Origin of the sequence: Janthinobacterium agaricidamnosum NBRC 102515 = DSM 9628 (assembly GCF_000723165.1) — a bacterium.
GTDB lineage: Bacteria > Pseudomonadota > Gammaproteobacteria > Burkholderiales > Burkholderiaceae_D > Janthinobacterium > Janthinobacterium agaricidamnosum.
On the sequence record NZ_HG322949.1, the window covers coordinates 4,542,501 to 4,600,171 of the forward strand.

At 60.3% G+C, this 57,671-nt stretch carries 45 protein-coding genes and 1 pseudogene (2 of these 46 cut by a window edge); 27 read left to right on the forward strand and 19 right to left on the reverse strand.

Annotation, left to right across the window (positions count from 1 at the left end):
- Window positions 1-329 carry the 5' portion of a contractile injection system protein, VgrG/Pvc8 family gene (locus GJA_RS19560; protein ID WP_038495602.1) on the reverse strand. 16 nt of this gene lie to the left of the window's left edge, so the window shows 329 of its 345 coding nt (coding positions 1-329); the start codon lies at window positions 327-329; its stop codon lies beyond the left edge, outside the window.
- Window positions 330-367: 38 nt separating this feature from the next.
- Between GJA_RS19560 and GJA_RS27525 the strand changes: the two genes are divergently transcribed.
- The 6 genes from GJA_RS27525 (at window position 368) to GJA_RS19585 (ending at window position 6,448) form a co-directional block, all read left to right on the forward strand.
- On the forward strand, window positions 368-661 hold the full coding sequence (locus tag GJA_RS27525) for a hypothetical protein (protein ID WP_144241599.1): 294 nt from the start codon (window positions 368-370) through the stop codon (window positions 659-661).
- A 51-nt stretch (window positions 662-712) separates the two neighbouring features.
- Window positions 713-1,363 carry an aldehyde dehydrogenase iron-sulfur subunit PaoA gene (gene paoA, locus GJA_RS19565; protein WP_038495605.1) on the forward strand — a complete coding sequence of 217 codons (651 nt, stop codon included), beginning with the start codon at window positions 713-715 and terminating at the stop codon, window positions 1,361-1,363.
- Complete coding sequence (locus GJA_RS19570; protein ID WP_038495608.1) at window positions 1,360-2,313, forward strand: FAD binding domain-containing protein; 954 nt, start codon at window positions 1,360-1,362, stop codon at window positions 2,311-2,313. The genes paoA and GJA_RS19570 overlap by 4 nt, the downstream gene beginning before the upstream one ends.
- A gap of 4 nt (window positions 2,314-2,317) precedes the next feature.
- Window positions 2,318-4,519: an aldehyde oxidoreductase molybdenum-binding subunit PaoC gene (gene paoC, locus GJA_RS19575; RefSeq protein ID WP_038495610.1), complete on the forward strand. Its 2,202-nt coding sequence runs from the start codon at window positions 2,318-2,320 to the stop codon at window positions 4,517-4,519.
- Between the two features lie 305 nt (window positions 4,520-4,824).
- On the forward strand, window positions 4,825-5,196 hold the full coding sequence (locus tag GJA_RS19580; protein WP_038495612.1) for an HPF/RaiA family ribosome-associated protein: 372 nt from the start codon (window positions 4,825-4,827) through the stop codon (window positions 5,194-5,196).
- Window positions 5,197-5,482: 286 nt separating this feature from the next.
- Window positions 5,483-6,448 (forward strand): GGDEF domain-containing protein, encoded by a 966-nt coding sequence (locus tag GJA_RS19585; protein ID WP_038495615.1) that lies wholly within the window; start codon window positions 5,483-5,485, stop codon window positions 6,446-6,448.
- 21 nt (window positions 6,449-6,469) lie between these two features.
- On the opposite strand, the gene GJA_RS19590 is transcribed toward GJA_RS19585, so the two are convergent.
- A complete protein-coding gene (locus tag GJA_RS19590) occupies window positions 6,470-7,075 on the reverse strand; it encodes a DUF5610 domain-containing protein (protein ID WP_038495618.1) in 606 nt (201 codons plus the stop codon).
- Between the two features lie 118 nt (window positions 7,076-7,193).
- Between GJA_RS19590 and sbcB the strand changes: the two genes are divergently transcribed.
- Complete coding sequence (gene sbcB, locus GJA_RS19595; protein WP_038495621.1) at window positions 7,194-8,642, forward strand: exodeoxyribonuclease I; 1,449 nt, start codon at window positions 7,194-7,196, stop codon at window positions 8,640-8,642.
- Window positions 8,643-8,653: 11 nt separating this feature from the next.
- Here sbcB and pyrF read toward each other — a convergent pair whose 3' ends face one another.
- A complete protein-coding gene (pyrF, locus tag GJA_RS19600) occupies window positions 8,654-9,478 on the reverse strand; it encodes an orotidine-5'-phosphate decarboxylase (protein WP_038495624.1) in 825 nt (274 codons plus the stop codon).
- Window positions 9,479-9,695: 217 nt separating this feature from the next.
- On the opposite strand from pyrF, the gene GJA_RS19605 reads away from it, so the two are divergent.
- From GJA_RS19605 to GJA_RS19625, 5 genes are all read left to right on the forward strand, one after another.
- Window positions 9,696-10,280, forward strand: coding sequence for a LemA family protein (locus GJA_RS19605; RefSeq protein WP_038500505.1), 585 nt, complete (start codon window positions 9,696-9,698; stop codon window positions 10,278-10,280).
- Between the two features lie 3 nt (window positions 10,281-10,283).
- The gene (locus tag GJA_RS19610) at window positions 10,284-11,093 is read left to right on the forward strand and encodes a TPM domain-containing protein (protein WP_038495629.1); all 810 of its coding nucleotides are present in this window, start codon (window positions 10,284-10,286) and stop codon (window positions 11,091-11,093) included.
- On the forward strand, window positions 11,093-11,614 hold the full coding sequence (locus tag GJA_RS19615; RefSeq protein ID WP_038495632.1) for a TPM domain-containing protein: 522 nt from the start codon (window positions 11,093-11,095) through the stop codon (window positions 11,612-11,614). Before GJA_RS19610 ends, GJA_RS19615 begins: the two co-directional genes overlap by 1 nt.
- 51 nt (window positions 11,615-11,665) lie before the next feature.
- Window positions 11,666-12,430 (forward strand): SDR family NAD(P)-dependent oxidoreductase, encoded by a 765-nt coding sequence (locus GJA_RS19620; protein ID WP_038495635.1) that lies wholly within the window; start codon window positions 11,666-11,668, stop codon window positions 12,428-12,430.
- Between the two features lie 644 nt (window positions 12,431-13,074).
- Entirely contained in the window at window positions 13,075-13,476 is a 402-nt protein-coding gene (locus tag GJA_RS19625) for a VanZ family protein (RefSeq protein WP_038495638.1), read from the forward strand.
- A 21-nt stretch (window positions 13,477-13,497) separates the two neighbouring features.
- Here GJA_RS19625 and GJA_RS19630 read toward each other — a convergent pair whose 3' ends face one another.
- Complete coding sequence (locus GJA_RS19630; RefSeq protein ID WP_144241600.1) at window positions 13,498-13,794, reverse strand: hypothetical protein; 297 nt, start codon at window positions 13,792-13,794, stop codon at window positions 13,498-13,500.
- Window positions 13,795-14,039: 245 nt separating this feature from the next.
- On the opposite strand from GJA_RS19630, the gene GJA_RS19635 reads away from it, so the two are divergent.
- Window positions 14,040-14,627 carry a hypothetical protein gene (locus GJA_RS19635; protein WP_206778346.1) on the forward strand — a complete coding sequence of 196 codons (588 nt, stop codon included), beginning with the start codon at window positions 14,040-14,042 and terminating at the stop codon, window positions 14,625-14,627.
- A gap of 59 nt (window positions 14,628-14,686) precedes the next feature.
- On the opposite strand, the gene GJA_RS19640 is transcribed toward GJA_RS19635, so the two are convergent.
- The 5 genes from GJA_RS19640 to galT form a co-directional block, all read right to left on the reverse strand.
- The gene (locus GJA_RS19640) at window positions 14,687-18,523 is read right to left on the reverse strand and encodes an NAD(P)-binding protein (RefSeq protein WP_038495644.1); all 3,837 of its coding nucleotides are present in this window, start codon (window positions 18,521-18,523) and stop codon (window positions 14,687-14,689) included.
- 101 nt (window positions 18,524-18,624) lie between these two features.
- Entirely contained in the window at window positions 18,625-20,409 is a 1,785-nt protein-coding gene (locus tag GJA_RS19645; protein WP_038495647.1) for a glycoside hydrolase family 2 protein, read from the reverse strand.
- A 201-nt stretch (window positions 20,410-20,610) separates the two neighbouring features.
- Window positions 20,611-21,690: a galactokinase gene (gene galK / locus GJA_RS19650; RefSeq protein ID WP_038495651.1), complete on the reverse strand. Its 1,080-nt coding sequence runs from the start codon at window positions 21,688-21,690 to the stop codon at window positions 20,611-20,613.
- Window positions 21,687-22,829 (reverse strand): M24 family metallopeptidase, encoded by a 1,143-nt coding sequence (locus tag GJA_RS19655; RefSeq protein ID WP_038495654.1) that lies wholly within the window; start codon window positions 22,827-22,829, stop codon window positions 21,687-21,689. Before GJA_RS19655 ends, galK begins: the two co-directional genes overlap by 4 nt.
- Window positions 22,826-23,938, reverse strand: coding sequence for a galactose-1-phosphate uridylyltransferase (gene galT / locus GJA_RS19660; protein WP_242404582.1), 1,113 nt, complete (start codon window positions 23,936-23,938; stop codon window positions 22,826-22,828). Before galT ends, GJA_RS19655 begins: the two co-directional genes overlap by 4 nt.
- A 146-nt stretch (window positions 23,939-24,084) precedes the next feature.
- Between galT and GJA_RS19665 the strand changes: the two genes are divergently transcribed.
- The 3 genes from GJA_RS19665 (at window position 24,085) to GJA_RS19675 (ending at window position 27,422) form a co-directional block, all read left to right on the forward strand.
- On the forward strand, window positions 24,085-25,080 hold the full coding sequence (locus GJA_RS19665; protein ID WP_038495656.1) for an LLM class flavin-dependent oxidoreductase: 996 nt from the start codon (window positions 24,085-24,087) through the stop codon (window positions 25,078-25,080).
- 152 nt (window positions 25,081-25,232) lie between these two features.
- The gene (locus GJA_RS19670; RefSeq protein ID WP_051781150.1) at window positions 25,233-26,435 is read left to right on the forward strand and encodes an MFS transporter; all 1,203 of its coding nucleotides are present in this window, start codon (window positions 25,233-25,235) and stop codon (window positions 26,433-26,435) included.
- Between the two features lie 42 nt (window positions 26,436-26,477).
- The gene (locus GJA_RS19675) at window positions 26,478-27,422 is read left to right on the forward strand and encodes a GlxA family transcriptional regulator (protein ID WP_038495659.1); all 945 of its coding nucleotides are present in this window, start codon (window positions 26,478-26,480) and stop codon (window positions 27,420-27,422) included.
- A gap of 12 nt (window positions 27,423-27,434) precedes the next feature.
- On the opposite strand, the gene GJA_RS19680 is transcribed toward GJA_RS19675, so the two are convergent.
- The 6 genes from GJA_RS19680 to GJA_RS19705 all read right to left on the reverse strand — a co-directional run bounded on the left by GJA_RS19680 (window position 27,435) and on the right by GJA_RS19705 (window position 34,163).
- Window positions 27,435-28,346 carry a type 1 glutamine amidotransferase domain-containing protein gene (locus GJA_RS19680; protein ID WP_051781152.1) on the reverse strand — a complete coding sequence of 304 codons (912 nt, stop codon included), beginning with the start codon at window positions 28,344-28,346 and terminating at the stop codon, window positions 27,435-27,437.
- Window positions 28,347-28,522: 176 nt separating this feature from the next.
- Entirely contained in the window at window positions 28,523-29,359 is an 837-nt protein-coding gene (locus tag GJA_RS19685) for an HDOD domain-containing protein (protein ID WP_038495661.1), read from the reverse strand.
- A 97-nt stretch (window positions 29,360-29,456) separates the two neighbouring features.
- On the reverse strand, window positions 29,457-30,545 hold the full coding sequence (locus tag GJA_RS19690) for a BMP family ABC transporter substrate-binding protein (protein WP_174525993.1): 1,089 nt from the start codon (window positions 30,543-30,545) through the stop codon (window positions 29,457-29,459).
- Between the two features lie 86 nt (window positions 30,546-30,631).
- Window positions 30,632-31,573, reverse strand: a complete 942-nt coding sequence (locus GJA_RS19695) for an ABC transporter permease (RefSeq protein WP_144241601.1) — start codon at window positions 31,571-31,573, stop codon at window positions 30,632-30,634.
- 3 nt (window positions 31,574-31,576) lie between these two features.
- A complete protein-coding gene (locus tag GJA_RS19700; RefSeq protein WP_038495664.1) occupies window positions 31,577-32,638 on the reverse strand; it encodes an ABC transporter permease in 1,062 nt (353 codons plus the stop codon).
- Window positions 32,631-34,163, reverse strand: coding sequence for an ABC transporter ATP-binding protein (locus tag GJA_RS19705; protein WP_061301646.1), 1,533 nt, complete (start codon window positions 34,161-34,163; stop codon window positions 32,631-32,633). Before GJA_RS19705 ends, GJA_RS19700 begins: the two co-directional genes overlap by 8 nt.
- 293 nt (window positions 34,164-34,456) lie before the next feature.
- On the opposite strand from GJA_RS19705, the gene gluQRS reads away from it, so the two are divergent.
- A complete protein-coding gene (gene gluQRS / locus GJA_RS19710) occupies window positions 34,457-35,371 on the forward strand; it encodes a tRNA glutamyl-Q(34) synthetase GluQRS (protein WP_277914406.1) in 915 nt (304 codons plus the stop codon).
- 102 nt (window positions 35,372-35,473) lie between these two features.
- Here gluQRS and GJA_RS19715 read toward each other — a convergent pair whose 3' ends face one another.
- A complete protein-coding gene (locus tag GJA_RS19715) occupies window positions 35,474-37,747 on the reverse strand; it encodes a TonB-dependent receptor (RefSeq protein ID WP_038495669.1) in 2,274 nt (757 codons plus the stop codon).
- 537 nt (window positions 37,748-38,284) lie between these two features.
- On the opposite strand from GJA_RS19715, the gene GJA_RS19720 reads away from it, so the two are divergent.
- The 3 genes from GJA_RS19720 (at window position 38,285) to GJA_RS19730 (ending at window position 43,683) form a co-directional block, all read left to right on the forward strand.
- Window positions 38,285-40,978 (forward strand): hybrid sensor histidine kinase/response regulator, encoded by a 2,694-nt coding sequence (locus GJA_RS19720; RefSeq protein ID WP_051781156.1) that lies wholly within the window; start codon window positions 38,285-38,287, stop codon window positions 40,976-40,978.
- 280 nt (window positions 40,979-41,258) lie between these two features.
- The gene (locus tag GJA_RS26325; RefSeq protein ID WP_051781158.1) at window positions 41,259-42,266 is read left to right on the forward strand and encodes a choice-of-anchor J domain-containing protein; all 1,008 of its coding nucleotides are present in this window, start codon (window positions 41,259-41,261) and stop codon (window positions 42,264-42,266) included.
- Window positions 42,253-43,683 (forward strand): PA domain-containing protein, encoded by a 1,431-nt coding sequence (locus tag GJA_RS19730; RefSeq protein ID WP_051781159.1) that lies wholly within the window; start codon window positions 42,253-42,255, stop codon window positions 43,681-43,683. The genes GJA_RS26325 and GJA_RS19730 overlap by 14 nt, the downstream gene beginning before the upstream one ends.
- Before the next feature lie 60 nt (window positions 43,684-43,743).
- Here the strand turns inward: GJA_RS19730 and GJA_RS19735 are convergent.
- Window positions 43,744-44,159: pseudogene (locus GJA_RS19735) on the reverse strand (addiction module antidote protein).
- A 363-nt stretch (window positions 44,160-44,522) separates the two neighbouring features.
- Here GJA_RS19735 and GJA_RS26330 point away from each other — a divergent pair.
- Genes GJA_RS26330 through GJA_RS19765 form a run of 6 tightly spaced genes read left to right on the forward strand, consistent with a single transcriptional unit; the run spans window position 44,523 to window position 54,770 of the window.
- Entirely contained in the window at window positions 44,523-47,105 is a 2,583-nt protein-coding gene (locus GJA_RS26330) for a sigma-70 family RNA polymerase sigma factor (protein ID WP_051781161.1), read from the forward strand.
- Entirely contained in the window at window positions 47,102-48,595 is a 1,494-nt protein-coding gene (locus tag GJA_RS19745) for an ATP-binding protein (RefSeq protein ID WP_197539846.1), read from the forward strand. The genes GJA_RS26330 and GJA_RS19745 overlap by 4 nt, the downstream gene beginning before the upstream one ends.
- Window positions 48,592-51,504 carry a Z1 domain-containing protein gene (locus GJA_RS19750; protein WP_038495672.1) on the forward strand — a complete coding sequence of 971 codons (2,913 nt, stop codon included), beginning with the start codon at window positions 48,592-48,594 and terminating at the stop codon, window positions 51,502-51,504. The genes GJA_RS19745 and GJA_RS19750 overlap by 4 nt, the downstream gene beginning before the upstream one ends.
- Window positions 51,505-51,514: 10 nt before the next feature.
- Window positions 51,515-52,498: a PD-(D/E)XK motif protein gene (locus GJA_RS19755; RefSeq protein WP_242404583.1), complete on the forward strand. Its 984-nt coding sequence runs from the start codon at window positions 51,515-51,517 to the stop codon at window positions 52,496-52,498.
- 2 nt (window positions 52,499-52,500) lie between these two features.
- Window positions 52,501-54,276 carry an AIPR family protein gene (locus tag GJA_RS19760; RefSeq protein ID WP_038495678.1) on the forward strand — a complete coding sequence of 592 codons (1,776 nt, stop codon included), beginning with the start codon at window positions 52,501-52,503 and terminating at the stop codon, window positions 54,274-54,276.
- A 38-nt stretch (window positions 54,277-54,314) separates the two neighbouring features.
- Window positions 54,315-54,770 (forward strand): very short patch repair endonuclease, encoded by a 456-nt coding sequence (locus tag GJA_RS19765; RefSeq protein ID WP_038495681.1) that lies wholly within the window; start codon window positions 54,315-54,317, stop codon window positions 54,768-54,770.
- A gap of 14 nt (window positions 54,771-54,784) precedes the next feature.
- Here the strand turns inward: GJA_RS19765 and GJA_RS19770 are convergent, their stop codons facing one another.
- Together GJA_RS19770 and GJA_RS19775 are read right to left on the reverse strand one after the other, a co-directional pair.
- Window positions 54,785-56,344 (reverse strand): DNA cytosine methyltransferase, encoded by a 1,560-nt coding sequence (locus tag GJA_RS19770; RefSeq protein ID WP_038495684.1) that lies wholly within the window; start codon window positions 56,342-56,344, stop codon window positions 54,785-54,787.
- A 189-nt stretch (window positions 56,345-56,533) separates the two neighbouring features.
- Entirely contained in the window at window positions 56,534-57,193 is a 660-nt protein-coding gene (locus GJA_RS19775; RefSeq protein ID WP_051781163.1) for an IS66 family transposase, read from the reverse strand.
- 266 nt (window positions 57,194-57,459) lie between these two features.
- On the opposite strand from GJA_RS19775, the gene GJA_RS19780 reads away from it, so the two are divergent.
- Window positions 57,460-57,671: the 5' end (the start) of an Hcp family type VI secretion system effector gene (locus GJA_RS19780; protein ID WP_038495688.1), read on the forward strand. Its footprint extends 280 nt past the window's final position; only the first 212 of its 492 coding nucleotides appear in the window; its start codon is at window positions 57,460-57,462; the stop codon falls past the right edge of the window.

Genomic DNA, 57,671 nt, shown 5'->3' on the forward strand with positions numbered 1-57,671 from the left:
AAGTTCAGCCGGTAGCGCGTCAGTCCGCCGTAATTGCCCAGCATCGCGGCTTCACGTATCCAGCCGGAAAACTGGGTGCGCGTGCCGTCGGCCAGGCTGATATGCAGCGTGGCCGGTTTGCCGAGCAGCGACGCCAGTGCGATCTGAGGACTGGTCGACAGCGCGATGATGTCGCGTGCACCGATTCCATGTACTTGCTCGTCGGCGGCGAACGCCTCGACCAGCAAGCTGTCAGCGTCGCCATCGCCGATGGTCAATGCATACAGCCGCGTGGCGCTGGTGAATGCCGCCAGTGCGGAAAATATTGTCCCTACCAGGTTGGATAACATGCCGTTTATGCGCTTTCATCGATATCCCGGAATTGCAGTTGGATAATTTTATAAATTTAATAACTATGAAATTGTATCCAGGAATTTTTATTATTAATGTTCAATTGAAAGTAAGACAGCATGCGGAATTTTTTTATTCGCATATGAAGATGGATCAACAAGTGAATACAGGAAAATCAATCCCTGAAGAAATGAGCCTGTCAGACGGACGGCAAACGCCGGGATATTGGCCACAAACGATATGGCTGCTTTCCATCGCCCTGTCCGGCACCTGCCGCGAATTAATAAAAAAGCAAAAGTGTCAGGGATTCCGCCTGAATGCGCTACTATAAAAATCAGCCTATCAGATACCGTCTTTACATTAGCCACCAGGACGCCAATTCATGGATGATCTCAGCGCAATCAAAATCTCGCGGCGCGACCTGCTGATCGCAGGCGCGCTGTCGGCAACCGCCAGCAGCATGCCATCGATCGCCGCAGGACCAGGCAGTGCGCCGGACGCCGCCACCGCGGCGCCGCCCGTGATGTCAACCGTGTCGTTGCTGGTGAACGGCGCGACGCACCAGCTGGACCTGGACACGCGCACCACCCTGCTCGACGCCTTGCGCGAACACCTGCACCTGTATGGCACCAAGAAAGGCTGCGACCATGGCCAGTGCGGCGCCTGCACCGTGATGGTCGACGGCCGCCGCATCAATTCCTGCCTCACGCTGGCCGTGATGCATGAAGGCGCCGCGATCGGCACCATCGAAGGCCTGGGCAGACCCGGCCGGTTGCACCCGATGCAGGCCGCCTTCATCAAGCATGACGCTTATCAATGCGGCTACTGTACCCCCGGACAGATCTGTTCGGCCGTGGCGGCGCTCGACGAAATCAGGCAGGGCATACCGAGTCACGCCAGCGCCGACCTCAACGCTCACCCGCTGCCGGACGCCAGCGAGATCCGCGAACGCATGAGCGGCAATATCTGTCGTTGCGGCGCCTACTCGAACATCGTCGACGCCATCGCCGAAGTGTCGGAGCGGTCCGCATGAAAGCCTTCAGCTACCAGCGCGCGGCATCCCCGGCGCAAGCGGCGGCCACGGCCGGCCAGACTCCCGGCGCAAAATTCATCGCCGGCGGCACCAATCTGCTCGACCTGATGAAGCTGGAAATAGAAGCGCCGGCCCACCTGGTCGACATTAACGGCCTCGGCCTCGACAAGATCGAAGCCACCGGCGATGGCGGCCTGCGCATCGGCGCCCTGGTGCGCAACACCGACCTGGCCGCCAACCTGCACGTGCGGCGTAATTATGCGGTGCTGTCGCGCGCCTTGCTGTCCGGTGCGTCGGCGCAGCTGCGCAACAAGGCCACCACGGCGGGCAACCTGCTGCAGCGCACGCGCTGCCCGTATTTCTACGACACCAACCAGCCGTGCAACAAGCGTCATCCCGGCAGCGGCTGCTCGGCGCTCGAAGGCTTCAGCCGCCAGCACGCGGTGGTCGGCGTCAGCAACGCCTGCATCGCCACGCATCCGAGCGATATGGCGGTCGCCATGCGGCTGCTGGACGCATCGGTCGAAACCGTCAAACCGGACGGCTCGGGCCGCGTCATCGCGATGGCCGACCTGCACCGCCTGCCCAGCGACACTCCGCATATCGAAACCGCGCTGGAGCCGGGCGAACTCATCACCGCCGTGACATTGCCCAAGCCGCTGGGCGGCGCCCACATCTACCGCAAGGTGCGCGACCGTTCCTCCTACGCCTTCGCGCTGATCTCGGTGGCCGCCGTGATCCAGCCGGATGGCAGCGGGCGCGTGGCGCTGGGCGGCGTGGCCCACAAGCCATGGCGCGTTCCAGAGGCCGAAACCAGCATGACGCGCGGCGGCAAGGCCGTGGCCGGACAGTTGCTGGCCGGCGCCAGGACCACGCATCAGAATGCATACAAGATCGTCCTGGTCCAGCGCACGCTCGAAGCGGTGCTGGCAGAAGCGAAGAAAGTGTGACGCCATGAAATTTACCAGACCTGCGACCACCAATCCCATCGACCAGTTGAAGATCGTCGGCCAGCCCGTCGACCGCATCGACGGGCCATGCAAGACCACCGGCACCGCGCCGTACGCCTACGAACAGCAGCTGGCGGCGCCCAACGCGGCTTACGGTTATGTCGTCGGTGCGTCCATCGCCAAGGGCAGGATCGCGTCGATGAAGCTGGATGCCGCCCGCCAGGCGCCAGGCGTGATCGCCATCGTCACGGCCGAAAACGCCGGCAAGCTCGGCAAAGGCAAGCATAACACCGCGAAGCTGCTGGGCGGCCCGGAGATCGAACACTATCACCAGGCCATCGCCGTGGTGGTGGCCGGGACATTCGAGCAGGCCCGCGCGGCCGCCGCGCTGGTGCAAGTCCGCTACCACGCCACGCCAGGCGCTTACGACCTGGCCCGGGCCAGGGACACGGCCAGGGAACCCGCCGGCAAGGACGGCAAGGATAGCCAGGTCGGCGATTTTGCCGGCGCCTACCGTGACGCCCCGGTGCGCATCGACGCCAGCTATACCACGCCGGACCAGGCGCACGCGATGATGGAGCCGCACGCGTCGATCGCCTCGTGGGACGGCGACAAGGTCACGCTCTGGACCGCCAACCAGATGATCGCCTGGGGTGCGGACGACATGGCCAAAACGCTCGGCATAGCGCGCGCAAACGTACGCCTCATTTCGCCCTACATCGGCGGCGGTTTCGGCGGCAAGCTGTTCCTGCGCGCCGAGATACTGCTGGCGGCGCTGGGCGCCAGGGCGGCCCGGCGGCCGGTGAAAGTGGCCTTGCCGCGTCCGTTCATGTTCAACAACACGACGCACCGCCCCGCCACCATCCAGCGCATCCGCATCGGCGCCACCCGCGAAGGCAAGATCAGCGCCATCGGCCACGAAAGCTGGTCCGGCAACTTGCCGGGCGGCGCGCCGGAAACGGCAGTCATGCAAACCAGGCTGCTGTACGCCGGCGCCCACCGCATGACCAGGATGCGGCTGGCGGTGCTGGATCTGCCGGAAGGAAACGCCATGCGCGCGCCGGGCGAAGCGCCGGGCCTGATGGCGCTGGAAATCGCCATGGACGAGCTGGCGGAAAAGCTCAGCATGGATCCGGTCACCTTGCGCATCATTAACGACATCACGCACGATCCAGCCAAACGCGAGCGCGCATTCTCGCAGCGCCGCCTGGTCGAATGCCTGCGCAGCGGCGCCGAGAAATTCGGCTGGCATAGCCGCAACGCCAGGCCCGGCGTCACCCGCGACGGCCGCTGGCTGGTCGGCATGGGCGTGGCCGCGGCCTTCCGCAACAACCTGGTGATGAAGTCCGCCGCCCGGGTCAAGCTGGATAAGAGCGGCGTCGTCACCGTCGAGACCGACATGACCGACATCGGCACTGGCAGCTATACCATTATCGCCCAGACCGCCGCCGAAATGATGGGCGTTTCGCTGGACAAGGTGGTGGTCAAGCTGGGCGACTCGTCGTTTCCGGTGTCGGCCGGTTCCGGTGGGCAGTGGGGCGCCAACAGCGCCACCGCCGGCGTGTACGCGGCCTGCGTCAAGCTGCGCGAAGCGATCGCGCACCAGGTCGGCGTCGATCCGGCCACCGCGGAATTTGCCGATGGCGCCGTCAAGGCCGGCGGCCGCACGGTGCCGCTGAGCCAGGCCGCGCAAGACGGCGACATCACGGCCGAGGACAGCATGGAATACGGCGATCTCGACAAGAAATTCCAGCAATCGACCTTCGGCGCGCACTTTGTCGAAGTCGGTGTCGACGCCGCCACCGGCGAGACCCGCATCCGGCGCATGCTGGCCGTATGCGCGGCCGGCCGCATCCTCAATCCCAAGTCGGCGCGCAGCCAGGTGATCGGCGCGATGACGATGGGCGCCGGGGCCGCGTTGATGGAGGAACTGGTGGTCGACCAGCGCCGCGGCTTTTTCGTCAATCACGACCTGGCCGCTTACGAGGTGCCGGTACATGCCGACATCCCGCACCAGGAAGTGATCTTTCTCGACGAAACCGATCCGATGTCGTCGCCGATGAAAGCCAAAGGCGTCGGCGAGCTGGGCATCTGCGGCGTCGCCGCGGCGATCGCCAACGCAGTCTACAACGCCACCGGGGTGCGGGTGCGCGACTATCCGATCACGCTGGACAAGCTGATCGACAAGCTGCCGCAACCGGCCTGACGCGGCCTGTATTACTCGGGCGGTGGGCAGGCTCATGGCGCCGCGGCGACGCTGCTTCGCGATGCGCTGCCCGGACTCAATGGAGCGGCTGTGGCGAACGATCGCAGCGGAAGCTGAAACGAACGGTACAGGCAAACTATCGGAAATGGAGTAAGATGGAATCGTGTGCAAAACGTTGGAACCAACCGGGTCCGACGCGTGAAGATTCGCGCCGGAAGCACATCGGTTCGGCATCGCCGGCAGTCGCCGGGATGTTGTACCACCCCAGTTGGCAGGGTTTATTTTGAACAACCGGGAGTGACCATATGCAAATCAATATCAATACCGACAGCACCATCGAACGTAACGCTGGCTTGAATGAACATGTGCAGTCTGTGGTTGAATCGGCGGTCAGCCGTTTTCGCGAAAATATCACCCGCGTCGAAGTCCACCTGAGCGACAACAATAGTCAAAAATCGGCAGACGGCGATAACCGCTGCCTGATGGAAGCACGTATCACCGGTTATCAAGCCATCGCGGTCAGCGATCACAACGCCACCTTGCATCAGGCTATCGCAGGCGCCGCTGAAAAACTGAAACGCGCCATCGATAGCGCACTGGGCCGCTTGCACGACAGCAAACGCCATGCCGGCGTCAAGAATACGGTGACCGCCGATGCCGATGAAGTCAGCGAATAATTTTATTTAGTAATTCTTTAGCGATGCTGGCGGCCGAACCAGGCTGCCAGTCAATCGAACTCCGCACCAATCACCCCGTCTTTCCCTCCGTTGTTCCTCTGCATCACTTTTTGATATTTTAAAAGCAAGCTTAATTGATCGATAATGCAACAATGTGCATTTATCATGCAAGTTTCAAAAAAACTAGCATGTGCGGGCTGCTGCATGTTTCCGCTGAGTATGCTTTGCGTTATCATGAAGGCACCGGCGTTCTGCTGCGCAGCACCGGATTTTTGAAAGTCTTATTGTGGAACACATCGGTACCTTTGGCGCTTCAAGCTATCAGATCGGCGATTTACAATTGTTCCGCGATTCCGATGGCAGCGATGTCGCCGCCTTGCTGGCCCCCTGCGCTATCATCCGCCTGCAAGCAGGCCAAGCCATCACCGACACCCAACAAGCCTGTGTGTATATCGTCTTGCGCGGCGTGCTGACAGTCGCGGCCGATACCCATACCGGCATGAACGACGGCACCGTCAGCAAGGTCTTGCCGGGAGAAAGCGTCGGCGAACAATCGGTGCTGGATGAAGAAAGCAACCTTTCAGCGATTTCAGCCCTGCAAGAAAGCGACTTGCTGGTGATTAAAGCTGAAACCGTCTGGCAACTGATCGATGGTTCGAATGTGTTGGCGCGCAACCTGCTGCGCCTGCTGTCTTTCCGTATCCGCGCCGCCAACGCCTTGTTGCGCCGGCGCCAGAAACTGGGCGAGTTTTACCGCCAATTATCGATGGTCGATGGCTTGACCTCGCTGTACAACCGGGCCTGGCTCAACGATTTGCTGCCGACCATGATTGCCACCGCGCACGCCAGTCAAACGCCGTTGTCGCTGATCATGATCGACCTCGACCATTTCAAGCGTTTTAACGATACCCACGGCCACGTTGCCGGCGACAACGCCTTGCGCAGCGCGGCCCAGGTCTTGAGCGCGGCCTTGCGCCCCACCGATTTTGCGGTGCGTTATGGCGGGGAAGAAATGATGGTGATCTTGCCCGACACCAACGAGAAAGTGGCGCTGGCCGTCTCGGAACGGTTGTGCGAGCGTATCCAGCAATCGGTGATTTTCAGCGATATGCGCTGCCCCTTGCCGCATATCACCGGTTCCTTCGGCATCGCCACGCTGCACGAGGGACAGGACGAACACAGCCTGATCGCCGCCGCCGATGCCGCGCTGTACCGCGCCAAGGCTGCCGGGCGCAATACCATTTCTCTTTGACATGTCCCGTTTGACGCAGGGCTACGCAGCCTTCTCGGCGGCGTCCGCTTTTTTGCCATGGGCGGCCTGGAAGTCGGCATAGCCTTTTTGCACCAGTTCATAAGTCTTGTCGATATTGCTGGCGATAGCGCCATTCAATACATTCAAGCCCTTCAAGATATCTTTCGCTTCATTAAAACCTTTTTCAAAGCCGCCCTTGATGGTATCCATGAACTTTTGCAAGGTCGCGTCGTCATCGTCGCCGGGATTCTGCTTCTTGAAAGCTTCGAAAAATCCGGTCGACAAGGATACAATGCGGCTCGCCGTGCCTTCCGGACTATTATCCTGGGACGCGGCATTTTGAATCGCATCGTCGCCGAATTGGGCTTTCAGCGATTCATTGATGTTGGTGATCGCCGTTTTATACAGCAGCGACAGCGGTTCGTTTTCCGCAGCGATCGATACCGACAACGACGATTGCAAGATCGAGGCATTCAATTGCAGCTTGGCTTTGCTGGCCGGCGACATGTCGGCCGTGGCCGCATCTTGCGTCCTGGCCGTGTCGGCCGCCTTGCCGGCGACTGGACTGTTGCTGGCCGCGTTGCCGACATTGCTGCTGACACTGCTGCCAGAGATAGGAATTGCCATGATAGCCCTCCTTGATCGAAATTTGTGTGAAGATAGGAGCAGCATGAAGACAACTCCTCTCATGATGTATCGGCACACAATCCAAAAACTAAAGCCACGAATTTTTTAGCGAACCACCATGACTACTCACACTTTTCTTTGGCACGATTACGAAACTTTCGGCGTCCAGCCGCGCCGCGACCGTCCGGCGCAGTTTGCGGCGATCCGCACCGATGCCGAACTGAATGAAATCGGCGATCCGATCATGCTGTATTGCCAGCCGGCCAACGATTTCTTGCCAGACCCGCAATCTTGTCTGATCACCGGCATTACACCGCAACAATGCCTGGAATTAGGCGTGCCGGAACACCAGTTCGCGGCCACCATCGAGCAAGCGTTTTCCCAGCCCGGCACCATCGGCGTCGGCTACAACACCATCCGTTTCGACGATGAAGTCACGCGGTTCTTGTTCTGGCGCAACCTGATCGATCCGTATGCGCGCGAATGGCAACATCAGTGCGGCCGCTGGGACTTGCTCGACGTGGTGCGCATGACGTATGCGCTGCGCCCGGAAGGCATCGAATGGCCGACACGCGAAGACGGTCGTCCGAGTTTTCGCCTGGAACACTTGAGCGCCGCTAACGGCCTGGCCCATGAAGCGGCGCATGACGCCTTGTCCGACGTGCGCGCAACCATCGCGCTGGCCCGTCTGATCCGCCAGAAACAGCCGAAACTGTTCGATTTCTGCCTGGCGCTGCACAAAAAAGACCGGGTCGCGAACGAGATGGGCATGCATCTGGCGCCGGCGCAACGCCAGCCCTTCCTGCACGTCTCCGGCATGTTTCCTGCCGAGCGCGGCTGCATGGCGCTGGTCTGGCCGCTGGCCACCCATCCAACCAACAAGAATGAAGTGCTGGTATGGGATTGCAGCGCCGACCCGAGCGAACTGTTCGGCCTGGACGCCGACACCATCCGCACCCGCATGTTTACCCGCAAGGAAGATTTGCCAGAAGGCATGACCCGTTTGCCGGTCAAAAGTGTGCATTTAAACAAGTCGCCCATGTTGGTCGGCAACCTGAAAACCTTGTCGCCGGCGCTGGCCGAGCGCTGGGGCATCGATATCGCCGCCGGCCAGGCCCACGCGCGCATCGCCGCCGGCGCACCGGACATGTCGGCCATCTGGGCGGATGTGTTCAGGCGTCCCGGCAGCGATGAACTGGTCGACGTCGATGAAGATTTGTATGGCGGCTTTATCAGCAACGACGACCGCCGCTTGCTGGAATCGTTGCGCAAGGAAACCCCAGCCAGGCTGGCCAGCGCGCGGCCATCGTTTGCCGACGAGCGCTTGCAGGAATTGCTGTTCCGCTACCGCGCGCGCAATTTCCCTGACACCCTGGGCGAAGGCGAAGCGGCGCATTGGGAGCGGCACCGCGCGGCGCGGCTGTTCGATGGCGCAGCTGGCGCACGCACCATCGAGCTGCTGTTCAGCGAAATCGACCAATTGTCGGAAACCGCCGACGAGCGCGGCGAGGAAATTCTCGGCGCCCTGTATGACTACGCAGAAATAGTCGCCCCGCAGCGCAACTAGTCAGCGGCCAGTCAGCTCGCCCGATGCCGGTTGATGGCGTCGCGCGTGTCAATGGCCACGCGGCGCGCGGCGTCGGCGAAATCCTCATCCGCTTGCGGCTGGGCGTAAATGATCGCGCGCGACGAGCTGATCATCATGCCCATGCCGTTCGCCGTCTGGCCGGCGCCGACGGTGGCGGCAATGTCGCCGCCCTGCGCGCCGATGCCAGGCACCAATAAAGGCATGTCGCCGACAATCGCCCGCACTTGCGCCAGCTCTTCCGGGAACGTTGCGCCGACCACCAGCGCGCATTGCCCGTTCTTGTTCCATTTATCGGCCACCAGGCGCGCCACATGCTGGTACAGCGGCACGCCGCCGGCATTCAGGAATTGCAGGTCGGAACCGCCTGGATTCGACGTGCGGCACAGGATGATGACGCCGCGGTCTTGCCATGCCAGGTAGGGATCGATCGAATCCTCGCCCATGTACGGGTTGACGGTGACGGCATCGGCGCCGTAGCGCTCGAACGCTTCGCGCGCATATTGCGTCGCGGTGGCGCCGATGTCGCCGCGCTTGGCGTCGAGGATCAATGGAATGTGCGGATAGTTATCACGCACATAACGGCAAATCTTTTCCAGCTGGTCTTCCGCGGCCAAGGCGCCGAAATAGGCGATTTGCGGCTTGAAGGCGCACACCAGGTCGGCGGTCGCATCGATGATCCTGCTGCAAAAAGTGAAAATCCCATCCGGCTGGCCTTGCAAATCCCGTGGCAGCTTGGCCAGGTCCGGGTCCAGTCCGACGCACAGCAGGGAGTTGTTGGCCGTCCACGCGGCGGATAATTTATTGATGAAATTCACGGCGCGCCTTTTATCTATTCAGTTGCAAACCCCGTATTGTACCGCGCCGCCCGTCCCCGGGAACAGCGCCGCGACGCCACGCCGATGCACCGCGCACGCTACAAAACCGGCATTCCACGCGGATTCAGGTATATTTAATGCAATGACACAGTCATGCGCAGTTATCTTTTTTATGGGAAAAATCATGCCTACCCTTACCCAAAAAATCAGCCACTGGATGCGTTTGATATTGGCCATGAGTTTGCTGGCCGGTATCCTGTCTGCTTGCGGCTACAATGAATTCCAGAGCAAGGATGAAGCCACCAAGGCCGCCTGGGGCGAAGTCGTCAACCAGTACCAGCGTCGCGCCGACCTGATCCCGAACCTGGTCAATACCGTCAAGGGCTACGCCAGCCATGAAAAGGATACGCTGGAATCGGTGACCCGGGCGCGCGCCGCCGCCACCAGTTTCCAGATCACGCCGGAAGTGCTGAACAACCCGGCAGCGTTCCAGAAATTCCAGCAGGTGCAAGGGGAATTGTCGTCCGCGCTGTCGCGCCTGATGGTGGTCTCCGAAAAATATCCGGACTTGAAGGCCGATACCAGCTTCCGCGACTTGCAGTCGCAACTGGAAGGCACGGAAAACCGCATCACCGTGGCGCGCCAGCGCTATATCGCGGCGGTGCAGGATTACAACGTCCATGCGCGCCGCTTTCCGAACAACCTGACCGCGATGGTGTTCGGTTATGCAGTCAAGCCCTCGTTCATGGTCGAAAATGAAAAGGCGATCTCGACCGCGCCGGCCGTCAATTTTGGCAAATAAGCCATGAACGCGCCGCGCTTGCTCGCCACGCGCTCGCTCGCCAGCCTCTGCTGCGCGCTTTTGCTATGCCATAGCGCCTGGGCGGCCGATGGCCTGGTGCCGGTGCCGCCCAAGGCGGCGCGCGTGACCGACAGCGCCGGCTTGCTCGATAGCGGGCAAAAAGCCGCGCTGGACCATGTGCTGGCCGACTACCAAGCCCGCAGCGGCAGCCAGATCGCCGTGCTGCTGGTGTCCAGCACGGCGCCGGAAGCCATCGAGCAATACAGCATCCGCGTGACGGATGCGTGGCAACTGGGCCGCAAGGGCGTCGACGACGGCGTGCTGTTGCTGGTGGCGAAAGACAATCCGCCGGCGTTGCGCCGCTTGCGCATCGAAGCCGGACGCGGCGTGCAAGGCGTGCTGACCGACGCCCAGTCGAAACGGGTGCTGCAAGACGTGATCGCGCCCCATTTCAAGCAAAATGATTATTACGCCGGACTGGCGGCCGGTATCGCCGCGATCGAGGCGCTGCTGAACCAGGAAGCCTTGCCCGCCGCCGGGCAGCCAGCGGCGGCGGCCGGCGAGATCAGCATCGGTTCCTGGCTGCCGCTGCTGTTCTTCGGTTTCCTGATCATGCTGGCCGTGTTGCGTTCGCGCGGCGGCCCGCGCCGCTTAAATCACGGCAACTGGAGCAGTGGGGCCAGCGGCGTCTTGCTGGGCAGCGCGCTGAGCCATGGCTGGGGTAACAATGCGGGCGGCGGTGGAATCGGCGGCGGCGGTTTCTCGGGCGGCGGCGGCAGTTTCGACGGCGGCGGCGCCTCGGGGGATTGGTGATGACTGTTGCGCTGTCATTCGGCCAGCGCCTCGGGCGCGCCCTGAAACACTGGCTGGCCACGGCGTCGGCCGGACGCAAGGCTTTTCCCGACACCACGCTGGCGGCGATCGAACGCGCCATCAGCGACGGCGAACAATTGCACCGCGCGGAACTGCGGCTGATCCTGGAACATTCGCTGGGCCTGCGCGAAGCCTTCCAGGGCTTGAGCAACCGCGAGCGCGCGCGCCAGCTGTTTGCCCAATATGGCGTGTGGGATACCGAGGAGAATTGCGGCGTGCTGATTTATATCAACCTGGCCGAGCACCAGGTCGATATCGTCGCCGACCGCCATGTCGGACGCCGTATCCCGGCGCAGCAGTGGCAAGCCATTTGCCGCACCATGACCCAGGGGTATGCCAGCGACGAGTATCACGCCAGCACCTTGAAAGCCATCGATGCGCTGAACGATTTGCTGCGCCTGCATTTCCCCTCCAACGGGCCGCGCCCGAACCAACTGCCGAACCAGCCTATCGTACTGTGACCAGCAGCGGGGTTAACATTGGCGCCATCCCATCACCCTGGAAGCACTAGCATGAAATTATCCAACAAGATCGCCATCGTCACCGGCGCCACCCAAGGCATCGGCTTTGCTTGCGCACAACGCCTGATCCAGGAAGGCGCCAGCGTGATGCTGGTCGATATCAAGCAGGAAGGCGCGGACGCCGCCGCGGCGCTGGGCGACAAGGCGCGCTTTTTCGCCGCCGACGTCAGCCAGAAAGCCGACGTCGACGCCTTGCTGGCCGCAACGCTGCTGGTATTCGGCCGCATCGATATCCTGGTCAACAATGCCGGCGTGACGCACAAGGCCGATTTCCTCGATCTGACGGAAGACGATTTCGACCGCGTACTGCGCATCAACCTGAAATCGATGTTCCTGTGCGGCCAGGCGGTGGCGCGCGAAATGGTCAAGCGGCAAAGCGGCTGCATCATCAATATGTCGAGCGTCAACGCCGAACTGGCGATCCCCGACCAGGTGCCGTACGTGGTGTCCAAGGGCGCCATCAACCAGCTGACCAAGGTCATGGCGCTGAACCTGGCGCCATACGGCGTGCGCGTCAACGGCATCGGTCCCGGCACCATCCTGACCGAACTGGCCAGGAAAGCCGTGCTGGGCAGCCCGGAGGCGCGCCACACCATCTTGTCGCGCACCCCGCTGGGGCGTTGCGGCGAGCCGGAAGAAGTGGCGTCGATCGCCGCCTTCCTGGCCAGCGACGACGCCAGCTACCTGACCGGCCAGACGCTGTACGTGGATGGCGGCCGCATGGCCTTGAACTACACGGTGCCGGTGAAGGACTGATGACATCGATGCAGCACGCCAGATATATTAAAAATGTATGATCGATATCTGAAAATACCATTAGACACATATTCCGCAACGCAGCATAATAGACCTGTCTCCACTATTCTCCTCCAAGAAAATAGTTTTAAGCCCGCTTTCACCAGCGGGCTATTTTTTTTCCTGTCACTTCGCTACAGCGCATTTCTCGTCCCAGTCATCATCTTTTTGCAAAAACATTCAAAAATGCTGCGCCGTGTCATAGGCCTGTCATGAGCACGCCCTATACTTGCTTCATCTGCAGTACACGCAACCGATATGCGTGACCGCGGACCGGTGTGCTGGCCAGTATTTGCACACCACTCCGAATTCCTGGCTGCGTCCGCGCGAGGCAGCCGCTGCAGATCAACTCTTGAACCCTCAATTTTGGGTTTTCAGCCCGCTTTCACCAGCGGGCTTTTTTTTGCCCGACAAGAGAGTCTAACAAAACGTTCAGGGCAAGGCGCATTGCCGTAGACCGTACGAATGTACGACAAGGCCATGTAACGCCGCCCTGGATGTTTTGTTAGGCGCGCTTAATCAATAAACTGATAGGTAGCGCGTATTATCCAAAGTGCCGATTTCGATATGGTAAGGTTACAATTATTTTCATTGATTACTGATCCATGTCGACCACCCTGACCGCCCTGCTGTTTTCATCCCGCTATCAAAAACAGCGCTACCTGTGCGCGTTCATCCTGTACCTGCTGATTGTGATCATCGGTTCGATACCGGGCGCGCGCAAGGATATCGGCGACTATGCGTCCGGCATCGTGCTGCATACGCTGGCCTACGCCATCATTGCCTACCTGCTGTTCAGCGGCACGCCGGGATCGCTGCCGCGCCGCGCCGCGACATCGATCGTCACCGTCGCGCTGATGGGCGCGCTCGATGAATACATACAAAGTTTCCTGCCGTACCGCCGTGGCGCGGTATCGGACTGGCTGGTCGATTGCAATGCCGCAATTCTGATGTCGCTGTTATTGTGGCTCGTGTGGCCGAAAGCGCAACGCCTGGTCAAGGAATAAACCCCAGGCAATCCAGGCCTGCTATTCCTGTCCGGGCCGGTCTTCCCGGTCGAACAGGAATTGTCCCTGGCGGGCGTCGCAATCGGCGCCGATCTTGCGCAAGATCGACTTGCTGTGGCGCCGTCCGGCAGCGGCGCCGGATATGCCGGCCGCCCGCTCCACATCCATCTTGATCGCCAGCATTTGTTCACTCTTGGCCAACCTGACCAGGCCATGCAGGGTTTGCGACAAGATATGCTGTTCGCGTGGGCCGGCCGGCGAAATAACGGTGTCGGCAATGATCTGGGCTATCATGTTTTCACTTGTTTTTATCAGCATTTTTCTTCCCGGAAATATCCAAAAATCAAAATAGTACGCCGCTTTGCCATGCCGCTGCTGATGCGCATCAAGGACCAAGCAAGCGCCATTTGATAACGAACAGCAAGCAAGTGTTTATACCAAACCCGCCTTACCGCACTCTTGATAAAGCTCAATTCAAAATAACAATAGAGCGAACCTACAGCGCCAGGCGCACTCTTACATGAGTAATAGACGCCCGGACAAATTCAAATCAGGAGAACATAATGAAAGCGAAAAAGTATACGGTAGCGGCAGGTTTGATGTGTCTAGCGCTTGGCGCTTGCAGCGATATGGGCTTTAACAGTCGCAGCACTACCAGCACCAGCGGCAGCACGATGAACGACCAGGGCGAGCGTTATGACGCCAGCGCCGGTCCCGGCTCCGGCGCCGTGGCGGCGGCCACGGCCAACCGTAGCGGCACCAGCAGCGGCACCAGCAGCGCCAATTCCGGCGACAGCATGACTGGCGGCACAAGTTCAACAACTGGCGCCAGCAGCATGGCCAATCCCACTGCCAGCACCAGCTCGGCCACCGACACCGGTCTATCGTCGGCGTCGACCATGTATGGCGTGGTGGCGACCATCGATAACGTGCCCCGTTCGCAGGCCGGCGACATGACGTCCAGTTCGGGCGCCACGCAATCGGGAACGTCCGGCACTTCGGGTTCCACCGGTTCGGCCAACGACATGGTGTACCGCATCAACGTGCGCCTGGACGACGGCAGCAGCCGTTCGGTCTACCAGGAAACACAACCAAGCTATCAGATCGGTGACCGGGTACGCTTGTCGAACGGCGCGCTGCAACGCTATTAATTCTGTACACCATCCATAGCGGGCCCAGGTCCATGACCGGGGTCCGCTACTTTTTTCCCTTATTCAGCCACCGCATTTCTCGATACGCCCGCCACTTGCGCCATCACCGCTTGCGCCGCTTTCTTGCCGGCGATAAAGGCGTGGTCCGAGTTGTAATATTCCCACTCGCTATAACGTCCGGCCAGCGTGATGTCGTGTCTCGCCAGCCATGCCTTCACCAAGGCGACATTGGACGCGCGCGCATGGTCGTACAAGACGTAGGCATACGGCATGTCGACCTGGTTCGCCGTCAGCACCACGTCATCGGGCCGCAACATGCCGACTTCGATGCAATCGGCGACACAACGGTCGATCAGCGCCTGGCCGGTCAACGGCAGCGGCTTGGTCGGCGAATATGAAATTTCGCACGTCAAGCCAAAACCGCCGGGCGGATTGCAATCGGGGCTGGCATTTCCCTGCACGAAAATACGGTGGAAAATAGTCTGTTCGGGGTAATACACCCAATGTTTTTCCGTCACATCTTCACGGCCGATGCCCAGGTTCACACAGCGCACCGACACATGCCGCAAGCCGCGCGCGGCCAGCCGCACGTCAAGCGGCGCCTGCTCGCCGATCAGCCGTATCAATTCCGGCAGCGGCATGGTGCTGATCAAATGCTGGTAGCGAAAACGGCGGCCATCGGCCAGCGCCAGCACATGCTGGTCGGGCAGCAATTGCACCACGTCGGCGTTGACTTCCAGCTGGCCCTTGATGTGCGGCAAGAAGCCATTCATCAAGGACTGGAAACCGCCTTGCAAAGGATAAGCAAAGCGCGCATTCGGCCCCATCGGCCGCGCCACCGGCTGCAACGCGCCATCGATGATTTCTTCCAGGTCCGGCAAGGGCACGCGTCCGCCCAGCCACGACGTTTCCATGTCGCTCAACGGCACGGTCCATAATTTCTTGTTGTATGGAATCGCGAAATGCTTGGCGATGCCGGCGCCCCACACCTGGTAAATGAATTCCTCGAAATTGGCGGCGTCCCGCTTCAACGGTGCAATGCTGCCAATACCGCCACCAGCGGCGCCATTGGCGATGCCGGCAGTGCCGTCGGCGCAGCAATCCTCGACCGGGGTAACACATGCGCTGGCCTGATTGGCTGCCGGCGCGGCGTGTCCATAACGTGCTTGCATGGCGCCAACGATGCATTCCTTGATGACGGCCGGAGGCAAGCCGAACAAGGCGCCCTGGAAAGGATAGCGGGTGTACACCTGCTTGCTGTAGACCCAGGCTTCGCGGTTTTGCCAATGGATGTTCGCACCCAGCAATACGCGGTATAAATTGAGCACATACGCATCGTTGGAAAACATGATGTGGCCGGCGTAATCGAAGGTAAAACCCTGGTCGCGCACCGAGCGGCACCAGCCGCCGACGGTCGCATTTTTTTCCAGCAGCAAGGTATCCGCGCCCAGATGATAGGCGGCGCTCAAGCCGGTCGGGCCGGCGCCGATGATTGCACATTGCACCGGTAACATGGCTGCCTGCGAGCGCAGCGGATTGACGTTGGCCGGCGTATCAAGCGCCGCCGTATCATTCGGCGCCAGGCTATCGGCAGGCTCGATCAGCAGCGGCTGCGCCGGGTCGGTCGCTTCCAGCAGCGCGTGCATTTGGCGCGCCGTCCGGTCCCAGGAAGTGGCGGCCAGCACCAGCGCCATATCGGCGACCATCGCCGCGCGCTGTGGCGGCGTCATGGCCAGCGCCTCTTCGCAGGCGCGCACAAAGTCGGCGGCCTCGTCGGCGATACGCACGATATGGCCATACGGCGCGGCCACGTCGGCAATCGAGGTGCTGACGATCGGCAATTGCGCAGCCATGTATTCCAGCACCTTGGTCGGGCTGATGAAACGGGTCGCATCGTTCCTGGCAAACGGCAACAGACAGACATCCCAGCCAGCCAGGAAATGCGGCAGGGACTGGTATGGCTGCTGCCCCAGGTAATGGATGTTCTGGCGCTGCGGCAAACTGGCCGGATCGATTTTCAGCACCGGCCCGACCACCACGATTTGCCAGTGTGAATGGGCATCGGCCAGCGCCGCGATCAGCGACGCATCGAAGCGCTCGTCGATGACGCCGTAATAACCGAGCCGCGGGCGGCCGATATCCTGTTGCGCCGGATGATGGTTGTTGCGGTCCAGCGCCTGCTCGAAATGCACCACGTCGACGCTGCTCGAAAAACAATGCGCATTGGTATGACGTGTGCGCTTTGCTTCATACAAACTGGGGCCGCCGGCAAACACCAGGTCGGCGCGGGCCAGCAAGGCCGTCTCGCGCTGCAACACCTGTTTCGGCGCATTCTTGAATGCCGATAATTCATCCATGCAATCGTAGACCACCAGACCGGCATGCAAGCCTGGCAGCAGCGGCAGCGCCATCGGCGTATAAAACCAGACGATCGGATCCAGTGCCGGCGTTATCTGCAGCAACAACGGTTGCAGCGCCGCCAACTGGTCGTCATGGAAACCGGCCGCCTGCACCGGCGTGCGCGGCAGGCATACCGTCACATTCGGCGCCGGGGTCGATAATTCCAGCCGCGCCGGCCCCTCGTCGAACAGCGGTTCCTCGACAAACACCACATGATAAAACTGCGCCAGCCGCGACAGCAATTGCTGCGGCCTTTGGTAGACAAAATTCCAGCGTAGATGCGAGAAAACAATAATCGTCCTCATGCCAGCTCCTCCCCGCCCCGATGGCGCATACAGTGAACAAAGATGGGCCGTCAGGCTTTGTGCCTGGCGCAATCCCATCGCATACGGCGCGGACAAATTGCGCTGCAATCCATCCGGCGCGCCCAGACCGACATCCCACAAACCGCTGTGATGCCAGAAATTCGGATCTTCCCAATCCGGCCGGTCGATCACCGGATAAATGCAGATGCCGCGCAAGTCGGTGCCGTGCTGCATCGCCAGCGCCGCCTGCTCCGCCATTTCGCGTATCCACACACCGCGCCCGCTGCCGACATGGCTGGTTTCGGCCAGCAGCAGCGGCCGCTGATAACGCTCGAACACTTCCTTCTGCAACACATGCAGCGGCAACCGGCGCGCATCGCCCAAGTGCCACCACAGGCGCAGATTGCTGCCGCTTTCCCATTGGTTGCTGTGGTAATAGTTCAGGCCGATCAAGTCCAGATAGCGCTCCGCCCCGCCCAGTTCCGGCTCGATGCGGCCGCACAGCATGTCCCACGCTTCGAATTGCGCTTCGCGCCACACGTGGGCGCTGTTATCCCAGGCTGGATTATCCGGCGGCGCGATGACATGGATCAGCGGGTCGCATTGCAAGATGCGCGCTTGTGGATGGACTTGCCAGATCGCGTCGCAGCCGGCAATGGTGGCGCGCACCAGTTGCCGCTTGCCGTGATGGCCGGGATGCTCGTGATCCATGTTCAGGCAGCGAAACATATGCACCGACAAACCCCAACTGGTGAACGAGATTTCATTGATCGGCGAATAGATCGGCGCCGCGCCGGAAAACGGCGCCAGGTACTCGGCGGCGGCGCGGCAAAAGCGCGCGAAGCGGGGCGCGAATTGTGGCGAGAACAGGTCTACGTCATCCGGCCAGCCATAGTGGCAAAAGGTCCAGCAGATTTGCAGCCCCAGGTCGCGGGCGATGCTCGCGCGCTGCCGCAACGACGAAAAATCGAAACGGCCGTCACGCTCGGCCAGCCGCCAGCCTATGCTTTCGCGCACCGTGCGGATGCCGAACTGATGCAGCAGCGCATAATCTTCGGCCACACGGTCCAGGTGGCCGGTGGTCCGGTTCATGTCCAGCGCCAATCCCGCATGGGTGACATGGTCGGCGCCTTCGTATCCGGCTTGCCAGTACGACAGAAAAGGCGCGGCCGCGTTATCGTCGTCAGCCATAGGCTACTCCTCCTGCAACAGGATGTCGCATGACGTATTCCTCATCGTAAAACTGCGTGAACATTCGTGAAGAAATTGCTGAGGCCAGTGCAGTTTCCACCTCAGTCGCTGCGGATATTGCGGGTCGCCGCGCTGATCAATTCCAGCGCGACTTTCGGCGTTCGGTCGGCCATCAACAAACCGTTCGCTTCCTGGAAAGTGTCGGCAAACTGGGTGTAGCAAAAGCCGCTGAATAATTGCGCCGTATTGACCACCGCCAGCAAGCGGCGATACAAGTCGAGGAAGGCCGCCTCGCTGCCGACCCGCGAATAGCCCCAGGTCCGGTCAGCATTCGCGTCATCGTTGCTGCTGAACGCGATGCCGCCGAATTCGGTCAGCACGATGGGCTGGCCGCGATGCGGAAAACCGTCCAGCGTCAGGATGCGCCCGCCGGGACGGCGCTGGTCGAACAGGATGTTGCGCGAACCTTCGGTGATCGCGTAACGGGCTTGCAATCGTTCCGGATCGCAATCGTAATCATGGATGCCGAGAATGTCGGTGGCCGATGCTTCCCAGCCATCGTTGCCGATCACCGGCCGGGTCGAATCGAGCGTGTGCGTCAAATGGTAAAGCGCCTCGACCGCGTTGCGGTGGGCCTGGATCGCCGTCAAATTCGGCACGCCCCACGATTCGTTGAACGGCACCCACACCAGCACGCACGGGTGGCTGTAGTCGCGCTCGATCGCCTCGGTCCATTCGCGCACCATGCGGGTGATCGCCTTGCTGGAAAAACGGTAGGCCGACGGCATTTCTTCCCACACCAGCAAGCCCAGTTTGTCGGCCCAGTACAGATAGCGCGGGTTTTCGATTTTCTGGTGCTTGCGCACGCCGTTAAAACCCATCGCCTTGGCCAGTTCGACATCGGTGCGCAGCGCGTCGTCGGACGGCGCGGTCAGCAAGGTGTCGGGCCAATACCCCTGGTCCAGCACCAGCCGCAACGGATACGGCCGGCCATTGAGCATGAAGCGGTCGCGATTGATCGCCACCGAACGCATCGCGGTGTACGACGACACCGTATCGAGCACCTTGTCGCCATGGCGCAAGGTCAGCACCGCATCGAGCAAGGTCGGACGTTCCGGACTCCATAGCAACTCGTTGCGGGTATCGTCGATGCCGGGATCCGACAAGGCGATCTTGCGGTTCGCCTCATGGTCCAGCATCGCATAGCGGTCGTCGGCCAGCAAGGTGTCGCCATGCCAGATACGCACTTCGACGCTCAGGTCATGCGCGATATCGCCGGCGGCAAATACCTCGCAGGCAATTTCATATCCCTCGAACAAGGGCGTCCAGCGCAGCTTCTGGATATAGGTCGAGGCGACATTTTCCAGCCACACGGTTTGCCAGATGCCGGTGGTGCGCGGATACCAGATCGAATGCGGTTGCAACTGCCAATCCTGCTTGCCGCGCGGCTTGGCCAGGTCGTGCGGATCGTCTTCGGCGTAGACGATGACGGTTTGCCGTCCGTCGCTGTTGAGCACGGCGCTGATGTCGCTCCAGAACGGCGTATGCCCGCCTTCGTGCTCGGCCACCAGCTGGCCGTTGACCCACACCTTGGCGGAATAATCGACCGCGCCGAAATGCAGCAGAACCCGCCCGCCGCCGGCCTGCGCATCGAACTCGCGGCGATACCAGCACGCCTTGTGGAAACCGCGGTCGCCAACGCCGCTCGCTTGCGATTCCGGCGGGAACGGCACCAGGATCGCATGGGTCCAGGTAGCGGGAAACGGCACCGGCCGTTCCGGCACGCTGACGTAGGCGCCATCGTCGAAAGCGAAATCCCAGCGGCCATTCAGCGACAACCATTGCTCGCGCACCAGTTGCGGACGGGGATAGGCAAAATCGGGCATTGGCTCCTCATGAATAAATGGCGGCACTTATCCATTGGAGTCAGGCGGGCCAGTCCGGTTCAAGCGGACTGCGAATAGCTTGAAGTTACGCAAACAGGACCGTTTTATGTGAGCATGGTGGCCAACAGTGGCCAGCAATCGTGCCGACCTGTATGCCAAGGGCGGTTCGGCTGCTTCGACCGCACGCAGGAAATGGTCAAATCAGTGTACCGGCTGCAGCGGTATCAGCAGTCGCGCGCGGCGCGCGCCTATCGTATTAAAGCGCCGCACCACTTCGCTGCCGATGGCCTGTTCGCTGCCGCTCCGGCACAGCGCCACGCAGGCGCCGCCGAAACCGGCGCCGGTCAGGCGCGCGCCATACACATCGGCGTGTCCGCGCAGCAAGGTGGTCAATTCATCGAGCTCGGGTATCGACACTTCGAAATCGTCGCGCAGGCTGGCGTGCGACAAGCTCATCAGGCGGCCGAAACTTTCCGCGCCAGCCTGCGTAAATGCGCGCAGCACGCGCAGGTTTTCGCTGACCACGTGGCGTGCCCGCTTACGCAAGGGCAGCGGTAAGTTTTCCACCAGCGCCATGTCATTGATGTCGCGCAGGGCCGGCACGCCGAGCCGCCGTGCCGCCTCCTCGCATTCGCGGCGGCGCAGGTTATAGTCGCTGCCGGCCAGGTGGCGCACCACGCCGCTATCGATGACCACCAGCGCACTGCCCGCCGGCAAAGGCAGCAATTCATGTTGCAGGCTGCGCGCATCGAGCAGCAACATATGGCCGCTGTCGGCCAGGCTGGACGCCATCTGGTCCATCACGCCACAATTGACTTGCGCATAACGGATCTCGGCTTGCTGGCCGATCAGCGCCAGCGCCACATCGTCGAGCGGCAAGGAGAGCAGCGTGCGCAGCGCGCGCAAGGTGGCGATTTCCAGCGCCGCGCTGCTCGACAGGCCGACCCCGGCCGGTACGTCGGAGCGGATATAGACGCGCAACGGCGGCACGCTGAAGGCGCGCAATTCCAGCACGCGTATGCAACCTTCGACATAACGGCCGAAACCTGGCGGCGCGGCGGCGTGGCGCACAAAGCGCACTGTCTGGTCCAGCGTTGCCGAATAGAATTGATGATGGTCGTCACTGGCAATCGACAGCGCCACTTCGGTGCGTTGCGGAGTGGCGGTCGGCAGCATGAAGCCATCGTTATAGTCGGTGTGTTCACCCAGCAAATTGATGCGTCCCGGCGCAGAGGCCAGCACTGCCGGCGGGCCGGCGAAATAATCTTCCAGCGCAATCATGGCAACTCCAGGCATAAGGGCCGGCTGCGTCCCGCCACCTGCACCGACGGCCAGCGCGCATCGAAGGTCAGGTTTTCCAGCTGATCGTCGTGCAGCAAAAACGTGTCTTCGATGCGGATGCCGGCCAGGCTCGGATTGACGGCCAGCGCCATGCCGCTTTTCAATCCGATCTCGGTATGCGCGGTGGCCGGCAAGTCGCGCGCCCGGTAGCCGGTCAGGCCGCCCTGCTGATGGGCGTGAATCGCATCGGGCTGGCCGGCATACGCATAGGCGCTGTCGAGTGCGTGATACACCATCGACAAGGGCCGGCCCGCTTCGCAGGCGTCCAGCGCCACGGCTTCGATCGCCATGACGCGGATTTCATCCTGTACCCGCACCTGCTCCGACTCGTCGTCATGCGCCGCGTGGCCGGCCTGGCGGAAGCGCACCAAACGGCTCAGGCTGGCGTGCAAGCCGAAACGGCGCGCGCACAGCACCAGCATCGCGCGCCGCCCAAGCGGCGCGATGCCGGGCAGCGGATGGGCATAACGCGGCAGCCGCGCGGCGCCGGCGGCCAGCACCAGCACCGGCTGCAAGCCGCGCGACCATAGCGCATGCGCGGCGGCGCCGGCCAGCTCATACTCGGTCCAGCCGGGCCGCGCGGCGCGCAAGGTTTCGCCGATCGCCGCGGCCGCCAGCCGTCCGACCTGGCGGTAGCGTTCCTGTTCGGACGCCAGCAATACCAGCCGTTCTTCGCGCGCCGCCACCGGCAAGCCTTGTTCGGCGCCCGCCGCGAGATGGCACACGGCCGGGCAATCGCTCAAGACCGGCTTGCCGGCCGCCGCGTGGTGCACAAAATGTTCGCGCAATTCATGCTGCGCCCATGGCGCCAGTTGCCAGGTCCATTCGCCCGCCACCTCTTCATCGCGCAAGCGGGCCGCCTCGGCGTCATCGGTCAGGATATAGGCCGCGTCCGGCGTGACCAGCACTTCGGCCACGCCCGCGTCCGCGCTCAGCATCACCGTGTTCGAGGCGCCCGCCGTGGCCCAGGCGAACCAGCCGGCGCCGCGCAAGCGCACCGCGCCGGCGCCATACTGCTCCAGCCAGCCGCGCATGCGGGCCAGCTTGTGGCGGATTTCCTGTGTCGCGAGCCGGCTCATGGCGCCTCCAGTTCCACTGCGACTTGCCGCAATTCTTGCGCCGTCTGTTCCGGCAATGCATCCATCACAAACATGCCTGCCGCCAACTCTGTCCCGGCCAGGTATTTCAGGCGCTCGCGGCTGCGGTATGGCGGATAAAACTCGGCATGCAGCTGGGTTTCCGGATGCGGCTGGCCATCGGTCGGCGCCTGGAACCACGCCATCAGATAAGGAAACGGACGTTGCCACAGCCCTTCATATTTCAGCAGCACGGTTTTCAGCGCGCGCGCCAGGTCCAGCCGCTGCTCCAGCGACAGCGCGGCCAAACTGTCGACCGGACGCAGCGGCATGACCCACACTTCATACGGGTAACGCGCGCATGGCGGCACGAACGCCAGCGCGTGCGGCCCCAGGTACAGCAGGCGTTCGCCGTAGCCGACTTCGCGCTGCGCCAGATCGGGCAGCAAGGCCACCCCATGCTTGTCATAAAAAGCCCGCTCCTGTTCCAGCATGCGCAGCGGTATCGGCGGCACCAGCGGATAGGCGTAAATCTGGCCATGCGGATGATGCAGCGTGACGCCGACTTCGGCGCCGCGATTTTCAAACGGCAACACATAAGCGATGCCACCGCGCGCCGCCAGCCGCGTCGTGCGCGCCGCCCATACTTGCAGCAGCAAATTGATGTGATCCAGATCCAGCCCGCCCAGGAAGGCGGCGCTGTCGCGGCTGTACACCACCACTTCGCAATGGCCGGACGCCGGCGCCGTCGGCACCGTCACGGCGGGCGGATCGTGGGCGTCCTGAGCCAGCGCGGGAAAGCGGTTGTCGAACACGGCGACGTCGTATTCGCCTGCCGGCAACTCGGTCGGCCGCGCCGGGTCGCTGGTGACGGCCAGCGGATTGTATTGCGAAGTTTGCAATGACGACGGCAAATACGTGCGGTCTTGCCGGTAGGCAGCATAAGCCACCCATTCGCCGCGCAGCGGATGCCAGCGCACATGGGGATTCGCTCCTTGCGGCTGGGCGAACGGGGTCGGCACAAAATCGACCGGGCCGATCGCATGGCGGCTGTACAAGGTCAGCTGGCGGCCATCCGGCTTGACGAGTTCCTTGCAATGCATAATCACCATCCCATACCATTCCCTGCAAAGACAATAAGACTGGCCGGCGCGCCGAAAGTTCATGCCGCCCTCGGATCAGGCCGGTACCCCTTTTTGCGGCAGGGGCATACAAAATAAACCATTGTGTTTCCCGCCGCCGGCCCGATATCTGTTGCATGATTCCATTTTCCATACTCGACCTCGCTCCGATTGCCGAAGGCGGCAATGCGGCCACCTCGTTCCGCAACACGCTCGATCTCGCGCAACACGGCGAGCGCTGGGGCTACAACCGCTACTGGCTGGCGGAACACCACGGCATGCCCGGCATCGCCAGCGCCGCCACGTCGGTGGTGATGGCCCATGTCGCGGCCGGCACCAGCACGATACGGGTCGGCGCCGGCGGCGTGATGCTGCCGAACCACTCGCCGCTGGTAATCGCCGAACAGTTCGGCACGCTGGAAGCGCTGTATCCCGGCCGCATCGACCTGGGCCTGGGCCGCGCGCCCGGTTCCGACCAGAGCACCGCGCGCGCGCTGCGCCGCAACCTGGAATCGGACGCCGAGCAGTTTCCGCAAGACGTGCTGGAATTGATGGACTATATGTCCGACGAGCCGCGCCAGCGCGTGCTGGCCGTGCCCGGCAACGGCGCCAAGGTGCCGGTCTGGATACTCGGGTCGAGCATGTTCGGCGCGCAGCTGGCGGCCCATCTCGGCTTGCCGTACGCGTTCGCGTCGCATTTCGCGCCGCAAGTGATGATGCAGGCAGTGGCGTTCTACCGCGACAATTTCAAGCCGTCGGCACAATTGGCCAAGCCGCATGTGATGCTCGGTTTTAATGTGTTTGCCGCCGATACCGATGCCGAAGCGCAATTGCGCGCGACCTCGATGCAACAGGCTTTCGTCAACCTGCGCACCGGCCGGCCGTCGAAACTGCCGCCGCCGGTACCCGGCTACCTGGAACGGCTGGGGCCGCAGGAACGTGCGATGATCGATTCGGTGCTGTCGTGCTCGGCAATCGGCTCGCCAGCGACCGTCAAGGAAAAATTAAGCGCCTTCATCGCGACCACCGGCGCCGACGAGCTGATGATCACCTCGCAAATTTTCGAGCATCAGCACCGCCTGCGCTCGTATGAAATCACCGCGCAAATCCATCAGGAAATGTCGCTGGTTTAAGTTTCCCCTCGGTATCCCTTGCACCCGGTCATCGGCAACGGTCACCGGGATTTTTTATTTTTTAGGCAATAAAAATACGCCTGCCGGCAAAATTATTGAATCGCCGTTATCATAACTATCCAAAAAGCATCGTTCCAAGAAAGCAGTTTCCCATGAAATCCGCCTCGCCCAACGTCGATGGCAGCGCCCTGCTGACCTCCACCCGCATCCTGTTATTTGCCCTGTCCGCCGGCGTGCTGGTGGCCAGTTTGTATTATGTGCAGCCACTCACTTCCTTGCTGGCGGCGTCGTTCGGCGTCGGCGTGACGCAGGCCGGTTACCTGGTCACCGCGACCCAGATCGGCTATGTGCTGGGGATTGTGTTCCTGGTGCCGCTGAGCGACGTGCTGAACCGCCGCAAATTACTGACCTGGATGCTGGTTGCCAAGATTTGCGCGCTGATACTGGCCGCGACCAGCCAGAACATCATCGTGTTTTCGATCGCCAGCATCTTGATGGGCATCACCGCCAGCGCGCTGATGGTGGTCACCGCGATGGTTGCCTCGTACGCGCCGGATCACAGCCGCGGCCGCATGGTCGGCACCGTGATGACCGGCTTATTGCTGGGTATCTTGCTGGCGCGCACAGTGTCCGGCGTGGTGGCGCAAGTGAGCGGCAGCTGGCGCGCCGTGTATCTGCTGGCCGCCGTGGTGGTGGCCGCCTTGCTGGCGATACTGCGCAATATCCTGCCCGATGAAGCGCCGCGCGGCAAGCTGCAATACGCCAAATTGATGGCCTCGCTGGCCGGCATCATCCGCCAGGAACCGCTGCTGCGCCAGCGCGCGCTGTTTGCCGGCCTGGGCCTGGGCACCTTCAGCGTGTTCTGGACCGGCCTGACCTTTTTGCTCAGCGGCGCGCCGTACCACTACAGCGAAATGCAGATCGGCTTCTTCGGCCTGGTCGGCGCCACCGGCGCATTCGCCGCCAACACCGCCGGCCGCATGGCCGACCGGGGTTATGCACGCCAGGCCACCTGGCTGCTGGCGCTGGCGTCGCTGGCCTCGTGGGCCTTTATCGCATTTGGCGCGGTATCGCTGCTGATGTTGCTGGTCGGCGTGGTCTTGCTCGACGTCGGCGTGATGGGCTTGCAAGTGACGCACCAGTCGATCATCTACAAACTGGCGCCGGAGGCGCGCGCCCGCGTCACCACCGTGTTCATCGCGGCCGGCTTCATCGGCGCCTCGGCCGGTTCGGCGCTGGCCAGCGCCAGCTACGCGGCCGGCGGCTGGCTGGCGCTGTGCCTGGTCGGCGCGGCAATGCCGCTGCTGATGGTCATCGTGTGGAGCAAATACCGCCTGCGGCAGCGCGGCTTGTAACACCATCAACCGGGGTCTGGTCGTTTACCGTCGGAGCAAAACATGCAGCGCATAGGATTCATCGCCACGCAGAATTTCCAGTTCATGAGCTTTGCCGCGCTGTCGGTGTTCGAGTTCGCCAACCTGGTCACCGGCCAGCCGGCCTACGAGATCCGCGTGATGTCGGAGCATGGCGGGACAATGCGCAGTTCGATGGGCGTGACGATCGATACCGAGTCGCTGCAAAACGCCGGCTTCGATACGCTGATCATCGGCGGCGCGGTCGGTGCGCCGCCCAGCAGCGCGGCGCTGCTCGACTTCCTGCGCGCGTCGATGCCGACCGTGCGGCGCATGGCGTCGATGTGCAGCGGCGCGCTGGTGCTGGCCGACGCCGGCCTGCTCGATGGCCGCCGCGTCACCACCCATTGGTATGCGGCGCGCGACCTGCAAAAAAAGTTTCCCCATGTGACGGTCGAAGAAGACCGCATCTTCATCCACGATGGACCGGTGTGGACCTCGGCCGGCATGAGCGCCGGCATCGACCTGGCGCTGGGCATGGTGGAAAAGGACCTGGGCGCCGATGTCGCGCGGCTGGTGGCGAAAAACCTGGTGCTGCATCACCGCCGCGCGGGCGGCCAGTCGCAGCATTCCGTGCTGCTCGAACTGAGCCCCAGGTCGGACCGGATTCAAAGCGCCTTGCAATATGCCGAAAGTCATCTGGGCAATGCGCTGTCGGTCGAGGAACTGGCCACCCAGGCCTGCCTGAGTCCGCGCCAGTTCAGCCGGGCGTTCCGCGCCGAGACCGGCCAGTCGCCAGCCAAGGCGATCGAAAACCTGCGCCTGGAAGCGGCCAGGCTGATGATCGAACAAGGCAGTCTCGGGATCGACGCGGTGGCGCGCGAAACCGGCTTCGCCGATCCGGAACGGATGCGGCGCGCCTTCCTGCGCGCCTTCGGGCAACCGCCGCAAGTGCTGCGGCGCAATGCCCGGATTGCCGCACCAGCCTGAAAATGCAAACGCTCAGCGCACCTTGTAGCGATTCAGCTTGGCGACAAAGGCATCGCCGAACACATCGGATGACATCGGCTGTTCGCCGCTGACCACTTCACGGTCTTCCACCACGTTCGGATGAAACGCCGCGACCCGCTCGACGTGGGCGCCCGCCTCGGCCAGCGCATCGGCCGCGTGGAATTGCACAAAGCCGCCCAGTTGCCCCTTCGGTCCTTCGATGAATTTCTCTTCGGCCGATGAAAACACCGTCAGGTGGTAACCGGCGTAAGGCCAGCCGGCCGCAAGCTTGCCGGTGCTCTGGATGTCGCCGGCGATCAGGGCCTGGCGGAACGCGACCGGATCGCTCAGCGTCGACAGCAGCGCGGTCGGGCCGTGGCAAATGATGCCGGTCGGGCGCTGGGTGTCATGGAAGGTCAGCAGGATCTTGCCGAGATCCTTGTCTTGCGACAGATCTTGCATCGGTGCATGGCCGCCAGGGATAAAAATGCCGACGTAATTCTTGGTGCCTTCGGCTAGCACGGCCGACAGTTTTTTCGGATGCAGCGGTCCCTGCTCGCTGTTGACCAGCTTGACGGCGGCGGCCAGTTTTTCCTCGCTACCCTCGAAGAACATTTTATCGTGGGAAACTTGGTCATACGACGGCGCGGTACCGTTCGGACTGGCAAACACTGGCGTGTAGCCGGCATCGAGCAATTTGCGCAGCGGCAGCGCCAATTCGTCCAGATAATAACCCGTATTGTATTTCTTGCCATCCTTCAATTCGAGCTGATGGGCGCTGGACATGACGATCAGCACCTTGCCCTTGTCGGCGGCGGATGCAGGCGCGGCGGCGCCGGCAAAGGCCGCAGCGACGGCCAGCGCCATGCCGAGGCGGGCCAGCGTGCGGACGGTGGTGGTTTTCAGTGGTGTAAAACGTGCCATGATGGATTTCCTTGTTCAGTGTAAGAAGTGTTGCACTGAACAAAGTCTACGGCCGGCGCCCCATGACGTAAATGACGAATATCCCACCTATTAAGACATGCAGTATCCTCGCTGGCTTGATGGTAGCGCTGGCCGCAGGCGGCGGCCCTGGCTGTCGAGCTGATCTATTACATCGACTACACCAGCAGGGCGGCCGCCAGCGATTCGATCTCTTCGGCCGAATCGTCGAGGATGGTGTGCAAGGTGCTGCCGCCGATGCCGAAATCGATCATCGCGGCGGCTTGCCGCGCACGCGCGCTTTCCGGCGGATGCAACGGCGACGCCACCGGCGCCAGGTCATTCGCCAGCAGCAAGGTGGCGCCCAGCGTGCGTGGAGGAAACGGACCGCCGCCATGCCACATGCCTTCGACCGCCTGTAAGACCTGGTCCGGCACGCCCAGTTGGCGCAGCACGCCGCGGCCGATCAGCTTTTCGCCGTATTCGATCCAGTCTTCGGTATTGTCGTCCAGCAAGCCCGGAAATTCCTCGGCGCGCGACAGCAGATAAAAGCCGCCGACCTCATGCACGATGGCGGCGAACATGGCGGTCTCGACATCGACATTGGTGACCCTGCGCGCCAGTACTTGCGACAGCGCCGCGACGTGTGCCGTGTGTTCCCACAATCTGGCGGACTTGGCGCGCAGCGCCGGATCGGTGGCCTGGTTGCCCAGCTGGCGCACGATCACCGACGCCACCATCGATTTCAAGGTGCGGAAACCGAGCCGCATCACGGCCGCCCGCACATTCGCGATGTCATTGCCGGCACGATTGTAGGCGGCCGAATTGGCCAGGGCCACGGTACGCGCCGACAGCAGCGGTTCGGCCATCACCATGCGCGCCGCCGCTTCGATATGGCAATCAGGATCGTCCAGCGCTTGCTGCAACTGCAAGGTCGCCTTGACGTTGGCTGGAAAGCTCAGCTCGCCACGACCAGCTTGCAGCGCAATGATCTTGAAAACTTCCAATCGTTCCATGACACTATCCCCTGTACTGGCCCTGGCTGGGCGCTGCGCGGTGGTCCGGCGCCGGCCGGAACGGAAACAAATGTTCCCGTGTAGCACATATTACCAATTATTTGCCGGAGACCTTGCCCGATACGCCTTCGACGAAATAATCCATCTTGTTCAAGCCATCGTCGCCCAATACGCCCTTGTCGAGGCGGATCTTGCCGTCGTTATCCCTGATCGGCGCGGCGAACGGCGACAGGGTGCCGGCCACGATCTCCTTTTCCCGGGCCAGTACCAGCGCCTTGACATCGGCCGGCACGCCGGCGCTGATGTCTTCCAGCCTGACCAAGCCATCCTTGATGCCGCCCCAGGTACTGCCGGTTTTCCAGCTGCCGTCCAGTACCGCCTGCGCTTGCCGGGTGTAATAGGCACCCCAGTTGTGGGTCACGGCGGCCAGTTGCGCCTTCGGTCCGTATTGCTTCATGTCCGAATGGTAGGCGATCGCGTACTTGCCTTTTTCTTCGGCCGCTTGCACCACCGCGGTCGAATTGGTGTGGTTGGTGACCACGTCGGCGCCCTGGCCGAACAGCGTGATGGCGGCGTCGCGCTCCTTGCCCGGATCGAACCAGCTATTCACCCACACCACTTTTACTTCCGCCTTCGGATCGACGCTGCGCATGCCGCGCGTAAACGCATTCACGCCCTGCAACACTTCCGGGATCGGGAAGGCGGCCACATAACCGGCCACATGAGTCTTGCTCATCTTGCCGGCCAACACGCCCGCCAGATAACGCGCTTCGTAAAAACGGGCATTCGCGGTGGCCACGTTGGGCGCGGTTTTATAACCGGTCAAATGAATGAATTTTACGTCCGGGAACTGCTTCGCCACTTTCAGCGTCGGGTTCATATAACCGAAAGACGTGGTGACGATCAGCTTGCTGCCCTGCTGCGCCAGGTCGCGGATGACACGCTCGGCGTCCGCGCTTTCCGGCACGTTTTCAACAAATCTGGTCGTGACTTTGGCGCCCAGCGCCTTTTGCACTTCCTTGCGCGCGATATCGTGCTGGAAAGTCCAGCCGGCGTCGCCGATCGGGCTGACATACACAAAGCCGATGTTCAACGGCGCAGCAGCGGGCGCGGCGGCAACTGACCATGCGGCGACAGGCAGCAGCACAGCGCCGGCCAAGGCCGAACGCAGCATTTTTTTAAACATGATGTTCCTTGTAAAGCCCCCGCCAATCAACATCGGCCGCGCCGCCGGGGAGCATGCAACGGGCCGATCGGTCATTCTTCAACCCATCAATCTGCCGGATTGAAGTGTTTGCCCAGCGATGCGGGCATGTTCAGCTTGATGTAATTGGCGTTGCTCGATATTAGCACCAGCACAAAAATCGCAGCAATGTACGGCAGCATCGACAGTAGTTGCGACGCAACAGGCAGCCCCAGCGCCTGCGCATGAAAGGTCAGGATGGTGATGCCGCCAAATAAATACGCGCCGCCCGCCACCCGCGCCGGACGCCAGGTGGCGAAGGTGGTCAGCGCCAGCGCGATCCAGCCGCGCCCTGCCACCATGCCCTCGGCCCACAGCGGCGTGTACACCAGCGACAGGAATGCGCCGGCCAGGCCGCAGCAGGCGCCGCCGAACAATACCGCGCCGAGGCGGATGCGGCGCACCGGATAGCCCAGCGCATGGGCCGAGGCCGGCGCTTCGCCGACCGCGCGCAGCACCAGTCCGGCCCGGCTACGGTATAAGAACCAGGCCACCGCCGCGCACAGCAGCAAGGACAGGTACACCATCGCATGCTGGCGGAACAGGGCGGCGCCGATGAACGGCATATCTTCCAGGTAGGGGATGCCGAAACGGCCATTGCGCAAGCTCTTGCCGACATAATCGATGCCGATATAGGTCGAGGTACCGGCGCCGAACAGCGACAGCGCCAGCCCGGTCGCATACTGATTGGCGCCCAGCCACAATGTCATCCAGGCAAAAAATCCCGACAACAGCATACTGACGGCGGCGCCGGCCACGAAGCCCAGCGCCACGCTGCCGCTGTGCACGGTAACCGCGAAACCGGTGACGGCCGCCATCAGCATCAAGCCTTCGGCGCCGAGATTGACGACGCCCGATTTTTCGTTGACCAGCAGCCCCAGCGCGGCCAGCATCAGCGGCGTGCCGGCATTGATGCTGGCCGCGACCAGCGGCGCAATCGTCATCGCCATATTCATGCCGAGAGAGTCCATGTTTTATTTCCTCCAGCGCAGTTTGTATTGGATCAGCACGTCGCAGCCCAGCAAGGCGAACAGCAAGATGCCCTGGAATACGCCGGTGATGGCGCTCGGCATGCCGAGGCGCGATTGCGCCAATTCGCCGCCGATATAAAACAGCGCCATGACGATACTGGAAAAAATCACGCCGACCGGATGCAAACGGCCGACGAAGGCGACGATGATGGCGGCAAAACCGTAACCGGGCGACACCGACGGCGTCAATTGCCCCAGCGGCCCGGCCACTTCGCACACGCCGGCCAGGCCCGACAAGGCGCCGCAAGCCAGCAGCGAGGTCCACAGCGCCTTGCGCGATGAAAACCCGGCATAACGCGCGGCGGCGGGCGCCATGCCGCCGACCCGCAAGCGAAAGCCGGACACGCTTTTCGACAGGAACAGCCAGCCGCCCAGCGCGGCCAGCAGCGCCAGCACTATGCCCAGGTGCAAGCGCGTACCGCTGATCACGATCGGCAGCAGCATGGCGTCGGACAATAATTTGGATTGCGGAAAATTAAAACCGTCCGGATCCTTGAGTACCCCATACACCAGGTAGCTGAGCAGCAATTGTCCGATATACACCAGCATCAGCGACACCAGGATTTCACTGGCGTGATAACGGTCGCGCAAGAACGCCGTGATGCCCGCCCAGACCATGCCGCCCAGCATGCCCGCGAGCAATACCAGCGTCATCGGACCCGCGCCCGATGCGCCGATGCCGTCCAGGTACAGGCCGGTGGCGCCGCCGGCGATCGCGCCCAGCACCAGCTGCCCCTCGGCGCCGATGTTATATACATGGGCGCGCAAGCAGATCACCAGCCCGACCGAGACCAGCAGCAGCGGCGCCACCTTCAGGCCCAGTTCGGCCCAGCCCTGCACGCCGCGCAGCGGCTCGATGAAAAACACCGCCAGCCCGGCCAGCGGGTCCTTGCCCAGCGCAATGAACAACAAGGCGCCGCACAGCACCGTCAGCATGATCGCCAGCAGCGGCGACAGCCACGCCATCAGCGCCGAGGGTGCGGCGCGCGCTTCCAGCTTAATCATGCGTCCCCCTTGCATGCGTTGCCGTTGCATCGGGCCACAGTCCGCTCATCCATAGTCCGACCAGTTCCACGCTGGCCTCGGCCTTGGGGATAGACGGCGACAAGCGCCCCTTGCTGATCACATGCAGGCGGTCGCTCATGTCGAACAATTCATCAAGTTCCTCGGAAACAATCAACAATGCGCAGCCGGCTGCGCGCAAGGCCAGCAATTCGGCGCGGATGTGCGCGGCGGCGCCGACATCGACGCCCCAGGTCGGCTGCGCCACCACCAGCACGGTGGGGGCCCGCATCACTTCGCGGCCGACCAGGTATTTTTGCAAATTGCCGCCCGACAGGCTGCGGGCCAGCGCACGCGGTCCGCCGGCCTTGACCTTAAAACGCTCGATGATGCCTTGCGCCATGCCGGCGATGGCCTTGCCGCGCACAAAACCATGGCGCACCGCATCGCCATCTTGTTGAGTCAGCAAAATATTGTCGGACAGCGTCAGGTCCGGCACGGCGCCGCGCCCCAGTCGCTCTTCCGGCACAAAACCGAAACCCAGCGCGCGGCGCCGGCCCGGCGGCAAATGTCCGGCGGCGCTATCGCCCAGCAAGATGGCGCCGGGCGCGGCCCGGGTATCTTCGCCCGACAACGCGGCCAGCAACTCTTGCTGGCCATTGCCGGACACGCCGGCCAGGCCGACGATCTCGCCGGCGCGCAATGTAAGACAGATATCGTTCAGTGTGGTGGCAAAGGGATGGCTGCCCGGCAAGTTCAAATGTTTCACCGCCAGCATCACCGCTCCCGGCGTCTGCGGCACATGGCTCAAGGCCGGCGGTTCGGCGCCGGTCATCAGGCGCGACAGGCTGGCCGCCGACTCCAGGCGCGGATCGCACACGCCGCTATTCTTGCCGCCGCGTAGCACCGTGCACACATCGCACAAGGCGCGGATTTCATCGAGCTTGTGACTGATATACAAAATGCTGCAACCCTCGGCCGCCAGTTGCCGCAAGGTGATGAACAGTTTCTCGACCGCGGAAGGCGTCAATACCGATGTCGGCTCGTCAAGGATCAGCAATTGCGGCCTGGCCAGCAAGGCGCGCACGATTTCGACCCGCTGCCGTTCGCCGACCGACAGCGTGTGGACGTGGCGCTGCGGCTCCAGCTCCAGGCCGTACTGGCTGGCCGTCGCCGCGATACGCCGCGCCAATACGTCGAGCCTGGTATCGGCCGGCAAGCCGAGCGCGATATTTTCCGTGACGGTCAAGGTATCGAACAGGGAAAAGTGCTGGAACACCATCGCGATGCCCAGCGCGCGCGCCGCGGCCGGGTTGGCGAGATGGACTGGCTTGCCATTCCAAAACACCTGGCCGGCATCCGGCTTGACGGAACCGTAGATGATTTTCATCAACGTCGATTTGCCGGCGCCGTTTTCACCCAGCACCGCATGGATCTGGCCCGCCTCGACCGTCAAGTCGATGGCGTCGTTGGCCAGCACCGCAGGATAGCGTTTGCTGATGCCCTGCAATTTCAGGCGCGTAGTCATCGTGACATTATGAGTAGAATTGATTGTAAAGACACTGGTTTCTGTGGCGTATGGAATTTTTTAACCGCAGGCATTGTGCAACGCAACAGCTTACTTCGTAAAGTGCCGCACAGCCTGATCGCGATATCTGGAGCAACATCATGGCTATGCCGGCAATCATCACAACCATTTTTCACGTGCCAGGCATAGACCGCCTGGTACCGCCTGGTTTGACTTGCCCCGCTCCTTCAGTGATACTTCGAGCGCCCCAATCACTTCGTCTCCCTGCTTGAATGAGCTCAGCGCCCGGAAACTTGCCCGCACCATTGCCATTGCGCTACATCGGCCGCTTCGCGCCATCGCCCAGCGGCCCCTTGCACATGGGTTCGCTGGTCGCCGCGCTGGCCAGCTATCTCGATGCCAAAGTGCATGACGGCGCCTGGCTGCTGCGCATCGAAGACCTGGACGGCGACCGCAACGCGGCCGGCGCCGACCGGCAGATGCTGGCCTCGCTGCAACGCTGCGGCATGTTGTGGGATGGCGAAGTGACATGGCAAAGCCAGCGCCTGCCGCTATACGAGGCGGCGCTGGAGCAACTGGGGACGGCGGTCTATCCGTGCTCCTGTTCGCGCAAGGAAATCGTCGATTCGCGCCTGCGGCTGGCCGGCCCGCAACTGGCGCCGCAAGTCTATCCCGGCACCTGCCGCAGCGGCCTGGCGCCCGGCAAGACGGCGCGCGCACTCAGGCTGCGGGTACCGCTGGCGCCGCATCGCATGATTCATTTCAACGACCGCTGGTGCGGCCCGCAACAGCAAGACTTGACGGCGGAAGTGGGCGACTTCGTGATACGCCGCGCCGACGGTTTCTGGGCCTATCAACTGGCGGTGGTGGTCGACGACGCGGCGCAAAATATCAGCCACGTGGTGCGCGGCGCCGACTTGCTCGACTCGACCGCGCGCCAGATCTATCTGCAGGAATTGCTGGGCTTGCCGCAACCGGCCTATTTACATGTGCCGGTGCTCAACAATGAATTGGGCGAAAAACTGTCCAAGCAAACCGGCGCGCAAGCATTCGACAGCGGCGCCGCGCCGGAGCGATTATTGAAAACGGCAATCCTGCCGGCGGCGCGCTTCCTCGGCATCGAGGTACGGGCCGACACTCTGGACGATTTCTGGCGCCGGGCGATCCCGGCGTGGGGACAGATAATGCAAGACCATGCAGTGCGCTGATGTTCGCGCATAAAAAAACCCGCCACGGCGCGCAGCCGAAGCGGGTTGAATGACTTCCATGCAGGCCGCGCCTGAAAACGCGGCCCGCATCGGGGCTGATTATTAGAAGTTGCCCTTGAATTGCACACCAAACTGGCGCGGGTCGTTGAGGAAGCCGGTCAGGTTGTTGAAGTCGATCGCGCCGGTCACGCGGCGGGTGTTGGTGATGTTGCGGCCGAATGCAGCCACTTCATACTTGCCCTCTTGCCAGGTGTAGCCTACGCGCAAGCCGCCTTCCAGCAAGGACTTGCCGGTGAATTCCTCGGCCTGGTACAGGAAGAAGTTGATCTTGCTGCGGTACGACCAGTCGGTGAACACGAACACTTCGCCATTTTCGGTCGGGATCGAGTAGCGCGCGGTGGCGTTGACGATCCATTTCGGCGCTTGCGGCAATGGGTTGCCATTGATGTCCACCCGGCCGGCGGAATTGATCGGGTTGGTCACCGTGCAAGTCGGGCATTTCAGGACCGACAGGCTCGGATCGTCGATCTGGGTGAAGTTGTAGCTGCCGCCCAAGGACATCTTCAGGCTAGGCGTCACAAAACCTTCCAGGTCCAGCTCGGCGCCACGGCCATTGGTGCGCGCCGCGTTGATCAGGCGGTTGACGTTCGAATTGCCGCCGACCACGGTCAGCTGCTGGTTCTTGATCTGGTAATCGTAGACGCTGAATGCCAGGCGTGCGCGGCGGTTGAACAAGTCGGCCTTGACGCCCGCTTCATACGAGGTGATGGTCTCGGCGTCGGCCACCGTGATCGGCACGTCCTTGTTGGCGGCGGCGATACTCGGCGCGCGGAAACCGGTGGCGATACGGCCGTACACGTTGACGTCCGGATTGATCTTGTAGGTGCCGCTGACATCCCAGTTGACCTTGCTCTTGCTTTCATCGACGCCGCCAGGACCGATCTGCGCCACGTTGAAGTTTTCAACCGTGTTGAAATCTTTCTTGTCGCGGGTGTAGCGCAAGCCGCCGCGCAGCAGGAACGCGTCGTTCACGGCATAGTTAACCGAACCGAACGCCGCCCACGCGGTATTCTTTTGACGGCTGGCGATGTGCGAGGTCAGCGCGCTGGTCGGGGTGTCGAAGTTGTCGGTGAAACCGTTGGCGTCTTCATTGAAATAGTACAAGCCGGTTTGCCAGTTCAGCGGACCGGTGTTTTTCGATTCGACCCGGAATTCCTGGGTGAATTGACGCACGCCGCTGATGCCGCCGGCGGTTTCCACGTTGAATGGCGTGGTAAACAGCGGATTTGGCCGGCCAACACCGCCGTCCACGTCGCCGCGGCTCAGGTAGCTGTTGACTTGCTCGAAGCCGGTGATCGAAAACAGCTTCACGCGGTCCAGATCCCAGCTCAGGCGCGCATTGGCGCCGCTGGTATGCAGGTTCTGGAAGTTCTTGCCGTCGGTGAATATTTTATTCGGATCGAAACCGTCGACGATCTCGTTGCTGCCCTTTTGAATCAGGTTGGCGAAGAACAATCGCGAGCTGCCGGTGGTCAGGCGCTGGTGCACATTGAACAGCGCGTTGAAAGTGGTGTTCGGCGCGTACAGGAATTGCACGCGTTCGGCGTGTTCGTTGTAGCCGTCCAGTGCATTCTTCTGGCCGGTGTAGGTGTTGTCGACAAAATTGTCGCGGTGCTGGCGCAGGGCCGACACGCGCATCGCCCACTGATCGCTGAGCGGCACGTTGACGGCGCCATCGACGTTGGTGGTGTTGTGGGTCGCGGTCGAGACGTTGTAATAACCTTCGACTTTTTTCAGGTTCGGCTTGGCCGATTCGAATTTGACGACGCCGGCCGGAGTGTTACGGCCGAACAAGGTGCCTTGCGGGCCGCGCAATACTTCAACGTTGGCCAGGTCGAAAATCGGGAACCCTTTCAAGATCGGGTTTTCTTGCACGATATCATCGTAGATCAGCGAAACCGGTTGCGACGAGAAAGTATTGAAATCGGTGTTGCCATAACCGCGGATATAAAAGCGGGGGAAAGTGCGGCCATTCGACGATTCCACGTTCAAGCTTGGCACCTTGCCGGCCAGCACGCGGATATCTTGTCCGCCGGAAACCAGCACGTCGAGTTTTTCATCGCGCAGCGCGCTGACCGACACGGGTACGTCGCGGATGTTTTCGCTGCGGCGCTGGGCGGTGACGGTCACGGTTTCCAGTTGTCCGGTGGTGGCCGGCTTGGCGCTCGCGCCCGAATCGGCCGGCGCCGCGCTTGCCGCGACGGTGGCGGGCGCGCTTTGCGCGTAAGCCGCGCCGAACGGCATGAAGGCGCTCAACACAAGCATGGCGCCATGCGTGAGACTAAGACGCGGCTGCGTCTTGGACTTTTTGATCATTTGCTTTCCCCAGATTTTAAATGAAGTCTTACGAAGAGTGTCCCACTGCATGTCTCCTGCTTATGGTCGGCGCAACTCCACCCGCCGTGGCGGCGTGATGAATGACCGACAGCCGCAACGGCGGCTGTCGGCAACGCGAACGGGTGTTTCCCCGCCCCCGGCAATTGCCATCCCTTGAGCGCGTCATGTTCTTACCCGGAAATGCGCGCGCAACGGTACTGGCCAGCATCTTGGCGATGTCTTTAAAATTGCCGACTTGTTGATAGCCGCCAATTTAATTCATGCTCATCGCGAACTGCAAGAATATTGTTGAGAATTCAGCCGTGGCTGGCGGATATCAACCGGCACAGTGGTAATTCGGCCACAAAGCCATATCTTCCTGACATGAAGCGTTTTTTGACAGTTATTCCTCTGCCAAGCAAAAAAGAGTAGCAATTGTTGATAGCAAAGCTGGATACGAGAGTAAAAATGGCTGTACTATCGCGCTACTTCCCGCCGTATAGATAAAACGGCAAGGCCATTAACGAAAACCGCCCCATGTCCGACCCCGATTCCCTGTCACCCCATCCGGCCGCGCTCAGCGAACAGCGCTTCCGCGCCATGCTCGGCGCCACCTGCGACATCGTCTGGGATACCCCGGTATATGGCGAATTCCGCAGCGAACAGCCGGGCTGGAGCGCCTTCACCGGCCAGGGCAAGGATGCGTACATGGGCGCCGGCTGGCTCAACGCGGTGCATCCGGACGACCGCGCCATCGCCGCCGGCGTCTGGCGCGACATCAACCACGCCAGCGGCGGCAATCCGCTGTTCCAGGCCGAATACCGCTTGCGCCATGCCGACGGCGGCTACCGCCACATGCTGGTGCGCGCCACGCCGGTGTATGACGCCGACGGCGCGCTGCGCGAGTGGGTCGGCGCGCACACCGACGTCAGCGAACGCAAGCGCGCCGAAGACCGCTTGCGGCTGGCCATGAACGGCGGCATGGGCACCTGGGACCTGGACCTGGGCACCGGCTTGATGAGTTGTTCGGACGCATGCAAGGCCAACTTCGGCTACGCGGCGGATGACCATTTTCATTACCAGCAATTGACCGCCGCCCTCGCCGGCAACGACGTGCAGCGCTGGCGCGACACGGTGCACCACGCCATCGCCAGCGCCAGCGATTTCGACATCGAAGTGCGGGTGCGCTGGCCCGACGACAGCATCCACTGGGCGCAGATGCGCGGCAGCTGCTCGCTGGATGCGGCCGGCAGCGTCATCGGACTGTCCGGCATTTCTCTCGACCAGACCGAACGCAAGCGCACCGAGCAAGTACTGCACGACACGCTGGCGCGCCAGAAAGCCACGCTGGCGGCCGGCGAAGTGGCGACCTGGACCTGGGATATCGCGGCCGACAAGGTGATCGCCGACCGCAACATGGGACGCCTGTTCCTCGGCACCGACAGCGACAGTACCAGCGCGCCGCTGCAAACCTTCCTGGGCGCCATCCATCCGGACGACCTGGAACAGGTGATGATCGAAATCGAACAGGCCATCGGCCAGGGCACGCCGTACGAATCGGCGTACCGGGTGCGCGGCCCGGACCGGCGCTACCGCTCGGTGATCGCGCGCGGCCGCGCCGAATACGGCGACGACGGCGCGCCGGTCAGCCTGCCCGGCGTGATCCTCGACGTGACGCGCCAAAAACAGGCCGAAGACAAACTGCGCGCCAGCGAAGAACGCTATCGCAGCATGATCGAATTGATGGGCCAGGGCTTTTGCGAAATCGAAGTGCTGTTCGACCAGCAGGGCCAGCCCTACGACTACCGCTACCTGGACGTGAACAGCGCGTTCGTCCAGCAATCCGGCCTAAGCGACGCGGTCGGCAAGAGCATCCTTGAAATGATGCCCGGCCACGACAGCCACTGGGCCCAGACCTACGGCCGGGTGGTGCTGACCGGCGAACCGGTGCGGCTGGAAGACGAAGCCAAGGCCACGGGCCGCTGGTTCGACGTCTACGCGGTGCGGCTGGGCGGCCCCGGCAGCACCCGGCTGGCGGTATTGTTTACCGACATCACGGAGCGTAAAAAGTCCGAACGGCAATTGCGCGAACTGGCCGAAGACCTGTCGGAAATGGACCGCCGCAAGACCGAATTCCTGGCCACGCTGGCGCATGAATTGCGCAACCCGCTGGCGCCGATCCGCAACGGCTTGCAAATCATGCGCATGGCGGCCGACAACCCGGCCACCGTGGCGCGGGTGCGCGACGTGATGGAACGCCAGGTCAACCAGATGGTGCACCTGGTGAACGATTTGCTCGACGTGGCGCGCATCACCCGCGGCCAGATCGAACTGAAGAAACAAAAGACCGACTTGAAAAGCGTGGTGTCGAGCGCCGTCGAAACCAGCTTGCCGCTGATCGACAGCAGCCGCCACCAGCTCAAGGTCGACCTCGACAACTTGCCGCTGCCGCTGGACGTCGATCCGACCCGGCTGGCGCAAGTACTGGGCAACCTGCTCAACAACGCCGCCAAATACACCCCGCCGGGCGGCCAGATCGCGCTGTCGGCGCGGCGCGACGGCAGCAGCGTGCTGATCGCCGTCAGCGACAGCGGGGTCGGCATCCCGCCCGAATCGCTGGCCACCGTGTTCGACATGTTTACCCAGGTCGGACAAAACATGGGCCGCTCGCAAGGCGGCCTCGGCATCGGCTTGTCGCTGGTGCGGCGGCTGGTGGAATTGCACGGCGGCAGCGTCAGCGTGGCCAGTCCCGGTTCCGGGCTGGGCAGCACCTTCACCGTGCGCCTGCCGCTGGCCGACAGCGCCTGCCCGGTGGCCATCCTGAGCACCGGCGACAGCAATGGCGTATTGCAACGCAATTTGCGGATACTGGTGGTGGACGACAACATCGACGCGGCCGAAACGCTGGCCGCGCTGCTCGGCATGATGGGCCATGCGATCCAGGTCGCCAACGACGGCCCGCGCGCCTTGAAGGCGGCCGGCGAGTTCCAGCCCGACGTGATGTTCCTCGACATCGGCATGCCCGGCATGAGCGGCTACGACGTGGCGCGCGCGCTGCGCAACAATCCGCACATGAGCAAGACCGTGCTGGTGGCGTTGACCGGCTGGGGCGCGGCGACCGACCGCCACCGTTCCAGCGAAGCGGGCTTCGACCATCACTTGACCAAGCCGGCCAATATCGACGCCATCAACCAATTGCTGGGCGGGCTGGTCGCCAGTTCCTTGCGCTAAAGCCTGAACTGCAAAACCTGCTTGAGTAGGTTGGCTTAGCGCAGCGTAAGCCAACGTTGGGCAGCCCCGCACTTGTGCCGCGCACTTGTGCCGCGCACTTGCGGCCCGGAGCTAGTCTGATTACGCGCTGCGCGCTCATCAGACCTGCATTTCCGCTGTCCTGCTCGGCAATAAGATTTATCAAACAAGTAGCACTCTCGTCAGATTTTTCGATAATTTATTACTAATATAAAAACGTTGCACTTTGATTATCCGATCATCACTGGACAAAGGTGTGTAAATGAAAACGTTCAAAATTATCCTGGCGATCACGGCGCTCGTGTTCGCCTCATCCTCCCACGCGGCAAGCTCGCTGACGGAGAATTTCGACGACGTCGGCGCCCTTGCCGGCTGGCAGTTGATCAACCATAGCAGCCCGGCCGGCCTGTCCTGGTTCCAGGGCAATGACGGTATCTTTGGCGCCCATGCCGGCGCCGCGAACGCCTACATCGGCGCCAACTACCTGAGCGCCAGCCAGGGTATCGGGTATATCGACAACTGGCTGATCACGCCCGAACTGACCTTGAGCGGGCCCACGCTGGTCTCGTTCTACACGCGCGGCGCCGGCACGCCCGGCTTCAGCGACATGCTGGAACTGCGCTTCAGCAGCGGCGCCGGCAGCGCCATCGCCGGCTTCACGCACACCCTGCTGACCGTCGGCGGCAGCGGCCCCTACCCGGACCTGTGGACCCTGAACCAGGCCACCCTCGACGCCGTCGGCAGCGGCCGCTTCGCCTTCCGCTATGTCGGCAATGCCTCGGCATCGGACTACATCGGCATCGACAGTGTCCTGATCAGCGCGGTGCCGGAAGCGTCGACGTGGGCCATGCTGCTGGCCGGACTCGCGGCACTGGGCTGGCTGCGCCGTCAACACCTCGCCGGCGGCGCGCTGCTGGCCGTCGGCGCGGTGATCTTGTCGCCCTGTGCGATAGCCATCGAAGCGCCATCCGGACAACAAGGCATGGTGACGGTGCGCGACGCCGAAACCGGACAGTTGCGCGCGCCGACCCCGGTCGAAGCGCAAGCACTGTTGCGCCAGCCCGGCGCCGCGCCACAGCGCAGCGGACCGGCGCCGCAGGCGGTGATCAGGGCCGACGGCAGCCGCCAGGTCAAGCTCGATGGCGGCAAACAAGTGTTCTCGGTCATGACGCGCGATACCAACGGCAACAACACCTTGCATTGCGTGACCGGCGACAGTGCCGCCGACGCCCTCCAACAAAACCGGGAGCACCGCCATGGACACCATTAAACTGCGTACGCTGGCCGGCTTGTACTTGCTGCCCCTGCTGCTGGCCGGCTGGAGCGGCGCGCAGGCGGCCAGCGTCACCATCATCAACGCCAATACGCCCGGGGTCGGCTTCAACGACCCGACGCCGGCCGCGCCGGTCGGCGGCAACAGCGGCGTCACGCTGGGCGAACAGCGCCTGATCGCGTTCACCTACGCGGCCGAGATCTGGGGTTCCAAGCTCGACAGCCCGGTGCCGATCCGGGTCCAGGCCAGCTTCCAGCCGCTCAGTTGCACCGCCAGCAGCGCGGTGCTGGGCTCGGCCGGCGCCGCGTCGATCTACGCCGACTTTCCCGGCGCGCAGCGCAGCAACACCTGGTATCCGGGCGCGCTGGCGGCCAAGCTGGCCGGCGCCGACCAGGACGAACCCGGCGATCCGCACCTGATCGCCCGCTTCAACTCGCGCCTGGGCCTGTTTCCCGATTGCCTGCCCGGCTCGCCGTTCTACCTGGGACTGGACAACCACCATGGCAGCCAGGTCGACCTGGTCACCGTGCTGCTGCATGAAATGGCGCACGGCCTCGGCTTCCAGACCTACACCGACGAACAAAGCGGCGAATTCTACTTCGGCACGCCGTCGATCTGGGACCACCACCTGACCGACAACCGCAACGGCAAGACCTGGGTCATGGAAAGCGCGGCGGAACGGGCCGCCTCGTCGGTCAGCGGCGACGGCTTGTCGTGGGACGGTGCCCACGTCAATGCCGCCGTGCCGGTCGTGCTGAGCGGCGAGTCGCGGCTGATCATCAGCGGCAATGCGGCCGGTCCGGCGGCCGGCACTTACCAGGTCGGCGACGCCGCATTCGGCCCGCCGCTGGCCAACCCGCCGCTGACCGGACAAGTGATGCCGGTAGTCGACCAGCCGGACGGCGCCGGCCTGGCCTGCACCGCGCTCAGCCCGGCCAATGCGCTGGCGGTCGACCACAATATCGGCCTGGTCGACCGCGGCGGCTGCAACTTCACCGTCAAGGCGAAAAACCTGCAAGACGCCGGTGCCACAGGCATGATCGTGATCGACAACGTGGCCGGCCCGGTGACCGGACTGGGCGGCTCGGACCCCAGCGTGACGATACCGGCGGTGCGCGTATCGCAAGCCGACGGCAACCTGATCCGGGCCAGCCTGCAACACCGCTCGCGCACCATGTCCGGCGTCATCGCCAGCCTCGGTGTCGATACCGCCAAACTGGCCGGCACCGACGCCGGACAGCGCGTCCTGATGTACACGCCGCTGGAATATGAGCCGGGTTCGTCGGTATCGCACTACAGCACCGACGCCAAGCCGAACCAGTTGATGGAACCGGCGCTGAACGCCGATTTGAGACACCAGGTGGAACCGCCCAGGGATTTGACGCTGCCGTTGTTGCGGGATATTGGGTGGTGAGGTTTTGCGGCTGCATTTTGCTGAAACGGGCGGTGCGCGCAGGTGGGCCGCCCGTTTTTTTCAGCCAGCGGCTTCCAGCGGCTGCGCGACCAGACGGACATCGCGCGCGGTGCACACCCGGCTGACGGTATCGAAGCGCGGCGCGCTATCCGGCCGCAGCGTTTTATACAAAGCCTCGCGGGTAATCCCGGCTGACTTGGCGATTTCCGTCATGCCCCGGCGCGGGCAATATCCCCCAGGGCCGAGGCCAACAGCAATGCATCGTTGGCTTCGATGATGTCGGTCAGATAAGCGGCAATCGCTACATCGCGATCGAGGTAGGGAGCAGCGTCGAAATCGGGCAGCTTGCTGACATTGATACGATTGCTCATGTTTATTCCTTTGCTTAATCCAGCATCGCTGGCCAATGATTTGGCGCGTTGAATATCGCTTTTTTGAGTGCGTTTGGGACTGTCTGTAAGCAACACTGTTGACATATGTGATTATTTTAGAATTATTTTTTAGAGTTGCCAGGTTTTTTGCTGACTTTTTAATGGCACCTGATGCCATCAAAAATTTCGCAGCAGATACTCCTTTATTGATCTTCCTTTTTAAATAACGTTCCGAATTCACTAAAAAGCGGCAGACTAAATAGTGCTGTCTTTGGACATCTGCTGTAAAATTTATTCAAATACAAGAATTTGTTTCTTATAACACGATTTTGGCAGAGCCAACATGCTCACAGAAACATCCAAGCTGTCCTGCAAAGAACATCGCTTTTTAAGCATAAAAAATTTCAAAACTCTATTTAGAGAGTCCGCAGAAATCGACAGCTCCGTGGCGCGGATACAGGCGCACGAATGATCAGCACAAGCGTCCCTAGTATCCTTCCTCTTAACCGTTTCCTAAAAATGGCGGTCATGGCTGGTATCGAAAGCGCCATCCAAATTCACATCGACCGGGGCGACGACCTCAATGCTCGTGATGGAAATGGACTCACCCTTCTCATGCTATCGGCGGGCCGCAATAAATTTTCGATGTGCAAATTTCTGCTTGATGCAGGAGTAGACAAAGACCTGCTTGATCCCTCTGGAAAAACTGCGTATGCCATCGCGGTCGCCGCTGGCGCGCACGAAGCAGTAGCAATATTGGAGGCGGCGGTCACCTTGCAGCTTGGGGTGTTTGGTGCTCAAGGTCTGAGCATGATCGATCCTCCAGATGAACACATCATGCCTCTGGAATCACAAGCGCTTGAATGCACCACATCTCTTGCCGCAGTTGACGTGACTCAAACTGATACGGTTCCACATAATTTTCACTTCGACGCAAAGGAATTGAGCGAACTAGAAAGCGTATCCGAGTTTGACTTGATCGGCTGGGAGCCAGAGGAGGACGCGTCTCCTCCCGAAGTCGATCCGTCTGTCGCCCAAGCTGCCAGCGCGATCCAGGTATCCATTTCGAAATATGAGCCCATAGACTCGTCGGAAGACTGGGAAGACATTGATGTCTACCTACCAGAGCGATCGCTACCGCTCGCTCGCACTAGTGATGCAGAGGCCCGCGAACTGCTACGTTTATTGCTGCTTCGAGCCGCTCGTGAAGGCAGTGTGCCTAGCGCTGCGGTCAAAGCCTTGTCGCTGAACGATGACCAATCGGCAAACCCAGAAGCGGAGGCGCTGCTAACCATGGTCATCAATGACGTTGGCGCCGAAGTCGATGAGCGATTCGAATACGCCAAGCCTGACGAAAATTTCGAGGTCTACGTCAACCCTGAGGAAACACCGGACGAAGAAGAAATAGTTACCAATGCCTTCGCGTTTATTGACAACTTGGCCTCACGCTACTCGGAGCCCTTGCGCATATACCAAAAAGAATTTCAGCGCGAGAGGCTAATTTCTGCCGAAGAAGAAGTCTTCCTAGGTAAAGCGATGGAAGTCCAAATGGAACGAGCACTTGACGCCCTGGCAGCTTGGCCACGCGGGATTGATCTGACACTGGCCGCCGGCAATATTATCAAGACCAAACAAAGGCCTCTGATTTGGCTATCGCTTGGACCGATCGAAGCTGAGCCAAACCTTGAATCAACATCTGAAGGCGAAAGCGATGCAGATATCGCGGCTACAGATCAGGCGGAAGAGGAACTCGAGGCCGATGAAGAGTCGCAGTTCGATAGTGACCTCCCACTCGGTAGCTTCACGTCAGAATTTTCGGATGCGATGGACAGGCTCGCTAGTCTTCCAGTAGGACCAACGCAGCGCGGAGCGAATTGGGCAGCAATCCGTGAAACGCTGTCGTCGCTCCGACTGAATCGTCGCTTCCTTCTCGAGCTGGCAAATGCCGAAACCGACGGTGCCCAAGAATCGGCGATGCAATATGCCAGCGCGATAAAGGGATACCAGATCGCTCGCGAACGAATGGTGGCTGCCAACTTGAAGCTCGTGTTCCATCTTGCCAAAAAGCATCTTTATAGCGGAGAGCCCTTGGACGACTTAGCACAAGAAGGAAATATTGGCCTATTGAAAGCCGTCGAGCGCTACGATTGGCGGCGTGGCTTCAAGTTCTCCACCTATGCCACTTGGTGGATACGCCAACACATTGGGCGCTACATCGCAGACAAATGCCGGACTATTCGCGTTCCGGTCCATGTCTATGGGAGTGTTCAGCGCCTAGCTCGTGAAACGCGCGAATTTGAATCAGAGAATGGACATTCGCCTGAGCTCAATGAAATAGCGGCCCGCTTAGACATGCCTGCTTACAAAGTGTCTGCACTTCAGCGACTCGCGCCTGAACCGATATCAATACATGACCTATCAATCGATGAACTAATAGCCGCCGATGCTCTGTCCGATTTCGTTTCACCAGACCCTTTTGACATTGCGTTCAAATCCGATGTGCACAAAACAATTGACAGAGTTTTGGCTACGCTCAAGCCGAAAGAAGCACAAATTATTCGACTGCGCTATGGCATCGGGATTAATGACTCATTGACGCTAGACGACATCGGACAACGATATGAAGTCACAAGGGAGCGTATTCGCCAGATTGAAGCCAAAGCTATCCAGAAGTTGATGCAGCCTAGCAGGATTGATGCTTTATCGAACGTGTTTTTTGGCTATCCTTTTTCCAAAGAGAGCAAGGGGCAAGAGAACAGCTCCCTGTCTAGCAGATCCAAGCCGTCAGCAGACGTCAACTCGATACAGTCCCAACTTGCGGCTAGGCCGACTCCTGATGGCACGTCATCACCTGTAAAGACGTCAAGCATCGATAAATTCCTAACACAGGCTATGGCCTTAGGTGTTTCTGTGATCGACGAACGCAAAGAAGCATCAGGAAAAATATGGATCAGTTTTATTGAAACGCCCGACGGCCGTTACAAAAAATTAGCCCGTAAGCTGCTTGCTTTGGGGTTCGAATTCATCCCAGAAAAAGGTTATTGGAAATGATTTCAAAGACACGAAGCGCGCCGCCGCGTGCGATGGCAATGCTTGAGGCATTGCGCGGCTTGGGCTACTCAACGGCAGCGGCTCTGTCTGATATTATCGACAACAGCATTTCAGCTGACGCGAAAGAAGTCCGTATCGATTTCACTTGGAATGGGCATACCAGCCGCATAGCCATTCTCGACAATGGGTTAGGCATGGACGATGCAGAGCTCGAAAATGCCATGCGTCTTGGCGATAAAAACCCACTTGATACTCGTGCCATCAACGATCTGGGTCGTTTCGGCATGGGCCTTAAAACAGCTTCTTTCTCGCAATGCCGAAGGCTAACTGTAGCCGCTGTCAAAGACGGCATCACAAGCTGTCTGCGCTGGGATTTGGACGAACTCGCAGCGGATCCCAGTGGAGGTTGGCTTCTTTTCGAAGGACCAGCTCCGGGATCGAAACCTTTCATCACAGGCTTAAAAGGAAAGAAAGCAGGCACGCTGGTCTTATGGGAAACGATGGACCGTGTGGTCACTTTCGGTTACACATCTGATGATTTCCATGACCTCATCGATAACGTTGAGTCTCATTTAGCGATGGTCTTCCATAGGTTACTAGAGGGCCCACGCCCGAAACTCAAACTACTTTTAAACGGCCGCTCCGTCACACCTTGGGACCCATTCATGTCCGGCCATCCAGCGAAGCCGTGGACATCGCCAACCACGAACCACGCCACCGGTTACGGTGCCGTCTCCGTGCAGTGTCATGTATTGCCTCACCGCGATAAGTTATCGATTGCGGAGTTTGAAGCCAACGCTGGCCCCGCTGGCTGGACCGCTCAGCAGGGATTCTACGTCTACCGTAACGAGCGCCTCCTAGTAGCAGGTGGATGGTTGGGATTGGGTAACGCCCGAGCATGGAACAGGGAGGAGGCACATCGACTAGCCCGCATACGCCTGGATATCCCAAACACAGCCGATGCAGACTGGAAAATTGACGTTCGCAAATCGACTGCTCGTCCACCTGTGTCGCTTCGCCCTTGGCTTATGTTGCTGGCCGAAAATACACGTGAGCGCGCTCGACATGTATTTGCCTATAGAGGAACGCCAGCGCCAGCTAAAGGCGGTATCCCCATTGAACAGGCTTGGCGTATCGAACGACTTAAGGCAGGCATGCGATATCGGATCGAAGAAACGCATCCATCCGTCGCTGCCGTTCTGGAAAGCTCAGGAACGCTTGCTCCGTTGATCAAGTCGATGCTTCGGGTAATCGAAGAAACAGTCCCCGTGCAGCGCATCTGGCTCGACACCGCCGAAAACAAAGAGACTCCAAGAACCGGCTTCGAGGGCGAACCCAATGCAGCCGTGATCGAGGTCGCTGGCGTACTCTTCAATGACCTGATAGAACGCAAAGGCCTGAGCGTTGAGGAAGCACGCAAGTCGATGTCGCGCACTGAACCATTCCAAAAATATCCAGCACTCGTCGCAAAACTAGGGAGTCAAAAATGACCGTAGCAGAAGAGGCAGCAGCGCAAGCGCAATTGCTCGAAGATGTCATCGCCACCGCGCAGCGGCTGCTGAAGGCAGAAAAGGACTCGTCAAAGATCACGCCGTCCTACATCGCTGAGAAGGTGAAGTTGGCCGCAGCGACGTTCGCGAGCGATCCGCCGGTCCCTTTGAACGAGGCCAAGGTAGTTGCCACTCTGATCCAACGATTCAGTCACCGGATGGGCAAAGCCACTACCCTCGTTGACAACACGGGGCACTTCGATTGGCTCACTGCCTCCCGGAAGAAAGATTGGCATTACTGGCGCCGCTATCGAGACTATCAGGAGTCCAAATTGTCTGACGTGGTCGTTGATGGACTCGACGAAGCGACCGATGACATTCTCGGACTCCTCGAAGACCCACTGCGGACAGATTCCTGGGATCGGCGGGGGCTCGTGGTCGGGCATGTCCAATCGGGGAAGACCAGCAACTACACCGGCTTGATCAACAAGGCCGCCGATGCCGGCTACAAGATCATCATTGTGCTGGCCGGCATGCACAACAATCTGCGCTCGCAGACCCAGATGCGCCTTGAGGAAGGATTCTTGGGCTACGAGACGACGGTGAACCGCGACGCTGGTGCGGCTATCGGCGTGGCTGCGTTTGGCGAAGACCTGAAAACAAACTCAGCGACGACAAGAGCGGAAAACGGCGATTTCAGCAAAGCTATCGCCAAGCATTTTCACGGCATTTCCCCGGAAGAACGTCCTTGGCTCTTCGTGGTCAAGAAGCAAAAAACTGTGCTGACAGAACTCCTTAAATGGATTCAAACACGCGTGACTGATACTCAAAGCTCGCTACCCGATTGGAGATTGGTAACCAAGCTGCCGCTTCTCATGATCGACGACGAGGCCGACAATGCTTCGGTGGATACAGGCGAACAGGAATTCAACGATGATGGAGCACCCGACGAGGAACATCAGCCAAAAACCATCAACAGCCTGATTCGCCAACTACTCCACTCCTTTACTCGCAAGGCCTACGTAGGATACACGGCCACGCCATTCGCCAACATCTACATCCACCACAAGGGTGCTACTGCCAAGGAAGGCCCCGACCTCTTTCCCAAGGCTTTCATCATAAATCTAGCGGCTCCGTCGAACTATGTCGGCCCCTCGCGCATGTTTGGGAAAGTAACCAAGGATGGCCGCATGGGAGCCCTTCCGCTCGCTCGCAGCATCTTGGACCACTATGCCCCAGAGTCTGACTCGGGATGGATGCCACCCAAGCACAAAAAGACACACGTTCCGCTCCACAACGGTCAAGAAACGATACCACTTTCTCTGCGCGATGCCATTCACCACTTCGCGCTTGTCTGCGCGGCGCGCGAATTGCGCGGCCAAGGGACCGAGCACAGCTCCATGCTGATTCACGTCACTCGATATGTGTCTGTCCAAGACCATGTTCGAGAGCAAGTCGAGGAAACAGTGCGCCGCATGCGCCAGAAAATCACCCGAGGCAGCCACGCCGGCGAGTTGCTCGCGCACATGCGCAAGCTCTGGGACGAGGACATTGTCCCTACACGTGACAAGGTCGTAGAGCTTTCTCCCGCCGAGGAGCACCCTCCTGAACTGCCATCATGGGAGGAAGTGGTAGCGAAACTGCCGGATGTGCTTAGCGACATTACCGTCCGCTCCATCAATGGAACGGCCAAAGACGCATTGGACTACGCAACGCCTGGTGCCGCGCTCAAGGTCATAGCCGTCGGCGGCGATAAGCTCGCTCGGGGCCTGACCCTTGAAGGCCTCTGCGTGAGCTACTTCGTCCGCTCGACAAAGATGTATGACACCCTGATGCAGATGGGCCGCTGGTTCGGCTACCGGCCTGGTTATTTGGACCTCTGCCGGCTCTACACATCGCCGGATTTGGTGAAGTGGTTCGGCCATATCGCCGACGCGTCCGAAGAACTGCGCGAAGAATTCGATTTCATGGCAAAGGCGAAGCTCACGCCAGAACAATACGGTCTCAAGGTCATGTCTCACGAAATTCTAACAGTTACTTCGCCATTGAAAATGCGCAACGCTCAGACGCTGTCCCTGACATACAGCGGCACTCGGCCTCAGACTATCCTATTCCACCGGGACTTCAAAGTGCAGAAAGAGAACCTCGCTTCTACCGACGCACTGATCTCCTCTCTGGGGATGGAGTTCGTGGAGGCTCCGAAATATCCGCGCGATAGCGAAGCCGACTATTGGCCAGGTGCGCGATTGTGGAGAGACGTGGATGTGGAAAAAGTGCTTACATTCTTGGGGAGCTATACGACCCACCCGAATGCCACAAGCGCCAAGGCGGTGGTCCTCACGGATTTCATCACCAAGATGCTCGACATCGGAAAATTGAAACAATGGAGCGTTGCACTCTTGACAGGCGGCGAAGGAGATGGCGAAGAGCATATCTTCCCTGGTGACTTTAAGGTTAGCACCTTCCAAACACGCAGGACCGACGATCCTGACTCGCCAGGCGTCAAGGACCCAAGCATGTTTGCCATCGGTGTGCTAACCGACCCAAAAGACGAGGGCATTGACCTCAATGACGATACTTGGCGAGATGCACTCGTACGCACGCGCGCGGCCTGGAAGCAAGACCATGCGCGCGGGCGTCTGAATCCACCAACCAGCCCCAGTGGCAAAGGCATTCGCGAGGCGAGAGACAAGCTCGGTGGCGATGCGGATCGCGGCCTATTGCTGCTCTATTCGCTTGCTCCCTACTACAAAGGCAAGGAAAAGCTTCCTGAAAATCTTATTGTACCTGGCTGGAACAAACCCATCATGGCCTTCGCCATCGCGTTTCCCGCGAGCGAAAACGGAATCCGGGTGGAATACGAAGTGAACCTTCTTTATTGGATGCAGGAATATGGCCCGACCGAGTAACGATTTTCTCATGGCATGGTCTTCGCTAACGGGCGCCGACATTGAACCAGGATGGCAGGCCATCTGCCTCCCCTCATCTGGGCCACTTCAAGTGCGCGCCGGCCGCCGCTCACCTGACAACAGCGAGGCGGTATTGGTGGGATTCCCCACGGCGCGGCTCGCAGCGGCCGACAAACTCCCCGAAGGCCAGGGCTTCGCGGTCGAACGAGCAGACCCCGAAGGCAGCGGCAAGCTTTGGCTCGCCTTGACCCGAAAGTCTGCCGGCAGTGCAGAGCTTTTCGCCGCCATGGCATGCGATGTCATCGGAGCTCTCGATGACGCGGTGGCGGCAAGCGCCGATGAAACCAAACTCTTGCGAGTCATCACAAGACGGGTTGGAGCTTGGCAGGAATTCATGCGCAAGGGAACGCAAGTTCTCAGCCCCGAGGCCGAGATTGGTTTGATCGGTGAGCTCACGCTGCTTCGCGCCATCATCGACGCAGGAGTTTCTGCCGCGCTTGCCATTGAATCCTGGATCGGCCCACTCGACGGCATACAGGACTTCGAGCTCGGCACTGGGGCATTGGAGGTCAAGACCACGTTATCAACGGCAGGTTTTCTGGCCAAGATCGGTTCGCTCGAACAGCTCGACGATTCCACGCGCCAGCCCCTCTTTGTGGCCGGCGCTCGGCTGCGGCAAACCGAAAGTGGACAGAACCTGTCCGCGATCGTCGAAGCAATACGATTGGCTATCAAAGGCGATGCCGAAGCAGAACGGCTCTTGACTGAGCGTCTGCTCGCTGCGGGCTACATAGACGCGCACGCCGAGCGCTATCCACGACGATTTGAACAGGTAGGAACACGTGTTATCGAAGTAGTGAGTGACTTCCCGCGTCTGACCCCGGGAAATGTACCTGCGGGTATCATGAGAACCATGTATGAAATTGACCTCGATAAGGTGCCTGGAAAAAACGTCGGCACAGAGGGTGCATTAAAAAAATTGGGAGCAATCTAAGTATGAATTTGACTGAATTTCTGTGTGAGACGCAGGCCACCGTCCGCTCGCAAATGCGAGATGGAGCACTATATGAAGAATTGGTATTCGCTGGTATCGTAATGGATCACATGTCGGAAATCGGCATGACGTTCGAACCGGTCGAATGTCACTTTGAAGGCAAGGTAGGCAATGCGAATCTGAGGCTTAGCGGCTACTCCGTATCAGAAGATAGCGACCAACTCGACCTGTTTGTCAGCCTATATGATAACGTCGATACTCCTACGCCAATTCCAGACTCCGAAACCAAGACTGCCGTGGAGCAATGCCTGCGATTTCTGACGCTTTGCGCGGAGGGCAAGATGGCTCAGAAACTTGATCCTTCTAGTGACGTGCGCTCATTGGCTGAGACATTGCATGGCATCTACAACGACTTGGAACAAATCCGTGTCTATGTCATCACTGACAAAGTCGCGAAGTCCAAGAGCTTCAAGACACGCGATATCGGCGGGAAGGCCGTGCGCCTGGAAGTCATGGACATCGAGCGCCTCCATCGTCATTGGTCTGAGGGAAAACCACGTGATGAACTAGTCGTGGATTTTACTGAAGTTTCGGGAGCACCTCTCCCGTGCGTTTTTGTGCCTGGAGAAAACGATGATTATGACTATGCCCTTACTGCCGTTCCTGGCGAGGCTCTACGACTACTCTACGAAAAATTTGGCGCGCGTCTTCTCGAAGCCAATGTCCGATCCTTCCTCAGTGTTAAAGGCAAAGGGGTCAACTCTGGCATTCAGACTACTTTACGAACAGCGCCTGAGCGCTTCATGGCCTACAACAATGGCATCGTGATAGTAGCCGATGAAATGCGCTTGGGCAAACCGGGAGATGGATCGGCCGGGATCGCATGGCTGAAAGGGCTCCAAATCGTCAATGGTGGCCAGACGACAGCCTCGCTTTATTTCACCAAGAAAAAATATCCCGACACCGATCTGAGCCATGTCAGAGTTCCGGCCAAGATTATCGTGATGAAGACCCAGGACTCCACAAAAGAAGAGGCGCTTGTCTCTGACATATCGCGCTTCGCCAACAGTCAGAATGCAGTCAAGCAATCGGATCTCTCGGCGAACAAGCCCTTCCATGTCGAGATAGAAAAGCTCTCTCGTTCGATCTACTGCCCGGACGGCATCGGCCAATGGTTCTACGAGCGCGCTGCGGGCAGCTATAACACCCTTCTAGCCCGCGAAGGGGCGACACCAACAAAGCTTAAGGCGTTGAAGGATGCAATCCCGACGGCCCGGCGCCTCACCAAAACTGACTTGGCAAAATACATCACCGCGTGGGACCGCAAACCTGACATCGTCAGTCTTGGCTCCCAGAAGAACTTCGACCGTTTCATGGCCTCGCTCACTCCGTCCGATGCCCAAGAGACGGCGCTGCCCACGGTACCCGAATTCAAAGCCATGATCGCCAAGGCCAAAATTTACAGGGACTCCCAAAAACTTCTACGTCCTATGTTCCAGGCGTTTCAAGCCAACGTCACCGCCTACACTGTCTCGCTGCTATCAGAAAAGCTCGGAAGTCGCATCGATCTTGATCGCATTTGGGCAAAGCAGGCTGTTTCCCCCGAGCTGCTCTCACAGATCGCAGTCTGGGCTAAGGAGGTCAACGATGTGCTCCACGCCTCCGCTGGTGGTCGCATGGTTTCTGAATGGGCCAAGCGGCCAGAGTGTAAAGATGCCGTGATGAGTGCGAGCTATTCGGTAGCCAAGTCCAACATCCCCGAGGTCAGGGCGATGTAGGATGCCCTCGACAGTAGCAATCGACAAGGAATCGACACATGACAGACATCGTGCCGCCCTCAGTCCGAAGCCGGATGATGTCTGACATCAAGGGGAAAAACTCTCAACCCGAGATGCTGGTAAGACGAATCTTATTTGCCGCTGGGTACAGATTTCGGTTGCATCGTCGCGATTTACCCGGTACGCCCGACATCGTCATGTCAAGCCGAAAGGTCACCATCTTCGTGCATGGTTGCTTTTGGCATGCTCACAAGGGATGCAAATACTTCAAAATTCCGGCTACGAGGCGCGACTTCTGGGTTAAAAAACTAGAAGCCAATGTCGAGCGGGACAAAAAAGCCATTGAGAAGTTAATAGCCATGGGCTGGCGAGTTCTATGCGTTTGGGAGTGCGCCACTCGAGATCACGAAACAGTCAAATCATTGGACAATAAAATTGTCCAATGGATCAATAGCGACAAGCAGTTCGGAGAGATTGGCGGGCCACTGGCCTAACTATCCAATAACAGCTATTGCGTTTCCTGTAGCGAAGCCAAGAATTTATAGACGACTTTTGCAATTTTTCTGGCCAATAACGGAGGAACTGCATTTCCTATCTGCCCATACTGCTCAGTTCTACTTCCTTCGAAAAAGTAATTATCTGGGAAAGTCTGCAAACGCGCCGCCTCCCTTACTGTGAGACTTCGGCACTGAACAGGATCGGGGTGAATGTAGTAATGCCCATCCTTCTTGATGTGCGCCACAACAGTCGATGAGGGAGCATTTCCAATTTGAACCCGGAATCGGTCCGCGAAAGGGATCTCCTCTGCATCCACGTTCATGTGGTCCGGCATCAGCTTGGGCGGAAAATCATACAACGTGGGTGCATAGCCCATTTCTTGGGCGAAGCAAGCTGCAAACAGGTAGCGGTGCAAGTCCGACCGCATGTGGCTACGAGTTTCGTGCTGCAATACTCCGCCTAATCGGTTATCCAGATACCACGAGCGCAGCTCTTTAGGCATTTCAGTGCTCGGTGTCACTTTTGTGGGGATAAAACTTCCTCCTGACGAGACCAACTTCTCTGCCTTCGCGGCCGTTTTCAGCATTAGCGCCTCAATCCTACCGCGCAAAGGTGACCGCCATAAATTCAAACTCGATCGGGCCTTTTTCATGACCCCGTGCCATGCCTGATGCGAGTCCGGCTCTTTGGAGAGTCGACTCCTCAACGACGGTAGACCTGACAATGCAACTGTCACTCCAACCTTTGGAGTGGTTTTTCTTAGCAAGAATCGACGCGTCGTTTGCGCGAGTGCCGGAGTACTCTCGGCAACATCGGACCTGATTCCAAATAAGATTACGCGGTGACGACTTTGTGGGACACCATAATCATCTGCCTCAATCACGTAGTCACTGGGTTTGAGTTCGTTGCCCTCAACAACCAGTGAGCGAATTTGATAGCTAAGGCCATCCTTAGGGGCTGAAAGGTCGCGCAAAATACGCTCGAATATTTTGGAGCCACCATGCTTGGAGCTGAGCATACCCTTGACGTTCTCCATCACAAAGACCGATGGCTCAAACTCTTGAATAATCCGCAGATATTCCGTATAAAGAAAATGTCTCTTGTCGCTCTCGAAAGCTTCTGGATCCTTTCCTCGAAGACGCGAGCGTCCAGCGGTCGAATAGGCTTGACAAGGCGGCCCTCCGATTAACACCCAATTGGTGTTGCTGCCTATGCCTTCCCTAATCCAAGCATCGATGGTTTCGTGAGGCGTTGCCCCGAGTTCAGCGCAACGAGCCTCCTTCGCTGCTTCTTCCTCCGCACTTTTGATATCCGGGTGCTTAAAAAACTCTTCACGAGTAATATCACCGCGCACATACTGATAATAACTGTCCGGGGCATGGCCCTTAGGAAATTTTCTAAACAAAGCTCTTAGCATCAAAGTTCGATGGGCGACAGGATCTTTCTCAATCGAGACTTTGACGCCGAATCGTGGGAGCCCATTTTCGTCCACAATGGAAGAAAATCCTTCACAAAGTCCCCCCGGACCGGCGAACAAGTCGATCACCGGAATTTTGCTACGCTCTGCCATCAATTTTTTCTTTATATCATTCGTCCAAGGGTCATCCAGCCCCCCACGATAAAACGGTGAGCACTGTCACCATTACACCACTACATAATAACCCTCAAAGCCCATCATTTTATCCCATATCGTTACATCTCCACCAACGATGTCAACGTCAAACACATCGATAAAATTGAGAACAATAAATATAACTGTTCAGCCGGGGACTGGCTGAATCGGGTTTCCGGCGAAGGCGCGTTGCAGGACCGGGACAGCGAGCATGCCGTGGCCCTGTTTGCGTAGCGTGTCCAGACAGGAGCGGATGACGCAGAAGTTTTGCGCGCCCAGCAAGGTACGGAACGAGCCGGAGATTTTCTGTTTCACCTTCAGCATGCGGATGGCGCGTTCGCCGAGGTTGTTGGTGAACGGCACGGCAGGATCGGACACGAACAGCAGCACCGCGTCGGCATGCCGGCGCAAGCGCTGCAACAGGTTGAAGGCGACCGATTGCTTGACGCGGCCAGCCTTGCCAGTGGGCTTGAGTCGGGCGGGATGCCGTCGTTCGCCTTCGGCCAGAATGGTGTCGTAGAAAGTGCGCAAGGCCGCCTTGTCGGCGTCGCCAAGGATGATGTTTTTGCGCTGCGCCGCCTCGCGCAATTCGTTGGCGCGCAGCAGCAGTTCGCTCATCCTGGCGGGCCAGCGCTCACCGGTTAGTTCTTGAACGTAGAGCAGTTCGCGCAGAAAATGGGCGTTGCACAGGGCGTGCGTGCCGGGTAATTGCCAGTACGGCACCCAGCAATCATGGATCAGCACGCCAATGCACTGCGGCAGAATGGCTTGCGCGGCGATTGCCTCCATGCCGCGCTTGGCGTGCACGCCATACCATGTCTAGCTGTCATTGGCGGCCACATGCAACCAGTGCAATTTCCCTTGGACGCGCAGACAAAGACAAATCAATAGCCGTCGCTACCCACTACAAGGTACGAAATTCGGGTACAAAAAACATTGCGCAAAAATTTTTCCTGCCTCCGTCTAATCGAATAAGAATTATATTTTCAATAACTCATTGAGATGTCCCAACGCCGTCTCGGATAGAGCGCGTAACAATGCCAATACTCCCATCAACCAATCCCGGAGACATCATGGCACTCGACGTGTATCTGCAAATCGACGGCATCAAAGGCGAATCGACGGACTCCGGGCATCAAGGCTGGATCGAGGTCACTTCTGCGCAGTGGGGCGTCATGCAACCAAAAAGCGCCACCGCATCGACGGGCGGCGGCCATACCGCCGAGCGGTGTGAGCACCGCAGCCTGTCGATCACCAAGCTGGCCGACTTATCCTCACCTCTGCT

What these genes read in the sequence shown, in the direction of transcription:
- paoA (WP_038495605.1), top strand. Translation starts at nt 713, where the DNA reads ATGGATGATCTCAGCGCAATCAAAATCTCGCGGCGCGACCTGCTGATC.
- GJA_RS19570 (WP_038495608.1), top strand. Translation starts at nt 1,360, where the DNA reads ATGAAAGCCTTCAGCTACCAGCGCGCGGCATCCCCGGCGCAAGCGGCG.
- paoC (WP_038495610.1), top strand. Translation starts at nt 2,318, where the DNA reads ATGAAATTTACCAGACCTGCGACCACCAATCCCATCGACCAGTTGAAG.
- GJA_RS19580 (WP_038495612.1), top strand. Translation starts at nt 4,825, where the DNA reads ATGCAAATCAATATCAATACCGACAGCACCATCGAACGTAACGCTGGC.
- GJA_RS19590 (WP_038495618.1), bottom strand. Translation starts at nt 7,075, where the DNA reads ATGGCAATTCCTATCTCTGGCAGCAGTGTCAGCAGCAATGTCGGCAAC.
- sbcB (WP_038495621.1), top strand. Translation starts at nt 7,194, where the DNA reads ATGACTACTCACACTTTTCTTTGGCACGATTACGAAACTTTCGGCGTC.
- GJA_RS19605 (WP_038500505.1), top strand. Translation starts at nt 9,696, where the DNA reads ATGCGTTTGATATTGGCCATGAGTTTGCTGGCCGGTATCCTGTCTGCT.
- GJA_RS19610 (WP_038495629.1), top strand. Translation starts at nt 10,284, where the DNA reads ATGAACGCGCCGCGCTTGCTCGCCACGCGCTCGCTCGCCAGCCTCTGC.
- GJA_RS19615 (WP_038495632.1), top strand. Translation starts at nt 11,093, where the DNA reads ATGACTGTTGCGCTGTCATTCGGCCAGCGCCTCGGGCGCGCCCTGAAA.
- GJA_RS19620 (WP_038495635.1), top strand. Translation starts at nt 11,666, where the DNA reads ATGAAATTATCCAACAAGATCGCCATCGTCACCGGCGCCACCCAAGGC.
- GJA_RS19625 (WP_038495638.1), top strand. Translation starts at nt 13,075, where the DNA reads ATGTCGACCACCCTGACCGCCCTGCTGTTTTCATCCCGCTATCAAAAA.
- GJA_RS19630 (WP_144241600.1), bottom strand. Translation starts at nt 13,794, where the DNA reads ATGCTGATAAAAACAAGTGAAAACATGATAGCCCAGATCATTGCCGAC.
- GJA_RS19635 (WP_206778346.1), top strand. Translation starts at nt 14,040, where the DNA reads ATGAAAGCGAAAAAGTATACGGTAGCGGCAGGTTTGATGTGTCTAGCG.
- GJA_RS19640 (WP_038495644.1), bottom strand. Translation starts at nt 18,523, where the DNA reads ATGGCTGACGACGATAACGCGGCCGCGCCTTTTCTGTCGTACTGGCAA.
- GJA_RS19645 (WP_038495647.1), bottom strand. Translation starts at nt 20,409, where the DNA reads ATGCCCGATTTTGCCTATCCCCGTCCGCAACTGGTGCGCGAGCAATGG.
- galK (WP_038495651.1), bottom strand. Translation starts at nt 21,690, where the DNA reads ATGATTGCGCTGGAAGATTATTTCGCCGGCCCGCCGGCAGTGCTGGCC.
- GJA_RS19655 (WP_038495654.1), bottom strand. Translation starts at nt 22,829, where the DNA reads ATGAGCCGGCTCGCGACACAGGAAATCCGCCACAAGCTGGCCCGCATG.
- galT (WP_242404582.1), bottom strand. Translation starts at nt 23,938, where the DNA reads ATGGTGATTATGCATTGCAAGGAACTCGTCAAGCCGGATGGCCGCCAG.
- GJA_RS19665 (WP_038495656.1), top strand. Translation starts at nt 24,085, where the DNA reads ATGATTCCATTTTCCATACTCGACCTCGCTCCGATTGCCGAAGGCGGC.
- GJA_RS19670 (WP_051781150.1), top strand. Translation starts at nt 25,233, where the DNA reads ATGAAATCCGCCTCGCCCAACGTCGATGGCAGCGCCCTGCTGACCTCC.
- GJA_RS19675 (WP_038495659.1), top strand. Translation starts at nt 26,478, where the DNA reads ATGCAGCGCATAGGATTCATCGCCACGCAGAATTTCCAGTTCATGAGC.
- GJA_RS19680 (WP_051781152.1), bottom strand. Translation starts at nt 28,346, where the DNA reads ATGGCACGTTTTACACCACTGAAAACCACCACCGTCCGCACGCTGGCC.
- GJA_RS19685 (WP_038495661.1), bottom strand. Translation starts at nt 29,359, where the DNA reads ATGGAACGATTGGAAGTTTTCAAGATCATTGCGCTGCAAGCTGGTCGT.
- GJA_RS19690 (WP_174525993.1), bottom strand. Translation starts at nt 30,545, where the DNA reads ATGTTTAAAAAAATGCTGCGTTCGGCCTTGGCCGGCGCTGTGCTGCTG.
- GJA_RS19695 (WP_144241601.1), bottom strand. Translation starts at nt 31,573, where the DNA reads ATGGACTCTCTCGGCATGAATATGGCGATGACGATTGCGCCGCTGGTC.
- GJA_RS19700 (WP_038495664.1), bottom strand. Translation starts at nt 32,638, where the DNA reads ATGATTAAGCTGGAAGCGCGCGCCGCACCCTCGGCGCTGATGGCGTGG.
- GJA_RS19705 (WP_061301646.1), bottom strand. Translation starts at nt 34,163, where the DNA reads ATGACTACGCGCCTGAAATTGCAGGGCATCAGCAAACGCTATCCTGCG.
- GJA_RS19715 (WP_038495669.1), bottom strand. Translation starts at nt 37,747, where the DNA reads ATGATCAAAAAGTCCAAGACGCAGCCGCGTCTTAGTCTCACGCATGGC.
- GJA_RS19720 (WP_051781156.1), top strand. Translation starts at nt 38,285, where the DNA reads ATGTCCGACCCCGATTCCCTGTCACCCCATCCGGCCGCGCTCAGCGAA.
- GJA_RS26325 (WP_051781158.1), top strand. Translation starts at nt 41,259, where the DNA reads ATGAAAACGTTCAAAATTATCCTGGCGATCACGGCGCTCGTGTTCGCC.
- GJA_RS19730 (WP_051781159.1), top strand. Translation starts at nt 42,253, where the DNA reads ATGGACACCATTAAACTGCGTACGCTGGCCGGCTTGTACTTGCTGCCC.
- GJA_RS26330 (WP_051781161.1), top strand. Translation starts at nt 44,523, where the DNA reads ATGATCAGCACAAGCGTCCCTAGTATCCTTCCTCTTAACCGTTTCCTA.
- GJA_RS19745 (WP_197539846.1), top strand. Translation starts at nt 47,102, where the DNA reads ATGATTTCAAAGACACGAAGCGCGCCGCCGCGTGCGATGGCAATGCTT.
- GJA_RS19750 (WP_038495672.1), top strand. Translation starts at nt 48,592, where the DNA reads ATGACCGTAGCAGAAGAGGCAGCAGCGCAAGCGCAATTGCTCGAAGAT.
- GJA_RS19755 (WP_242404583.1), top strand. Translation starts at nt 51,515, where the DNA reads ATGGCATGGTCTTCGCTAACGGGCGCCGACATTGAACCAGGATGGCAG.
- GJA_RS19760 (WP_038495678.1), top strand. Translation starts at nt 52,501, where the DNA reads ATGAATTTGACTGAATTTCTGTGTGAGACGCAGGCCACCGTCCGCTCG.
- GJA_RS19765 (WP_038495681.1), top strand. Translation starts at nt 54,315, where the DNA reads ATGACAGACATCGTGCCGCCCTCAGTCCGAAGCCGGATGATGTCTGAC.
- GJA_RS19770 (WP_038495684.1), bottom strand. Translation starts at nt 56,344, where the DNA reads ATGGCAGAGCGTAGCAAAATTCCGGTGATCGACTTGTTCGCCGGTCCG.